Genomic DNA, 57,019 nt, shown 5'->3' with positions numbered 1-57,019 from the left:
CCCCGAAATCATCGATCGCAGTCCTGAACCCGGACTTTCGGTAGACACGCATGATCGACTGAAGATGCTGTGTATCGACAACGTTTTCCGATTCTGTGAATTCGAAGATGATGCGCCGGATATCAAAGCCACATTTATCCGCGGCATTCAGCGTCTGCTTGATGCAGTTTTCAGGATCGTAAACCGCATTCGGCATGAAGTTTATTGAAATTGCACCGTCGATTCCCAGACGCGATGCCGTCCGGATCGCCGTTGTGCGGCACAATTGATCGAACTGATACTGGTTCTCTGGCGTGACGTGCTGAAAGATTTCGCTCGCCGACCGGCCGTCCTTACCGCGAACCAGGGCTTCCTGAGCGAACACCTTGCCACCTGCGATGTCAAAGATCGGCTGGAATGCCATGGTAATGTCCTCGGCGAACTTCGCACCAGCCCGGGATGAACAATGCTCGCAGGGATCGCGATCCGCAGCTTTTTTCATCACATGTCACTCCATGGTTTAAATTTCGCCGCGCCGAACTAGCGAACAACCGATAATCGCGCGTAAACGTCCACGTCGAAGACGATGGCGATTTAATTAAAGACGGTCATTTCAAGTGTCATGCAAGTTGGATTGCGAGTTAAATCATTCCGAACGACGTCCTCAGGCTTTAATGTAAAACAGGTTTGAGTTTGCTTGCGCCACTCTGGGTGTCGTTTCCGGCTGCGGCGACCCGTTGCATCGCTCACCCTTTTAGCAAGCCTCGCAATTCATAGACGAGTGACAAGGCGTCCTTCGGAGTCAGGTCGTCTGGTAGCACGTCGCGCAACCGATCTTCGACGGCCGAGGTTCTGGACGCAGGGGGCGGGGTCGGTGGAATCGCGGCGAACAGCGGAAGGTCGTCGATGACCGCCCGCCGCGCTGCCCCGCCTTCGCGTTCACCCTTCTCCAACGCATCCAAGACAACCTTGGCCCGCGCGACGACAGCAGCGGGCAGCCCGGCAAGCCGCGCCACCTGAACCCCATAGCTGCGGTCTGCGGTGCCCTTCCTCACTTCGTGCAGAAAGATCACGTCACCGTCCCACTCCTTGACGCTGACCGTCGCGTTGTCGACACCTGCCAGTTTGGCAGACAGGCTGCTCATCTCGTGGTAGTGGGTGGCGAACAGCGCGCGACACCGGTTCACATCGTGCAGGTGTTCCAGCGTCGCCCAGGCGATGGACAGGCCGTCGTAGGTCGCCGTGCCGCGCCCGATCTCGTCGAGTATGACAAGCGCGCGATCATCCGCCTGATTGAGGATCGCCGCCGTCTCGACCATCTCCACCATGAAGGTGGACCGCCCCCGGGCAAGGTCGTCACTGGCGCCGACCCGGCTGAAGATCTGGCTGACGATGCCGATCCGCGCAGCGGTCACGGGCACGAAGGCACCCATCTGCGCCAAGACGGCGATCAGTGCGTTCTGTCGTAGATAGGTCGATTTGCCTGCCATGTTCGGCCCGGTCAGCAACCAGATCGGCGTCTCCGTCAGGTCGCAGTCGTTGGCGACGAATGGCGTGCCCGTTCGCCGAAGCGCCTCTTCCACCACCGGATGGCGCCCCCCGGTCACAAGAAAGGCCCGGCTGTCGTCGATCACGGGGCGCACCCACGCTTCTTGCCGCGCGAGATGCGCAAGGGCGGCGGCCAGATCGATCTCCGCCAGCGCACGGGCCAGTTGGCCCAGCGCTGCATGTGATGCAAGAACGGCCTGCGACAGCGAGGCGTATAGACGTTTCTCGATCTCCAGCGCCTCGCCACCCGCATTCAGAATACGGGATTCGATCTCGTTCAACTCGACCGTGGTAAAGCGGACCTGATTGGCCGTCGTCTGCCGGTGAATGAAGGTGTCGGACAGCGGCGGCGCCTGCATCCGTTCCGCATGGGTTGATGTCGTCTCGATAAAGTAGCCCAGCACGTTGTTGTGCTTGATCTTCAGCGCATTGATTCCCGTCTGCGCAATGAAATCCGCCTGCATCTGCGCAATGACGCCGCGGCCTTCGTCGCGCAGCTTGCGGGCGTCATCGAGGGCCTCGTCGTAGCCGATCGCAATGAAGCCACCGTCGCGGGCCAGCAGCGGGGGCTCGGCAACCAATGCCGCTTCGAGCAGCGCCAGCAGCGTATCATGACCGACAAGATCGTTCTGCACCCGCACCAGCGTGTCGGGCAGGTCAACCGCTGTGAGGGTCTGATGCAGGCGCAGGGCCTGTCCAATGGTGTTGCGGATCGCTGCCAGATCGCGCGGGCCGCCACGATCCAGCGCCAGCCGCGACAGAGCACGATCCAGATCATGCACGCCGCGCAGCATGTCCCGCAGGTCGCCGGTCAGCGCCGGGTTATCCACGAGGGCCGCGACCGCCTCCTGCCGGGCCGTAATGACGTCCAGCCGCCGGGATGGCGATGACAGGCGGCGTTCCAGAAGGCGGGCACCTGCCGCCGTCACGGTCCGGTCAATGGCATCGAGAAGCGATCCTGACCGCCCGCCGCCCATGGCATGGGTCAGTTCCAGCGACCGCCGCGTCGCTGCATCGATCTGCATGATCGCGTCGCGGTTTTCCTGCACCGGCGGGCGCAGCAGCGGCAAGTTTCCCTTCTGGGTGATCTCCAGATACTCGACCATTCCCGCCAGCGCCGCCACCTCGGCCCGGCTGAAGGTGCCGAAGGCATCCAGCGATCCGACACCGAACAGGGCGCAAAGCCGCTTCTCGCCTTGCGTGCTGTCGAAGGCGGCCCGACCCAACGACGTCAAACTGGCGCCGTTTTCCGTCACCGCATCGCAAAACTCCGCCTCCGTCCCGTCGGCAACCAAGACCTCGCGCGGTGCCAAACGGGCCAGTTCCGGTCCCAGTCCCACGGCGGAACAGGCCATCACCCGCAGCGCCCCGGTAGAAATGTCGACCCAGGCCAGTGCCGTGGCGTCGCGCACCTGCGCAATGGCGGCAAGGAAGTTGTGCCGGCGCGCGTCCAGCAGCGTATCCTCGGTCAGCGTGCCGGGCGTCACCAGCCGCACCACGTCGCGCTTCACGACCGACTTCGACCCGCGCTTCTTCGCCTCCGCCGGGTCCTCCATCTGCTCGCAGACGGCCACCCGAAATCCCTTGCGAATCAGGGTCAGCAGGTAGCCTTCGGCACTGTGGACCGGCACGCCACACATGGCGATATCCTCGCCCAGATGCTTGCCGCGCTTGGTCAGCGCGATGTCCAGCGCCGCCGCCGCCTGCACCGCGTCGTCGAAGAACATCTCGTAAAAATCGCCCATCCGGTAGAATAGGATCGCGTCCGGATACCCCGCCTTCAGGTCCAGATACTGCGCCATCATCGGCGTTGCGGTGTCGCTCATCGTCATCCCCCGGCGTTCGGGAACTGCTATCATTCGCGGCCCGGCGATGAAAGCCGTTGAGCGCGTCGCACCCCCTCGCTACACCTCTCCCTCAACGCCGAAGAGGGCAGAATGATACGCCGCCAGATCGCCTGCGAGGATGCGCTGACAATCCATATTGCACCCGATCCCGGCAAAGGGGAGGTGCAGGCCCCGTCGGGTATCGACAAGGCGTCCCAGATCTGTTCGACCGTCATTACGGTAATAGATATCCCCGACATGGCCCTGATCGCGGCCCGAGGTATTGGTTTGACTGCCGAAAGGGACTGAAAACATGGCTATCTGGAACCTCGGATCGATCAATGCCGACTTCGTCTATGCCGTGCCGCACATGCCGGGCCCGGGCGAGACGCTCGCCGCCACGGGCCGGGAGATATTTCTCGGTGGCAAGGGCACCAACATGTCCGTCGCCGCAGCCCGTGCCGCGGCGGTCGTGCATCATATCGGTGCGGTGGGGGACGACGGCGAATGGGCTGTCGACCGTCTGATGGAATACGGCGTCGACACCCGCTTCATCGCTCGGGTGGACGAGGATACAGCACAGGCCGTCATCGCCGTCGATGCCAACGGCGAGAATATGATCATCCTCTTTCCCGGCGCAAACGACGCGATCCCTCAGGCGATCCTGCAGGAAGCGATGGCAGAGGCTGAAACCGGCGATTGGCTGCTGATCCAGAACGAGACCAACCTTCAACGCACCGCCGCCACGCTGGGCAAGAAGATGGGGCTGAAAGTCGCCTATGCCGCTGCCCCTTTCGATGCCGACAGGGTGAAAGCGGTGCTGCCGCACCTCGACCTGCTGGTGCTGAACCGGGTGGAAGCTGACCAGCTGGAGTTTGCCACCGGCGAGCGGCCAGAAGCACTCGGTGTGCGCGATGTGATCGTGACGCTCGGGGCCGATGGCGCGGACTGGTTCGGCCCCGAGGGCAAGCGTCACTTCGACGCGATCCCTGTCACGCCGGTAGATACGACCGGCGCAGGCGATACCTTTACCGGTTACGTGCTGGCCGGACTGGACCGGGGGCAGCCGATGGCGCAGGCCATCAATCTCGCCATGCGAGCGGCGGCGCTGATGGTGACGCGCCACGGCACGGCGGACGTCATTCCGGATCTGAAGGATCTGGAGGGTTTCAGACCCTGAACCGCGTGTCAGTGGTGCAGGAATGGCGCTGACGATCCCCAAAGCTGCTCGATCCGGGCATCGCGGCCACAACCCTCGCGGTAGAAGTCGTAGGCGTCGCTCTGGCGCTTCGGTCCACCGCGCGTCAGGATCAGCTTGTCGCCCTTGTAATAATCCTGATGATAGTCCTCGGCACGGTAGAATGCGCCGGCCTGAACGATCGGCGTGACGATCTGTCGGCCCAAAGCCTCCTGTGCACTGGCCTTGGCCGCCGCGGCGGCATCCGCCTGAGCCTGCGTCTGCACGAAGATCGCCGTGCGGTACTGGTCACCCCGGTCGCAGAACTGGCCGCCCGCGTCCGTCGGATCGACGCTGCGAAAGAACAGGTCCATGATTTCGCGGTAGCTGATGACGCTGTTGTCGAAAGGAATCTCGACCGCCTCGTAATGCCCCGTGCCGCCGCGACCGACCTGCTTGTAGGTCGGATTCGCGACTGTTCCACCTGTATAGCCGGAAATCACGTCCCCCACGCCCTTCACGCTTTCGAAGTCAGATTCGACGCACCAGAAGCAGCCACCGGCCACGATGGCGGTCTCCTGCGCGGCCTGAGCGCCCTGCGGGGTCAGGGCGGTGACGGCTCCTGCAGCGATGCAAAGCGCCGCGGCCTTCATGTGACGAAAGAGATATTTCATGTCTATTCCTCCTGTTGTGGCCAACCTGCATCCCCTAGGGTCATCGCACAAGCGACCCGCAGCCATGTCACGCGGGTTTGACCTTCGCGCCCGATCTGTAACAGGACACCCCATGCCCGCCGATGTGACCACCCACCAGTCCGCCGATGATTCCCGCAACGAAGAAATCCTGATCTGGGTCGACGGGCATCTGAAGCCGAAAGCCGAGGCGACGGTCAGCGTCTACGACAGTGGTTTCATGCTCGGTGACGGCGTATGGGAGGGGCTGCGCCTCTACGAAGGTCACTGGGCCTTCCTCGACGACCACATGGACCGCCTGTTCGAGGCGGCGAAGGCCATCGATCTCGACATCGGCCTCGACCGCGCCGGCGTCATCGCCGCCCTGCGCGAGACGCAGGCGGCGAACGACATGAAGACCGATGCCCACGCCCGCCTGATGTTGACGCGGGGGGTCAAGGTCCGCCCGTTCCAGCATCCGTCGCTGTCGCAGTCCGGCCCGACCATGGTCATCATCATGGAACACTCGACCCCGTCGATCCCGCGCCCCATTGCCCTGGCCACCGTACCGCACCTGCGCGGCCTGCCGATGACGCAGGATCCCAAGCTGAACTCCCACTCCAAGCTGAACTGCATCCTCGCCTGCATCGCGGCGCAGAAGGCCGGCGCCGACGAGGCACTGATGCTCGACGTGCATGGTTTCGTGAACACCACCAATGCCTGCAACTTCTTCATCGTGCGCAAGGGCGCTGTCTGGACCAGCACTGGCGACTACTGCATGAACGGGATCACCCGCCAAAAGGTCATCGACCTGTGCCGCGCCAATGATATTCCGATCTTCGAGCGCAACTTCTCCCTTGTCGATACCTATGGCGCGGACGAAGCCTTCCTCACGGGCACCTTCGGCGCACAGACCCCCGTCGGCAGTATCGACGGCCGGCAAATCGGAAGAGGGACAATCGGACCGATGACGACGCGGATCCGCGGTCTGTACAAAGACCTGATCGCGAGGCGCCCATGAAAATCGCCATGTGGTCCGGGCCGCGGAACCTGTCTACCGCGATGATGTACAGCTTTGGCGCGCGTCCCGATTGCACGGTGATGGACGAACCCTTCTACGCCGCCTACCTCGCCGCGACCGGCTTCCACCACCCCATGAGGGATGCGATCATCGCGTCGCAGCCGACCGATCCTGCGCGGGTGGCAGACCTCTGCAGACGCGCGCCCGGTACCCCGCACCTTTATATGAAACACATGGCTCACCACATGCTGGACGGCTTCCCGCTGGACTGGACGCGGGATTGCGTGAATATCCACCTGATCCGGCACCCGGCTCGGGTCGTCGCCAGCTACGGGGCCAAGCGCGACAGCATCACCGACGCCGATATCGGTTTCGCGGCGCAGCGGGCTCTTTTCGACCGGATCGGCGGCATCGTCGTCGACAGCGCAGACATCCGCGCCGATCCGCCGGGAATGCTGCGCACCCTCTGCGCCGCGATCGGCCTTCCGTTCGATCCAGCAATGCTGCACTGGCCCGCGGGCGGTCATCCCGACGATGGCGTCTGGGCCCCGCACTGGTACGGCGCCGTGCACGCCTCCACCGGTTTCGCAGGAGCAGAAGGTCCGCTGCCTACCGTGACGGGCCCCGCCGCCGAACGTGTCAGCTGCGCCATGCCACACTACGCGGCCCTCTCCACCCTTGCGCTGAAAAAAATCGAGGAGGTCTGAAACTCTTTGCAACGGCCCCGCGTGTGTTCACCCGCAAGCAGCTTTTGTAGCTTAAAGGGTTTGTCTTGTGACGAGTGGCCGTGTTTTCTGGCCGACAAGACTTGCAGTTGTTCAAGAGTATCGCGTTAAGCCCCGCCCGCATCGCTGATGCAGGCGGGGTTGTTTTTTATTTCAGACGGCGGGCGCGAGAGGCGAGAAGCTTCAGCCGCAGCGCGTTCAGCTGGATGAAGCCCTGCGCATCGGTCTGGTCGTACGCGCCGGCATCGTCCTCGAAGGTCACATGCGCCTCGGAATACAGGCTCTTGTCAGACCAGCGCGCCACGGTGCGTGCCGACCCTTTGTACAGCTTCACGCGCACGGTGCCGCTGACATGCTCCTGGCTCTTGTCGATCAGCGCCTGCAGCATCTCGCGCTCGGGAGAGAACCAGAAGCCGTTGTAGATCAGCTCTGCATAGCGCGGCATGATGCTGTCCTTCAGGTGGCCCGACCCGCTGTCCAGCGTGATCTGCTCGATCCCCCGGTGCGCCTCCAACAGGACGGTACCGCCCGGCGTCTCGTAGATCCCACGCGACTTCATTCCGACAAAGCGGTTTTCCACCAGGTCAAGCCGTCCGACACCGTGCTTGCCGCCCAGTTCGTTCAGCTTGGTCAGGATCGTCGCAGGCGACATCGCTTCGCCGTTGATCGCCACGGCGTCGCCCCGGTCGAAGGTGATCTCGACCATCTCGGCTGCGTCGGGGGCATCCTCCGGCGCAACCGTGCGCTGATAGACGTAGTCCGGCGCCTCTTCGCGCGGATCCTCCAGCACCTTCCCTTCAGAGGAGGTGTGCAGCAGGTTCGCGTCGACGCTGAACGGCGCCTCGCCCCGTTTGTCCTTGGCGACGGGGATCTGGTTCTTCTCGGCGAACTCCAGCAGCTTCGTTCGGCTGGTCAGGTCCCATTCACGCCAAGGCGCGATCACCTTGATATCGGGGTTCAGCGCATAGGCCGCCAGCTCGAACCGTACCTGGTCGTTGCCCTTGCCGGTGGCGCCGTGGGCCACCGCGTCGGCCCCGACCTCTGCCGCGATCTCGACCAAGCGTTTGGAAATCAGCGGCCGGGCAATCGACGTGCCCAGCAGATAGAGCCCCTCGTAAAGCGCATTGGCGCGGAACATGGGGAATACGAAGTCCCGCACGAATTCCTCGCGCACATCCTCGATGTAGATCTCGGAGGCGCCCATCATCTCGGCCTTCTTGCGGGCGGGCTCCAGCTCCTCGCCCTGGCCCAGATCGGCGGTGAAGGTCACGACCTCGCAACCGTATTCCGTCTGCAGCCATTTCAGGATGATCGAGGTGTCCAGACCGCCCGAGTAGGCGAGGACGACTTTCTTGGGGGCGGTCATGGTCAGAGCCTTTGCATCAATGTTGCCTGACTGTGCGCGATACTTGTTTTCGCCCAAGGGGGCAAGGTTGCGCCTTCCCCGTCGTCAACCCTTAAGTGTGAACATTGCCCGACCCCGGCGACCGCCGCGTTACCCCACCGTCGCGTCAACCTTTGCTTAACCCGGCTGCGTTGTTTTCATTGGCAGAAAGCCATAATGTTTCGCATGCGAAACATTATGATTTTGCAATGTATTTTTTAGAAACGCAGAATCGCCCTCATTCGCCAGCGCCGCCAGCGCGACCTGCGGGGCGACCCACAATGCCTGGTGGTTCTGCTCGGTCGGCGGGCCAAGACGCCGGACCGGATGCGCCAGATAGACATGGCACAGCTTTTCGGCAAACCGCTTGTATTCCGGCATATAGGTGAACCGACGGAAGGCTCCCAACCGGCGGGGCCGCGCGATGGTCCAGCCGGTCTCCTCGAACACCTCGCGGTGCAGCGCCTGCAGCGGGCTCTCGCCCGGATCGACGCCGCCGCCGGGCAGTTGCAGCTCTTCATGCGGGCTGCCCTGCCAGGTCATCAGGAACGCCCCGTCGCGTGGCAGGATGGCATAGACACCGGCCCTGATCCCGTAACGCTGCCCGGTCCTGGGCGTGCTGCCATACCGTCTGATCATGGCTCTCCCCTTGGACCGTCGCTTGCCGTGCCTATATAGCCGCGGTATGCCAAATCCGATCTTGTAAGGAAAGCCCATGACCCTCGGCTCTCGTATCGCCTGGGACGACACCGTCCTGCCGTTCCAGCTCGACGCCTCGGACATCCGGGGTCGCGTCGCCCGCCTCGACGGCGTACTGGAGGAGGTGCTGCGTCAGCATGACTATCCGCCGCTGATCGAAGGGCTGATCGCCGAGATGTGCACCCTGACTGCCCTCATCGGTCAGACAATGAAACTGCGCTGGAAGCTCTCCCTGCAGGTCCGCGGGTCCGGCGGCCCGGTGCGTTTGCTCGCAACGGACTACTATGGGCCGACCGACGACGGCGAACCTGCCCGGATGCGCGCCTATGCGTCCTATGACAAGGACACGCTGGACCCGGAGGGCGATGCCTTCGCACAGATCGGCAAGGGCTATTTCGCGATCCTGATCGACCAGGGTGAGGGTACGCAACCTTACCAGGGTATCACGCCTCTTGCCGGCGGGTCGCTGGCAGCCTGTGCCGAGACCTACTTCGCCCAATCCGAACAGATCCCGACGCGCTTTTCACTTACCCACGGTCGCAGCACGCTGGCCGGCGAGGGAGAGCACTGGCGCGCCGGCGGCGTGATGCTGCAGCACATGCCCAAGGCCTCTCCGCTGATGAAGGACGAGGGCGGCTCTGGCGAAGGCGGCCTGCTCGCGGCGGAAGACATTCTCGACGAGGACGAAGGCGAAAACTGGCGCCGTGCGAACATTCTGCTCGACACCGTCGATGCGCTGGAACTGATCGGCCCGACGGTCCAGCCGACGGACCTGCTCGTGCGCCTGTTTCACGAGGAGGAGCCCCGGGTTTACGATCCGCAGCCCGTCACATTCGGCTGCACCTGTTCCGCCGACCGTGTCCGGCAGAGCCTGTCGATCTACTCCGCCAAGGATATCGGAACGATGACGACGGACGAGGGCATCGTGACCGCCGACTGCCAGTTCTGCGGTGCGCATTACGAATTCCAGCCGGAGACACTGGGGTTCGAGGCCGAAGCCACCCATGGCGACGACTGACCTTGAAGCGCGACTGAAAGAGGCGCTGGCCCGGCCGGGCCGGCCCTCGACCGACTACGATCTGAACCGCGATACGCTGCCGCCCACCGACCGTATCCTGCGACCGGCCGCCGTCCTGATCGCGGTGTCGCCGCAGACCGAAACCGTCTTCCTGACGAAACGCTCTGCAGCGCTGAAGCATCATCCGGGGCAGGTGGCTTTCCCCGGCGGCAAGCAGGACCCCGGTGATCCCACCCTAACCGCCGCCGCCCTGCGCGAAGCAGAAGAGGAGGTTGGCCTGCCCCGATCCCAAGTCCGCGTGCTGGGCGAGATGCCGACCCACGAGACGGTGACGGGCTTTTCCATGACGCCGGTCCTCGGCCTGATCGAAGGGCCCTACGTGCCGCGCGCCGAGGCGGGCGAGGTGTCAGAAGTCTTCGAGGTGCCGCTGGCGCATGTCACCGACCCCGCCAATTTCATCGTCCAGTCCCGCCGCTGGCAGGGGCGGGTCCGGCACTATTATACCGTGCCTTTCGGTCCCTATTATATCTGGGGCGCGACAGGTCGCATCCTGCGTGCCCTTGCAGACCGGATGACGCCATGAAGATCGCGCCTGACTGGCTTGCGAATCCTGCGGTCCAGCAGGTCTGCGCCATGCTGACAAGCGCAGGCTATCAGGCATGGTTCGTGGGCGGCTGTGTGCGCAACGCACTCATCGGTGCTGGTGCAAGCGACATCGACATCACGACCGATGCGCGGCCTGAAACCGTCTCTGCCTTGGGGAAAAGCGCCGGTTTCAAGGTTGTGCCGACGGGTGTGGATCACGGCACGGTCACCGTAGTCGTCGAGGGGACGCCTTTCGAAATCACGACCTTTCGGCGTGACATCGACACGGACGGACGACACGCCACCGTTGCCTTTGCCGACACGCCAGGGGAAGACGCGCAGCGTCGAGATTTCACGATGAACGCGCTGTACGCCGCCCCTGACGGCACGCTACGCGATCCTTTGGGTGGCGTCGCGGACGCTTTGGCGGGCCGCGTTCGGTTCATCGGCGATGCGAACCGACGCATTGCGGAAGACTACCTGCGCATCCTGCGCTTCTTCCGCTTCCACGCCTGGTACGGCGACCCGGCGCTTGGCATCGACGCAGAGGGTCTCGCCGCCTGCGCCGCAAATGTCGAAGGGATCGATGGCCTGTCGGCGGAACGGATCGGTCAGGAGATGCGCAAGCTGTTGTCCGCCCCCGATCCCGCGCCTGCTGTCGCCAGCATGGCTGCCTGCGGCGCCCTTCTGCGGGTGCTTCCCGGTGCCGGGCCAGAGGCCTTGACCGTGCTGATTCATATCGAGGAAGAGGTCGGATTAGAGCCTGATTTCATCCGTAGGCTCGCCGCCCTCGGCGGCGATCCAGAGCGCCTGCGGCTGTCGAAGGCAGAAACCACGCGCCGCGACATCCTGCGTGACATGACACCCGGCACGGGCGAGGTCGCGTGGCGCCACGGTGCGGCTACCGCCATCGACAGGGCGGCGGTGCTGGCGGCGTCTTTGTCGCGACCGCTTGATCCGAAAGAGATAAAGACTGCCCAGCGCGGTGCGGGTCAGATCCTGCCCGTGAAGGCTGCAGATTTCATGCCCGCCCTGCAGGGACCCGCGCTCGGCGCGGCGCTGAAAGCGGCAGAGGCACGCTGGATCGCCTCCGATTTTACGCTGACCCGCGAGGAACTGCTTAGCTAGGGTTTCCCTTTGTCCGACACGGGCCTACATCTGGGGTCCGAGAGACTCAAGGCTCCCCCCGTGTTTGGTTACTTCGAGCGCCTAGTCGATCCCTATACGCCGTATCAGGAGACCGACACACCGCCCACGCGGCTCTGGCCGTTCCTGTGGGACTATACCCGGCCGCTGCACCGCGTCTTTGCGGTCACGGCCGGACTGTCGACTCTTGTCGCCTTCATTGAGGTCGGACTGATCGCCTATCTCGGCCGCCTTGTCGATCTGCTGGACAAGGACCCGAACATCTTCTGGGCCGACCACGGGCTGGAGCTGCTCGCGATGGCTGCCTTTTTCCTGACCCTGCGGCCGCTGATCCAGACGGCACATACGGCACTGTTGAATCAGACGATCAATCCGAACCTGACGGCACTGTCGCGCTGGCGGGCCCACCGGCAGATCATGCGCCAAAGCGTCGGCTGGTTCGAGAACGACTTTGCCGGTCGCATCGCGAACCGCGTGATGCAGACGCCGCAGGCCGTAGCATCGGTGATGAACCAGTTCTTCGAGGCCGTGGCTTTCGCTGCCGCCTATCTGGTCGGAGCCTTCGCCCTGCTGGCGGATGCTGACCTGCGGCTGGTGTTGCCGCTGCTGGCATGGTTCATCCCCTACCTTTTGCTGCTGCGCTGGGTCATCAAGCGGATCAAGCCGGCGTCGCAGGCCTCTTCCGACGCGCGCAGCGTCGTGACCGGACGGATCGTGGACGGTTATACCAACATCCATTCGGTCAAGATGTTCGCTCATGCGGATGCAGAGCTTGGCTATGCAAAGGAGGCGATCGAGGGGTCGCGGACCACCCTGATGCGGGAAATGCGGCTCTATACCATCATGGACCTTGCGCTGGTCTTCCTGAACGGCGTGTTAGTGGTGGGCGTCGTCGGTTGGGCGCTGTCCCTTTGGCTGGGCGGTCTGGCGACGGTCGGCGTGGTGGCGGCGGCTGCGGCACTGGTGCTGCGCCTGAATGGCATGAGTGGCTGGATCATGTGGGCGGTCAGCCAGTTGTTTCAGGAACTCGGCGTCGTGGCCGAGGGGCTGGAGACGATCGGCCAGCCGGTCACCCTGACCGACACACGCGGCGCTGCGCCTTTGGCGGTCACCGCGGGGCGGATCGAGATCGACGGGCTGAGCCATCACTACGGCAAGGCAAAGGGTGGCCTCGACCGCGTCTCGCTGGTCATTCCTGCGGGTCAGAAAGTGGGGCTCGTCGGCGCCTCGGGCGCCGGCAAATCGACCCTGATCAAGCTTCTTCTTCGTTTCTATGATGCGGAGGGCGGTGTGATCCGCATCGACGGGCAGGACATCTCTGGCGTGACGCAGAATTCGCTGCGCCATGCGATCGGTATGGTGCAGCAGGATTCAGCATTGCTGCACCGGTCGGTGCGCGAAAACATCCTCTACGGTGCACCTCAGGCAAGTGACACAGCGATGATCGCCGCGGCCCGTCAGGCAGAGGCGCACGACTTCATCCTGACGCTGGAGGATACCGAAGGCCGTCATGGCTATGACGCACGGGTCGGCGAAAGAGGCGTGAAACTGTCCGGCGGGCAGCGGCAGCGGATCGCGCTGGCACGGGTCATTCTAAAGGACGCGCCGATCCTTTTACTGGACGAAGCGACGTCCGCTCTGGATTCCGAGGTCGAGGCGGCAATTCAGGACACGCTGGTCACGATGATGGATGGCAAGACGGTGATCGCCATCGCGCACCGGCTGTCCACCATTGCGCGGATGGACCGGATCGTCGTGATGGATGACGGGCGGATCGTCGAGGACGGCACGCATGACGAGTTGCTGGCGCTGAACGGCCGCTATGCCCGGTTCTGGGCGCGCCAGTCCTGCGGGTTTCTGGGGGAAGACGCATGACATTCACGAACTGGATCGACCCCAACGCCCGCGCCGACGGCCCGCCGCCGCGCACCCTGCTGGCCTTCATCCGCTGGGCGCTGCGCGGCAGTTTCGGCGCTATGGGGGCGGGGGCGTTGATTAGCACGCTGGCCGGCGTGCTGGAGGTGCTGGCCGCCCTGATCCTCGGTCGGGTCATCGACTCTGCCTTGGCCAGCGAACCCGGTGTCTATTTCGGCGAAAACGCGTGGCTGCTGATCGGGGTGGCCGCGTTCTTCATCCTGTTCCGGCCCCTGGTTCTGGGGCTGTCGGGGATCATGCAGTCCGTCGTGGTCGCGCCGGCGATCTACAACCTTGTCCTGTCGCGGCTGCACCGGCACACGCTGGGGCAAGCGGTGACGTTCTTCGACAACGACTTTGCCGGGCGAATCAGCCAGAAGCAGATGCAGGCCGCGCGGGCGACGACGGATCTGGGCGTCGATACCATCAACACGGTGTTCTATGCGCTGGCCTCGGTCGTGGGATCGATTGTCCTGCTGACGGATATCGACATCTGGGGTGCCGTCGTGCTGGCGCTGTGGATGGGTGCCTATATCGGCCTGATCCGCGCCTTCATGCCCCGCATCCGAGAAACCTCGAAGCAACGGGCCGGGTCACGCGCGATGGTCACTGGTCAGGTCGTGGACACGATCACCAACATCAAGACGGTAAAGCTTTTTGCCCATGCCGACCACGAGGACCGCGCCGCCACCGACGCGATGGAAAAATTCCGGCTGGACTCGCTGGGCTTCGGTTGGGTCAGCGCAGGCTTCCGGTTCTGGCTGATGACGCTTGCGGGCGTGCTGCCCGTCCTGCTGGTCGGCATGACGCTGTTCCTGTGGCAGTCGGGGGCGGCTACGGCGGGCGACATCGCCGTGGCAGGCACCATCGGCCTGCGGCTGGCGCAGATGACCGGTTGGGTCAGTTTCACCCTGATGGGCATGTATTCCAACGTCGGAGAGGTCGAAGACGCGGTTCGCACTCTCGCCAAGTCCCATGCCCTGCCGGATGCAGAGGATGCCGTCGATCTCGACCTCAGCGCCGGGCGGATCACGCTGGACGACGTCACCTTCACCTACGGCGGCGGTGAGGGCGGCCTGCGCCGGGTGACGCTGGATATCGCGAGCGGTGAAAAGCTGGGGATCGTGGGCGGATCCGGTGCCGGGAAATCGACGCTGGTGGCGCTGTTGCTACGGCTTTACGATCCCGAGACAGGAACCGTCAGCATCGATGGTCAGGATCTCCGGCGCGTCCGGCAGGAAAGCCTGCGTCGCAAGATCGGAATGGTCACGCAGGAAACAGCGATGTTCAACCGCTCTGCCCGTGACAACATCCGCTATGGTGCGCCAGAGGCGACGGACGACGAAATCCGCAAAGCTGCGGCGCGGGCGGAGGCCGAGGAGTTCATCGCCAATATCCGCGATCACGCCGGGCGCAAGGGTTACGACGCGCATCTGGGCGAACGCGGTGTCAAGCTGTCGGGCGGCCAGCGCCAGCGGATCGCGATAGCCCGTGCGATCCTGAAGGACGCGCCGATCCTCATCCTTGACGAGGCGACGAGCGCGCTCGATTCCGAGGTCGAGGCCAGCATTCAGGGGGCGCTGGACGCGGTGATGGAGGGCAAGACGGTCATCGCCATCGCGCACCGCCTTTCGACGTTGCGCCAGATGGACCGGATCATAGTTATGCACGGGGGCCGGATCGTCGAGGAAGGGACCCACGACGCGCTGCTGGCGATGGAAGGGCTTTACGCGCGCTACTGGAACAGGCAATCGGGGGGCTTCATCACCGTCGAGGACGCCGCGTGAGCCTGACCATCGAAAGCCTGACCCATTTGGGTGCCGGTCGTGCCAGCGATGGCACACTGGTGCCGCGGACCCTGCCGGGCGAAGAGGTCGTGCTGCGCGCCGACGGGACGGCCCAGATCGTGACGCCGTCCACCTTGCGGGTGTCGCCGCCTTGCCGCCATTTCAAGGCTTGCGGCGGCTGTGCCCTGCAGCATGCGGCCGACGACTTTGTCGCCGGGTGGAAGCAGCAGGTCGTGGCCCGTGCCCTGTCGGCGCACGGTCTGGAACCTGCGTTCAGGCCGATCCATACCTCGCCGCCCCGGTCGCGCAGGCGGGCGAAGTTCGCGGGCCGGCGGACGAAATCGGGTGCGATGGTGGGCTTTCATGCGCGGGCATCAGATGTGCTGGTCGCCGTGCCAGACTGCCAGCTTGTCACCCCCGGCCTGCTTGCGGGTCTGCCGATGCTGGAGGCGCTGACCGTCATGTCCGCGTCCCGGCGTGGCGAGGTCGCGCTGACCGTGACCGAATGTGCCGCCGGCCTTGACGTCCTGGTGCAGACTGACCAACCGCTGACCGATCAGTTGCGCATCGACCTTGCGGTCTTTGCCCAGAACAACCGCCTCGCACGCCTGACATGGGTCGACGAGACCGTGGTGACGATCCGTCCGCCGGCGCAGGTCTTCGGTCCGGCGACGGTGACGCCGCCTCCCGGTGCATTTCTGCAGGCCACGCAGGACGGGGAGGCCGCCCTGCTGGCCGCGGTAAAGGAGATCGTGGGCCCAGCTGCGCGGATCGTGGATCTGTTCGCAGGCAGCGGCACATTTTCCCTCCCGCTCGCGACCAAGGCAGAGGTCTGGGCGGTCGAAGGCGACGCCGCGATGACGCAGGCCCTCGACCGGGGCTGGCGGGGGGCCCGGGGGCTGAAGAAAGTCACGGCGAGCGCACGCGACCTTTTCCGCCGCCCGCTCGAACCCGACGAACTGAAAGGGTTCGATGCTGCTGTCATTGACCCGCCGCGGGCGGGGGCCGCAGCACAGGTTGCGACTTTGGCGGTCAGCGCGATCGACCGCGTGGCCATGGTGTCCTGCAATCCGGTCACATTCGGACAGGACGTGGCAACCTTGGCAAACGCCGGTTTCTCGATCGACTGGGTGCAGGTCGTGGACCAGTTCCGCTGGTCACCGCACGTCGAAATGGTCGCATCGCTCACGCGGGCGTGAATTCGTCACGTGCAACGGGTCTTTGACGCACGCCATCGGTGGTGTATCGGGTTTCACAGGCCGACGTCAGATCGGCGGTGGGACATTCAGGCAGGGCAGACCGATGTTGAACAGACGTTTCGTGATGATGGGCGCGCTTGGCACGCTGATGGCGGCCTGCGCCAAAGCGGTGCCGAACAAGTTCAAGCGCTACGACGGGCCACCGGTCACACGTCTTCAGGTGTTCAAGGGCAAACGCAAGTTGCAGGTCCTCAGCGGCTCTCGTCTGCTGAAGGAATACGACATCGAGATGGGGTTCGCGCCCGAAGGTCACAAGCAGGTCGAACGCGACGGCAAGACCCCGGAAGGCGCCTACCTGATCGACCGGCGCAACGGCAACAGCCGCTATCATCTCTCGCTGGGTATCTCCTACCCGGATTCGCAGGACATCGCCCGGGCTGCCGCCATGGGGATGCGGCCGGGCGGCGACATCTTCATCCATGGCACGCCACGGGAATACATCGGCAAGACCGACTGGACCTGGGGCTGCATCGCGATCGCCAACGACGAGATCGAGGATCTTTACGCGATGGTGAAGGACGGCACGCCGATCTACATCTACCGCTGACCCCTACTGGGTCAGCGACGCGGTACCGAAGGGCGTCATCGCGGTGTCGAAGGATGCCACGGCGGGAGCTTGCGCAACCGGATCCGTACCCATCGTCATCACCCACCAAAGCTTGCCGGCCGGTTCCTGGAACCATGCCAGTCCCATGCGGCGCGCGGCGGGGTCCAGCACGACGCGGCGGGTGTCCGGCTGCTTCATCCAGGCGGCCAGCGTTTCGAGCTCGGTCTCATATGACTCGGAAATGTTTTCGCCGAGGATGCGGCCCTGAAACCCGACGCGGCGGGCCCGGTCCAGCGGCGACGATCCGTCGGACCCGAAAAGCCACGGCCGGTTCTGGACGGACATGTCACGGGCATGGGTCTCGTCCGCGGCGTTCAACTGCGGATCAAGGCTGACAGGCGGCGCGCCGGCGGCGGCGCGCAGCGTATTCACGCTGTCCAACATGCGGAACTGGATCTCGTCAGTGTCGCCGGGTTCGATCCGGTAGACCTGCGGCAGCGGCAGGCCATCGGGTCCGATCCGGCCCCGCGGTGCACGCGCACAGGCGGCGAGCCCGAGGGCACTGATCCCGATCATCACGAAACGTCTTTGCATTGCGGCACCCTTCCTGGCGTTGATGCGTGTCTTAGCGGGAACGGCGGGGCAGTTCAAACGCCACGTCGGACCATGGGCGGCGATCTGGCGGAGGTTTGATGTGCCGCAATCTCGCGCGGGGCCCGTTGCCGATTTGTCGCAGGGTGCGGGCCGATCATCGGGCATAGGCGGAGTGAGTGTCGCATCGTCACGGCCAGGGACCGTATCATCGCCGCATCACGGGACGGTGTGGCGCGACGCATGTTCGTCCGCCGGCTTGTTGAACTGAGGATCGTGGACGATCATCAGGGACGGGGACGCCAATGGCGTCCCCGTTCGCGAATTCAAAGTTCCGGCATCGCCGGTTTTGACCCCAGTGCCCCCGCCAATGCAAAGCTGACGGCGACGAGCGGCAGGCACAGGCCGAAGGTCCAGCGCAGGCCCGCATGTTCCGCGACGAAGCCCAGCAGCGGCGGTCCAAGCAGGAAGATCACGAAAGAGAATTGCGCCAGTGCCGCTACGTTGATCGCTGCGGGGCGGTCGCTGCGCTGGGCCGCGGCGGACATGGCGAGGGGAAAGATCGCCGCCGTGCCAGCGCCGACGAGAGCGAAGCCCAGAAGCGCCACAGGCGCGGCTGGTGCGAAGAAGATCACAAGCACGCCCAGCGCCATGCTGGCCTGCATGAGGCGGGCCACATGGTCCGGCGCGTGGCGATCGACGATGCGGTCGGCAAAATAGCGGGTGATGGCCTGGCTGAGTGCCGCGGTTGCCACCGCCAGACCGCCGAGGAACGGCAGCGCGTCGAAGACGGAGCGCATGTAGATCGCGGACCAGTCGATGCTGGCCCCCTCCAGCAGCATGGCAGACAGCGACACGCCGACGAGCGCCATGATCCCCAGCGTCGGTCTGGCAATGATCGGGCCGTTTTCCCCGCTGTCGGTGCCGCGCCGCGGCGCCGGCTGAAAGTCGCCAAGCAGAAACTGCACTGCAAGAAGGATCAGCGGCAGCACCAGCGCAAGGTGGACGCCCGGCGGAATGCCCAGCTGCGCCATGGCCGCGCCAAAGATCCCGGCGCCGAAAAACCCGAAGCTCCAGAATGCATGGGCGCGGTTCATGATCCGCCGTCCCATCGCAGCCTCGGTCCGATCCGCCTCGACGTTCACGATGACCTCGGTCGCGCCCATGGTCAGTCCGGCTGGGATCAACAGCAGGAAGAGTGCAAGCGGCGAAGGCGCATGGACGGCGATCGCAAAGAAGAGCGCCATGAGCGGCAGCAGCACGAAAAGCGCCCGGCGGTGGCCGAGCCATGCGATGACCGGTGCGGCCAGTGTCAGCGAGATCAACGTGCCGGTGGAAGTGCCGATCAGCGCGAGACCCAGCGCCCCTTCCTCGATTCCCATGGCACGCTTGATGTCTGGCAGGCGTGGGAACAGGTTGCCAAGCGCGAAGGCATAGATCGCGAAGGACGCGAAGACGCGCTGGTGCGGGGCAAGACGGGCGGTGAGTGGCATCGGGATGCTTTCGGAAGAGGTCGCGGGCACATAATCACGCGGACTTCGCGGGGCCAATGGGGCCCATGCCGTCCTTGACGAATTGGTCCCTTTGGCGGGCGTATGCAGCGAAAGTGCGACGCGTCGCCGTGCCGCCTGCCCGGAAGCCTCCGGCGGGAGTTTACCTGGCCAGATAAATGAGGATCGTCACGAGCGGTCAGTCTCGAGCCAGCCCGAGAGGTTCCGGGCAATGATGCCGCAGAGCGCATCGATGTGGGCGGGATCGTCGTTCAAGCAGGGAATGTAGGTGAAATGATCGCCACCTGCGTGTTCGAAGGATTCCTTGATCTCTTCGTTGATCTCTTCCAGCGTTTCGATGCAGTCGGCGCTGAAGGCGGGGGCGCAGACGGCGATGCGTTTGATCCCCTCCTCCTCGGCCAGACGGGCGACTTCCTTGACGGTATAGGGCTTCAGCCATTCTTCCGGCCCGAACCGGGACTGAAAGGTCGTGCGGATCTCGGTCTTGTCCCAGCCGAGCCGTTCGCGCAGCAGGCGCGTCGTCTTCTGGCACTGGCAGTGGTAGGGATCCCCTTCGCGCAGGTAGCGTTCCGGCACCCCGTGATAAGAGCAGACAAGGACCTCGGGCTTTTCCGCGGCGGCGGCGTAGGCGCGTTCGATGGACTGGGCGAGGGCGTCGATGTAGGCCGGATCCTCGAAATAGGGATCGACGATGCGGGCGGTGGGCTGCCATTTCTCCTGCATCAGGGCCTGAAAGAACTTGTCATTTGCCGTGGCAGAGGTGGCGCCGGCGTAATGCGGGTAAAGCGGGAAGAACAGGATCTTGGTGCAGCCGTCCTCGACCATTCCCCGCACCTTGGATTGCGTGGACGGGTTGCCGTAACGCATGCAGAAGTCGACGCGCACGTCGTCACCGTAGCGGGCCTGCATCTGCTTCTTGATGGCCGCGGTCTGGGATTTCGTGATCGTCAAAAGCGGCGATTCGTTCAGGTCCTCGTTCCAGATCGACTTGTAGTTCGCGCCGGACGTGAAAGGCCGTTTTGACAGGATGACGAGTTGTAGCAGCGGCTGCCAGACCCAGGCGGAGTAGTCCACCACACGCTTGTCTGACAGGAATTCCGACAGATAGCGGCGCATCGACCAATAGTCGTAGCCGTCCGGTGTGCCGAGATTCGCCAGCAGGATGCCGACGCGGGCGGGCTTGATCGCGGGGTGATCCGAACCGGCGTGGGCCGGGCAGGCGGCTGGGCGTTCGGTCGGCTTCTGGTCGAACATGTCCATTGTCTTTCCTGTCCCGTGATCACGAGGTCAGATAACGGGAAATGGCGTCAGGTCAATCGTTACGGTTCTTAAGCGGTGTTTCCGCCGTGCCCAATGCGTCAGCCAGTCGCGCCGTTGCAGAGCCGGGCCGCAGCGGCTGCGGCTGACTGTCGGCGGGGGCCCAGCCGGTCAGGGTCACGACCTCGAAGGTCGCAGTGATACGGCCGCCCGGTTCCGCGAAGTGTGCGGCGTAGAGGCGCGCGGCCTCCTGCAGGACGCGGCGACCGGTCGGGCGGCGCAGGCGGTCGTGCAAAGCGTTCGCCTCGCCCATCGCACGTAGGTCGCGCATCAGGGCGAAGGCATCCGCGTAGGTGATGCGGATCGTGTCGCTGTCGGCGACGGGCAGCGCGAAGCCGGCGCGCTGCAGAAGGCCGCCCAGATCGCGGATCTCTGCCATCGGGGCGATGCGAGGGGACAGGCCGCCGGTCAGGCGCGATTCCGCGTCCGCAAGGCAGCTGCGCAACTCCTGCAGGGTCTGGCCGCCAAAGAGGGTGCCGATGAAGAGCCCGTCGGGTGCCAGCGCGCGGCGGGACTGCACCAGTTGTCCAACGAGGTCGTTGGCCCAGTGCAGGGACAGGTCGTGGATCAGCAGGTCGTGGCTGGCCGCGGTAACCGGCAGGACATCGGTATCGGGAGTCGTCGGCGCTTCGGGAAGGATGCCGTGCCAGATCGCGGGGGTCGGCGTCACGATCAGGGGGGCCGTAAACGGCCTGTTAACGTCTTGCAGTCTTTCCTGCACGTCGGCGGCAATCCGGTCCCGCAGGAAGCTGTCGCGCGCGCGGGTGCGGTAGCGGGTGAGGGCGGTGCGGTCGGTCAACTGCTGCATGGGGGTCATCTAGGGGCGAATGATGCGAATGCAAAGCATCGTACGGGCGGTCTATCCACCGCAATGTGTCGCCTGCGAGGCGCAAGTTGCCGACGATCACGGATTGTGCGGTCCCTGCTGGCGCGAAACGCGGTTCATTCAGGGCCTGACCTGCGAGGCCTGCGGCACGCCGTTGATGGGGCAGGGCGCGGGGCCGGTGCACTGCGACGACTGCATGACGATCGCGCGGCCCTGGGCGCAGGGGCGGGCGGCGCTGGTCTACGACGGCATCGGGCGGCGGATGGTGTTGAACCTCAAGCACGGGGATCGGACCGATCTGGCGGTGCCGGCGGCGCGGTGGATGCTGCACGCGGGTCGCGGGATGATCGCGAAGGACATGGTGGTGGTGCCGGTGCCGGTCCATTGGACCCGGCTGATCGCGCGACGCTACAATCAGGCGGCGCTCTTGTCGCGACTTGTGGCACGCGGGCTGGGTGCGTTGCATGTGCCGGACGGCTTGCGTCGCGTGGTGCGCAATCCGAAGATGGAAGCGGTGGGGCGCGATGCCCGCTTTGCCGCGCTGCAGGGCGCCATCGCCCACCATCCGCGCCGGGCGGCGCTGCTGGCCGGGCGTGAGGTGCTGATCGTGGATGACGTCATGACTTCTGGCGCAACGCTGGCCGCGGCGACGGAGGCGGCCCATGCGGCGGGCGCAGGACGGGTGTGCGTGCTGACACTGGCGCGGGTGGTGAAGGACACCTAGATTGGGGGCAACCCTATCAAGGAGCGTTTCGCCATGACATCAGTCGAGATCTACACCACGCCCACCTGTGGTTTTTGCCATGCGGCCAAACGGCTGCTGTCGTCCAAGGGTGTCACCTTCTCCGAAATCTCGCTGGCGCAGCAGCCCGAGCGCAGGGCCGAGATGATGCAGCGGTCCGGCGGCGGCCGTACGGTGCCGCAGATCTTCGTGGGCGAGACTCATGTCGGCGGCTGCGATGATCTTTATGCGCTGGACAAGGCCGGCAAGCTGGACGCCTTGCTCGCTGCATGAGGGCGGCACTGGTCCAGCTGACGTCGAGCGACGATCCCACCGCGAACCTTGTGGTGACGCGGGCGATGGTGGCTGAGGCTACGGCGGGCGGCGCGACACTAATCTGCACGCCAGAGGTCACGAACTGCGTCAGCCAGGATCGCGTGCGGCAACGGACGGTGCTGAGGCATCAGGACGACGATCCGACGCTGGCCGCGTTGCGCGAGGATGCGGTGCGGCTGGGAGTCTGGATCGCGATCGGGTCGCTGGCGATCCGGACCGAGGATTCCGACGGCCGTTTTGCCAACCGAAGTTTCCTGATCGGACCTGATGGCGAAATTGCTGCGCAGTACGACAAGATCCACATGTTCGACGTCACCGTGTCGGAAACGGAGAGCTATCGCGAATCCGCAGGCTATCGCCCAGGCAAGCGGGCCGTTCTGGCGCGGACGCCAGAGGCGGTGCTGGGGTTAACGGTCTGCTATGACATGCGGTTCCCACACCTTTACCGCGCGCTTGCGCAGGCGGGGGCGGACGTGCTGTTGGTGCCTTCGGCGTTTTCACCTGTCACCGGGGCCGCGCACTGGGAAACGCTGTTGCGCGCCCGGGCGATCGAAACCGGCTGCTTCGTGCTGGCCGCGGCGCAGACGGGGACGCATCCGGCGCAGTCCGGCAAACCGCGGCAGACCTGGGGACACAGTCTTGCGGTGGCTCCGTGGGGCGAGGTGTTGGCGGACGCGGGCACGGCGCCCGGCGTCACCATAGTTGATCTGGATCTGGCTTTGGTGGCACAGTCGCGGACGCGTGTGCCGTCCCTGACCCACGACCGACCCTTTGAAAGCCCCTGATGCCCGATCAGACCCAGCACCTGGCCGTCACCCTGTTCAGCGAACTGCTGGCGGTGGACCAGCTGGCGCGGGCCAGCATGGCGCGGGTGCTGCCGAAGGGGATGGAACTGTCGCATTTCTCGGTACTGAACCATCTGGCGCACAGCGGGGCCGAACGCACCCCCGCGCAGCTGGCGCAGACCTTTCACCTGACCCGCGGTGCGATGACCAACACCCTGAGCAAGCTGGAATGGGCGGGCTGGGTCCACGTCAGGCCCGACTGGGACGATGCGCGGCGCAAGCTGGTGTCGATCAGTCCTTCTGGCCTGTCGGCGCGCAACGCGGCAATCGCCGCGATATCGCCGTTGGTCAGCGAAGTCGTGGCGAAGGTGGGCGAAGACAAGGTGCGCGCGACATTGCCGGTCCTGCGGGAGTTGCGGGCGAAGCTGTCGGATCCGGCCTGACGGCCGGAGCGCTCCGCGCGGGGAGTATTTGGAAAAAAGCGAGGGGGCGCAGTTCCTTATCTGTCGCGCCTTGGGGCGGCTTCGATCTGGGATCGATGACGGCGGGTTTGGGTCAGGCGGGTTTCGTGGCGGCGGTGACGTAGTTCACGGACAGGTCGGTCGGGGAGGTGGACCAAGTGAACTGCAGGAAATTAAAGACGTAGCCGGTGCGATCGACGGGCGTCAGGCCGGCCTTTCGCAGCAGGTCGAAAAGTTCGTCCGGAGTGATGAACTTGTTCCAGTCGTGGGTTCCTTTAGGCAGCCAGCGCATCACCCATTCCGCGCCGAAGATCGCCATGGCGAAGGATTTCGGATTGCGGTTGATGGTGGAGCAGAGGTGCAGCCCACCCGGTTTCAAGAGCTGCTGACAGGCGGTGAGGTAGCCTAACGGATCGGCGACGTGCTCCACCACCTCCATGTTCAGGACGACGTCGAACTGTTCGCCGCTTGCCGCCATCGCCTCGGCCGTGCCGTGGCGGTAGTCGATCTGAAGACCGGACTGTTCGGCGTGGATTTGCGCCACCGGGATGTTGCGGGGGGCGGCGTCGACGCCGACCACATCGGCACCAAGCCGCGCCATCGGTTCGCACAGCAGCCCGCCGCCACACCCGATGTCGAGGATCCGCAGCCCGGCGAAGGGGCGGTCGGTCCCGAGATCGCGGTTGAACTCCGCGGCGATCTGCCGCGTGATGTAATCCAGCCGCACCGGGTTCATCATGTGCAGCGGCTTGAACTTGCCGGTTTCGTCCCACCATTCCTCGGCCATCGCCTCGAACTTGGCGACCTCCTGGTCGTCGATCGTGTTGGTGTTCATGGTGGGCCTCGCATTGGTCAGGTGGGCATGGTTTTAGCCGTCTCTGCCCTATATAGGTGTTGCATGGAAAACGTCCCGAGCCAAAAGAGCACAGCCGTCGGCTTGTACCCCCCGAGCGACCCTTTCGACCAGCGCGTGCTGGACGTGGGCGACGGGCATAAGATCTATGTCGAACAGTGCGGTAACCCCGACGGAATCCCCGTCGTCGTGCTTCACGGCGGGCCGGGGGGCGGATGCAGCCCGGCGATGCGGCGATATTTCGATCCCGCACTCTATCGTGTCGTGCTGTTCGACCAGCGCGGCTGCGGCCGGTCGCGGCCGCACGCAAGCGTGGTTGCGAACACGACGTGGCATCTGGTCGGCGACATCGAATTGATACGCCAGACGCTGGGCGTCGATCGCTGGATCGTCTTTGGCGGCAGTTGGGGGGCGACCCTTGCGTTGATCTATGCGCAGGCACATCCGGATCGGGTCGCCGCACTCGCCCTGCGCGGCGTGTTCCTGATGACCCAGCCGGAACTGGACTGGTTCTATGGCGGCGGCGCGGGGCGGTTCTGGCCTGACCTGTGGGACCGCTTCGTAACGTTGATTCCAGAAGCCGAGCGTGACGACCTGATCGCGGCCTACCACCGGCGCCTGTTTTCCGGCGACATGATGACCGAGACGAAATATGCCCGCGCCTGGGCGCAGTGGGAAAACGCGCTGGCGGCAATGGACAGCGACGGCGTGACCGGGGAAAGCCCCGCAGACTACGCCCGCGCCTTTGCGCGGCTGGAGAACCATTATTTTCAGCACAAGGGCTGGCTGGACGCGGCTCACCAGATCCTTGCGCGGACAGACCGGCTGGCCGGGATTCCCGGCGTGATCGTGCAGGGGCGGTATGACATGATCTGTCCGCCGGTATCCGCATGGACCCTGTCCCGCCAGTGGCCGATGGGCAAGCTGACGCTGGTCGGGCGCGCGGGGCACGCCCTGTCAGAGCCCGCGATCAGTGCGGAACTGGTGCGCGCGATGGACCGTTTCGGGGTGGAGCGGGAGCGGCTTGGTCTTTGATGTGACGCTGCCCTTGCGGTGGCGTCACGGTTGCTCTATATGGCTTCTCAACAGCGGCGTGCTGGCCTCCACCCCCAGCGCCCAACCGGAATTCATAACGGGCCGCGCGCCCGTTTTTTTGTGCTTGGAGGAATCCATGAACGACCTGATCGCCAAGGCGGCCATCGACCGCCGGATCGCCGAGATCGTCACCCCCGTCATCGAGGACATGGGGTTCGAGGTCGTGCGCATCCGCCTGATGACCGGCAAGGAATCGACGCTCCAGATCATGGCGCAGAAGCCCGACGGCACGATCGAGGTCGACGACTGCGCCCAGATCAGCACCGCCGTGGGTGCCGTGCTGGACGTCGAAGATCCGATCCTCGACAACTACACGCTGGAGGTCAGCAGCCCCGGCATCGACCGGCCGCTGACCCGCCTGAAGGATTTCGACCAGTGGCAGGGCTTCGAGGCGAAGCTCGAGACCGACCAGCTGATCGACGGCCGCCGCCGGTTCAAGGGCGAGCTGGCCGGCACCGAGGGCGACGAGGTGTTGATCACCATCTCTGCCGGCGACCACGGCAAGGAAGAGGTCACGATCGGCCTGAAGTTCGAGTGGCTGTCCGACGCCAAGCTGGTGCTGACGGACGAGCTGATCCGCGACGTGTTGCGCGGGCGCAAGGACAGCGGGCAGATCGACGAGGCCCAATTCGACGAGATTGAAACCATCATTGATGGGAATGAGGAGAACACCTGATGGCCATTACTTCCGCAAACCAGCTCGAGCTGCTGCAGACCGCCGAGGCGGTCGCCCGCGAAAAGAACATCGACCCCGGCCTCGTGGTCGAGGCGATGGAGGAATCCCTCGCCCGGGCGGCGAAGTCCCGCTACGGCGCGGAAATGGACATTCGTGTCAGCATCGACCGCAAGACAGGTCGCGCGACCTTTACCCGCGTCCGGACGGTCGTCGAGGACGAGGAATTCGAGAACTATCAGGCGCAGTTCACGCTGGAAACGGCGAAGGACTGGATGGAAAACCCCCAGATCGGCGACACGCTGGTCGAGGAAGTGCCGCCCGTCGAGCTCGGGCGCATCGCCGCGCAGTCGGCCAAGCAGGTCATCCTGCAGAAGGTCCGCGAAGCGGAGCGCGACAAGCAGTACGAGGATTTCAAGGACCGCGCCGGTACGATCATCAACGCGCTGGTCAAGCGCGAGGAATACGGCAACGTCATCGTCGACGTGGGCAGCGGCGAGGCGATCCTGCGCCGGAACGAGAAGATTGGCCGCGAAGCCTATCGCCCCAACGACCGCATCCGTTGCTACATCAAGGACGTGCGCCGCGAACAGCGCGGGCCGCAGATATTCCTGTCGCGGACAGCGCCCGAGTTCATGGCCGAGCTGTTCAAGATGGAAGTGCCCGAGATCTACGAGGGCATCATCGAGATCAAGGCCGTCGCCCGCGACCCCGGGTCGCGCGCCAAGATCGCCGTTATTTCGTATGACAGCAGCATCGACCCGGTCGGTGCCTGCGTCGGTATGCGCGGTTCCCGCGTGCAGGCCGTCGTGAACGAGCTTCAGGGCGAGAAGATCGACATCATTCCCTGGAACGAGGATATGCCGACGTTCCTGGTGAACGCGCTGCAGCCCGCCGAAGTGTCGAAGGTCGTGCTGGACGAAGAGGCCGGCAAGATCGAGGTCGTCGTGCCGGAGGAGCAGCTTTCGCTGGCCATCGGACGTCGCGGCCAGAACGTGCGTCTGGCGTCGCAGCTGACCGGTCTGGATATCGACATCCTGACCGAGGAAGAGGAATCCAAGCGTCGTCAGGCCGAGTTTGAACTGCGCACGAAGCTGTTCATGGACACGCTGGATCTGGACGAATTCTTTGCCCAACTGCTTGTTTCGGAGGGGTTCACGAACCTCGAAGAGGTTGCCTATGTCGAGGCCGAGGAATTGCTTGTCATCGAAGGTGTCGACGCTGATACGGCTGGCGAGTTGCAGGCCCGTGCCCGCGACTATCTGGAAGCGCAGAACAAGAAGGCTCTGGATCACGCCCGCGAGCTGGGTGTCGAGGACAGCCTCGTCAGCTTCGAGGGTCTCACCCCGCAGATGGTCGAGGCACTGGCGATGGATGGCGTCAAGACGCTGGAAGATTTCGCGACCTGTGCGGACTGGGAACTTGCCGGCGGCTGGACGGTTGTCGACGGTCAGCGTCACAAGGACGAGGGCGTGCTGGAGAAGTTCGACCTGAGCCTCGAAGAGGCACAAACCCTTGTCATGACAGCGCGTGTGGCGCTGGGCTGGGTCGACCCGGCAGACCTTGTCGCCGACGACGATGATACCGATATGGAAGAGGAGGCGGAGGCCTGAGGGCCTTCGACTGCACATGACCCGTGGCGGATTGAAGAAGACCTACGAGGACGGACCGGAGCGGCGGTGCATCGTCACCGGCGAGACGCAGCCGAAGTCCGGTCTGGTCCGCTTCGTGGTCGGGCCTGACAATCAGGTCGTGCCCGACATCTTGGGCAAGTTGCCCGGACGTGGTATGTATGTCGCATCGACTCGAGACGCGCTGGACAAGGCTCGCAAGGGCCAGTTCAGCCGGTCGGCCAAGGCGCCGGTCAGCGTCCCGGACGGACTGACGGAAGAGGTCGAGCGGCAGCTGGCCCGGCGCACGCTGGACCTGATCGCGATGGCCCGCAAGGCGGGTCTGGCGGTCTGCGGCTTCGAGAAGGTCAAGGGCTGGCTGGCCGGGGGCGCGCGGGTGCGGGTCCTGCTGCAGGCCCACGATGGGTCAGAGCGCGGCAAGGCCAAGCTTTGGACGCCCGAAGGGGCAAGATATTACAGTTGCTTGACTGCAGCTGAATTGGGTTTGGCATTCGGGCGGCAAAGTGTGATACATGGCGCGCTCGCGACTGGCGGACTCAGTGACCGTGTTGTAGAGGAAGCCGCAAGACTGCGCGGCATCCGCGAGATTGACGACGGCAATATGGCTGTCGGGAAGGATACATAGCTAGATGAGCGATACTGACGGCAAGAAACCATTGGGCCTTGGCGGGTCGCGTCCGAGCAACGTGAAGCAGAGCTTCAGCCACGGCCGGACGAAGAACGTCGTTGTGGAAACCAAGCGCAAGCGCGTCGTGGTGCCGAAGCCCGGAACACCTGCGCCCAAGACCGGCGTGGCTGCTGGCTTGCCGGCAGGTGGCGATCCGTCGAAGCGGCCTGCAGGCATCTCGGACGTCGAACTCGCCCGTCGGATGAAGGCACTGGCGCTGGCGAAGTCGCGCGAAGTTGAGGAAGCCGCCAAGCGCGAAGCCGAAGAAAAGGAGCGTGCCGAGGAGCGTGAGCGCCGCCGTGCCGAGATAGAGGCCAAGGAGGCCGAGGATCGCGAGCGCGAGGAGCGGGCCCGCGCGAAGGCAGAGGAAGAGGAAGAGAAGCGTCGCGCGGCGGATGCCGCCCGGAATGCGCCTGCGGTGCAGGTCGACGCACCTCCGGGACAGACCGAGGTGGATCGCCCGACGTCCAGTGCCCCGCGCAAGGCGACGGAGCGCGAGCGCGAGGCACAGACCCGTGACACGACCAAGGCAAAGCCGGCCCGCGAGGGCGACGGCCGCCGCGGCGGCAAGCTGACGCTGAACGATGCCCTGACCGGACGCGAGGGCGGTCGTCAGCGGTCCATGGCGCAGATGAAGCGCAAGCAGGACCGCGCCCGCCAGAAGGCGATGGGCGGTCAGGTCGAGCGCGAAAAGGTCGTGCGCGACGTGCAGCTGCCCGAGGCGATCACCGTCGGGGAACTGGCGAACCGGATGGCCGAACGGACGTCCGACGTCGTCAAGGAACTGATGAAGATGGGCATGATGGTCACGCAGACCGAAACCATCGACGCCGATACGGCCGAACTGCTGATCGAGGAATTCGGCCACAAGGTCGTCCGCGTGTCCGATTCGGACGTGGAACAGGTCATCGACCAGGTCGAGGACAAGGCCAGCGACCTGAAACCGCGTGCGCCGATCATCACGATCATGGGCCACGTCGACCATGGCAAGACTTCGCTGCTGGACGCGATCCGCAAGACCCGCGTCGTCGCCGGCGAAGCCGGTGGCATTACCCAGCATATCGGTGCCTATCAGGTGACGACCGAAGGCGGTCAGGTGCTGTCGTTCCTCGACACCCCGGGCCACGCCGCCTTTACCTCGATGCGGTCGCGCGGTGCGCAGGTTACCGACATCGTCGTGCTGGTGGTTGCTGCGGACGACGCCGTGATGCCGCAGACCATCGAGGCGATCAACCACGCCAAGGCGGCCAAGGTGCCGATGATCGTGGCGATCAACAAGATGGACAAGCCCTCGGCCAATCCCGACAAGGTGCGGACCGACCTGCTGCAGCACGAAGTCATCGTCGAGAAGATGTCCGGCGACGTGCAGGACGTCGAGGTATCGGCCCAGACGGGTGCGGGGCTCGACAATCTGCTGGAAGCGATCGCACTGCAGGCCGAAATCCTCGACCTCAAGGCCAACCCCGACCGCGCCGCCATGGGTGCCGTGATCGAGGCGCAGCTTGACGTGGGCCGCGGTCCGGTGGCCACGGTTCTGGTGCAGCACGGTACACTGAAGCGCGGCGATATCTTCGTCGTCGGCGAACAGTGGGGCAAGGTCCGCGCGCTGATCGACGACAAGGGCGACCGCGTGAACGAGGCCGGTCCGTCCGTCCCCGTCGAGGTGTTGGGTCTGAACGGCACACCCGAGGCCGGCGACGTGCTGAACGTAGTCGAGACCGAGGCGCAGGCGCGCGAGATCGCGGACTACCGGATGAAGGCCGCTAAGGACAAGCGCGCCGCCATCGGGGCCGCGACCACGCTGGAACAGCTGATGGCGAACGCCAAGGCGAACCAGTCGGTCAGCGAACTGCCGATCGTGGTGAAGGCCGACGTTCAGGGCTCCGCCGAGGCGATCGTTCAGGCGATGGAGAAGATCGGCAACGATGAGGTGCGCGTCCGCGTGCTGCACTCGGGTGTCGGTGCCATCACCGAGACGGACATCGGCCTGGCCGAAGCATCGGGTGCGCCGGTCATCGGCTTCAACGTCCGCGCCAATGCGACGGCGCGCAACGTGGCCAACCAGAAGGGCGTGGAGATCCGGTACTACTCGGTGATTTACGCGCTCGTGGACGACATCAAGCAGGCGGCCTCCGGTCTTCTGTCGAACGAGATCCGCGAGAAGTTCATCGGCTATGCAAACATCAAGGAGGTCTTCAAGGTCTCCAACGTGGGCAACGTCGCGGGCTGTCTGGTCACCGAAGGTGTGGCGCGGCGTTCTGCCGGCGTGCGTCTGCTGCGCGACAACGTGGTGATCCACGAAGGCACGCTGAAGACGCTGAAGCGTTTCAAGGACGAGGTGACCGAGGTCCAGTCAGGCCAGGAATGCGGCATGGCCTTCGAGAACTACGAGGATATCCGCCCCGGCGACGTGATCGAGATCTTCGAGCGCGAGTCGGTGGAGCGTAATCTGTAAAGGGTGCTGCCCTTAGAATAGTGAAGGCCCGTCAGCGTTGCTGGCGGGCCTTTTTCTTTGCGTTTATCTGGTCAGATGAATGAGAGGGGAAGGCGCCTGGGGCGGCGCCGGATTTTGAGTATTTTGGAAAAAGCGAGGACAGGCCCGTCAGAGCCAGTCGCGCAGGATCGGGATGAGGGGGATGTCCGCAGGGGGCATGGGGTAGTGGGTCAGATCGTTTGCGCGGACCCATTTGAGCGTCTGCCCCTCGCGCCCCTGTGGTGTGCCCTGCCATTTGCGGCAGGCGTAGAGTGGCATCAGCAGGTGGAAGTCGTCGTAGGTGTGGCTGGCAAAGGTCAGCGGCGCGAGGCAGGAGGCCCAGGTATCGATGCCCAGTTCCTCCTGCAATTCGCGGATCAGGGCCTGTTCCGGCGTTTCGCCTGCATCGACCTTGCCGCCGGGAAATTCCCAGAGGCCGGCGAGGGACTTGCCTTCGGGCCTCTGGGCCAGCAGGACGCGCCCGTCCACGTCGATCAGCGCGACGGCCGAGACGAGCAGGACCTTCACGACCGGTAGTCGGCGTTGATCGTGATGTAGGCGTGGGTCAGGTCGCAGGTCCAGACGGTGCTGGCGCCGTCACCGAGGCCGAGGTCGATGTTGATGTCGATATCCGGGTTCTTCATGTAGGCGGCGCATTTTTCTTCGGAATATTCCGGCGCACGCCAGCCGTCGCGGGCCAGCACCAGATCGCCCAGCCGGATCGTAAGGCGGTCGCGGTCGGCCTGTGCGCCGGACTTGCCGACGGCCATGACGATGCGGCCCCAGTTCGGATCCTCGCCGGCAACCGCGGTCTTGACCAGCGGGCTGTTCGCCGTGGCCATGGCGACGCGGCGCGCGTCGGCGTCGGAGGCGGCGCCCGTGACGTTGATCGTGACGAACTTCGTCGCCCCTTCACCGTCGCGCACGACCTGGTGAGACAGGTCCAGCATGACGGCGTGCAGTGCGTCCTCGAAAGCCTGTTGGCCGGTCACGTCGACACCGGAGGTGCCGGTCGCCGCCAGCATCAGACTGTCGGAGGTGGAGGTGTCGCTGTCCACGGTGATGTTGTTGAAGGTCCGGTCGGTCAGGCGGCCCAGCATGTCCTGCAATGGCCGATAGGCGATCTTCGCATCGGTGAAGATGTAGACCAGCATCGTCGCCATGTCGGGGGCGATCATGCCGGAGCCCTTGGCGATGCCGGCGATCTTCACGGGCTTACCGTCGATCTCGACCGTCTGCGTCGCCCCCTTGGGAAAGGTGTCCGTCGTCATGATGGCGCGGGCGGCGTCGTTCATGGCAGTGGCGGATTGCGCGGCGGTCAGTTCTTCGATCTTCGCGACGATCCGGTCGTGGGGCAGGGGTTCGCCGATCACGCCGGTAGAGGCGGTGAAGACGCGGGCCGCATCGATGCCGGTCGCGACGGCCACGGAATCGCAGATCGCGGCGACGGAGGTGGTGCCGGCCTTGCCGGTGAAGGCGTTGGAATTGCCGGAGTTCACGAGGATCGCGGCAGGACCGTCACCGGCCCCCAGCTTCGACTGGCAGTCGAGCACCGGGGCCGAACGGGTCGCGCTGCGGGTGAAGACGCCGGCGACGGTGCTGCCGGCAGCAAGCACCGCCAGCATCACATCGGTCCGGTTCTTGTATTTGACCCCCGCCTGCGCTGCCGCGAAGGTGACGCCCTCGATGACAGGCAGGTCAGGAAAGGCGGCAGGCGCGAGCGGGGAGATGGCCATTACTTACTTCTCCAGCAGGTCGAGGTTGGTCAGGACGGAGGGGTCGATGCTGCCCTCTTCCGGCAGGGTGATGTCGGCATTGGCCTTCAACTCCTCGATCTTGGCAAGGATGACGGCTTCCTGAAGCTTGCTGACGATCTCGGGCTTGACCTCCTCCAGCGGCGGGACCGGCTTCTCTCGGGTCTCGTTCAGCTTGATGATGTGCCAGCCGAACTGGGTCTGGACCGGACCGGACACGTCGCCGGGCTTCATGCCGTCCAGCGCCGTCTCGAATTCGGCGACCATCTGGCCCGGTCCGAACCAGCCCAGCTCTCCGCCCGTGGGGCCGGACGGGCCGGTGGAGACCTCTGTCGCGACAGCCGCGAAGTCCTCTCCTTTATTGATCCGTTCCTGCGCGGCCTCGGCGGCCTCTTTCGTGTCGACCAACAGGTGGCTGGCATTCCATTCCGTGACGGGGTTTGCCGTCGCGGCGGCGGTCATCTCGTCATAGGCAGCTTGGACCGCCTCGTCGGTGACGGCGGTGGCGCTCAGGTCGGTGATGACCTCGCCCGCCCGCAGGGACCGTTCCTCGTTCGCCATGGCCCAGACCACGCGGGCCGGCACGTCGGTCAGACTGTTGGACAGCAGCTGCTGCTGCACGACCTGATCAAGGATGCCCTGATAGATCACATCGGGGGGGAACTGGTTATACTGTTGCGGGAGCTGGCTGCGCGCGATGATCATCTGACCAAGGGTAATCTCGGTGCCGTCGACGGTAGCGACGACGGTTGCGGGATCGGCGGTGGCCGGTGCGGTGGTGTCTGCATCCGCGGCGGTGGCGTCCGTTGCTGAAGCCTCCGATGACGGCGCGTCGGTCGAAGGTGCATCGGTCGCGGGGGCTTCCGTCGCAGGTGCCGCGGTGGCGGGGGCCTCTGTCGTGGTGGTATCCTGCGCCTGAACGGCATTCGCGAGGGTCAGCGCCATGGCGGCAGAGCCCAGCAGATAGGTCAGTTTCGACATCGTTTACGTCCTTACTCTCATGCACCCCGGGGGGCGCAACGTTGACAGTTTTCAGCCCGCCCCTTACATCGCTGTCAAGCCTTGAGGGGGCTGGTCTTGCTGCCTTGTCTAAGGGCCTTGGCATACGCCTACAAGCAACCTCCTCTCACATCGGTATCACAGGGGCGGCACAGGTCCGCTTGGAGAGCACATGCTGGGTCTTGGAACGATTGCAAAAAAGGTCTTCGGGACCGCGAACGACCGCAAGGTGAAGGCCGTGCGCCCACTGATCGACCGGATCAACGCACTGGAGCCAGAGTTCGCGGCCCTGTCCGACATGCAGATCAAGGAACGCACCCGCGCATTTCAGGAACGGGCGCGTAGGGGCGAAAGCCTTGATGACATGCTGCCCGAAGCCTTCGCCAATTGCCGCGAAGCGGCGCGGCGTGCGCTGGGGCTGCGCGCTTTCGACACGCAGTTGATGGGCGGGATTTTTCTGCATCAGGGTAACATTGCCGAGATGAAGACGGGCGAGGGCAAGACCCTCGTCGCCACCTTCCCAGCCTACCTGAACGCGCTGTCCGGCAAGGGTGTCCACATCGTCACGGTGAACGACTACCTTGCCCGCCGCGACGCCGACTGGATGTCCAAGGTCTATGGCGCGCTTGGCCTGACCACCGGCGTTGTGGTGCCGCAGCAGCCCGAAGAGGAAAAGCGGGTCGCCTATCAGTGCGACGTGACCTATGCCACCAACAACGAGCTTGGCTTTGATTACCTGCGTGACAACATGCGGTCCGAGCTCAGCCAAATGTATCAGCGCCCCCACAACTACGCCATCGTGGACGAGGTCGACTCGATCCTTATCGACGAGGCGCGGACGCCGCTGATCATCTCGGGCCCGGCGCAGGACCGCAGCCAGATGTATCGCGATATCGATACCATCGTGCCGGGGATCATTGACGATCATTTCACGCTGGACGAAAAGCAGAGGTCGGTGGCCTTTACCGACGAAGGCAACGACTATCTCGAAGAGGCCCTGTCGCGGATCGGCCTGCTGCCGGAAGGTCAGACCCTCTATGACCCGGAAAGCGCCTCTCTGGTTCACCACACCAGCCAGGCCTTGAAGGCGCACAAGCTGTTCGCCAAGGACAAGGACTACATCGTCCGCAACGACGAGGTCGTGCTGATCGACGAGTTCACCGGCCGCATGATGACCGGCCGCCGTCTGTCCGATGGTCTGCATCAGGCGATCGAGGCCAAGGAGGGCGTCAGCATCCGGCCCGAGAACGTGACGCTCGCGTCTGTCACCTTCCAGAACTACTTCCGCCTTTATGACAAGCTGGGTGGCATGACCGGCACGGCGTTGACCGAGGCCGACGAATTCATGGAGATCTACGGCCTCGGCGTGGTCGAGGTGCCGACGAACCGTCCCATTGCGCGTCAGGACGAACACGATCAGGTTTATCGAACCGCGCGCGAGAAGTTCGAGGGCGTGATCAAGGAAATTCGCGAGGCGAATGCCAAGCAGCAGCCGATCCTCGTCGGCACGACCAGCATCGAGAAGTCGGAATTCCTGTCCAACCTGCTGAAGGGCGAGGGCATCCCGCATAACGTTCTGAACGCCCGTCAGCACGAACAGGAAGCGCAGATCATCGCCGACGCAGGCAAACTGGGCGCCGTCACCATCGCGACGAACATGGCCGGTCGCGGCACCGACATCCAGCTGGGCGGCAACGTGGAGCTGAAGGTGATCGAGGCGTTGGACGCAGACCCCGAGGCCAATCCCGACGAGATCCGCCAGCGGATCGAGTCGGAGCATGCAGATGAAAAGAAGAAGGTGCTGGAGACCGGCGGCCTGTTCGTGCTGGCGACCGAGCGTCACGAATCCCGCCGCATCGACAACCAGCTGCGTGGTCGCTCCGGCCGGCAGGGCGACCCGGGGCGTTCGTCGTTCTTCCTGTCGCTTGACGATGACCTGATGCGGATCTTCGGGTCCGAGCGTCTGGACAAGGTGCTGTCGACGCTGGGCATGAAGGAAGGCGAGGCGATCGTGCATCCTTGGGTGAACAAGTCGCTGGAACGCGCGCAGGCCAAGGTCGAGGGGCGCAACTTCGATATCCGCAAGCAGCTGCTGAAGTTCGACGACGTGATGAACGAACAGCGCAAGGTGATCTTCGGCCAGCGGCGCGAGATCATGGAGGCGACTGACCTGTCGGAGATCGCACGCGACATGCGTCATCAGGTCATCGAGGACATGGTCGACGAGCACATGCCGCCGCGCAGCTACGCCGACCAGTGGACGACAGAGGCGCTTTATGCCGACGTGATCCAGAACCTCGGGATGGACGTGCCGGTCATGGCCTGGGCGCAGGAAGAAGGCGTCGATGCCGAAGTCATGCGCGAGCGGCTGGAGCAGGCCTCCGACGAGCACATGGCGAAGAAGGAAGAGGCCTTTGGCGCCGACACCATCCGCAACATCGAAAAGCAGGTATTGCTGCAGACCATCGACGCCAAGTGGCGCGAGCATCTGGTGACGTTGGAACACCTGCGGTCGGTCGTGGGCTTCCGCGGCTACGCGCAGCGCGATCCGCTGAACGAATACAAGACCGAAGGCTTCCAGTTGTTCGAGCGCCTGCTGGATGGCCTGCGCCTCGATGTGACGCAAAAACTGGGTCAAATCCAGCCGATGACCGCCGAACAACAGGCGCAGATGGTGGCGCAACTGCGCCAGCAGCAGGCCGCCTCCGCACCCGCGCCGACGGACACCGTGGAACGCGCGACCTCTGCCGCGACGCCCGGCGACGCCTCGGCCCGCGAAGGGTTCGTCGAGGACGATCCCCGCACCTGGGGCAATCCGGCGCGCAACGATGCCTGTCCCTGCGGATCGGGCAAGAAGTTCAAGCACTGCCACGGCGCACTCTGACCGGTCGTCCTGCCACATTCATGTCACGTTAATACCTTGCCGCGGTCCCCGTCAGGACACCGCGGCAAGTCAGATTGTTTCCGTATCCCACCCGGGTCAGGAGACAGCAGATGAATCAGGTCATGCGCAAGGCACTCACGGCGGGCACGACGTTCGCGATCGCGCTTGGCATCGGATTCGTCATGCAGTACGGCGATGCGCTGGCGTCGCGACTGGGTGTGGATGAACCGATCGGCGGCCCTGAAGCGCGCAGTGCGCGCGACGCGCAAGCAGAGATCCCGGAGGAAACCGTCGCCGTGCTGGCGCCCGCCCGTCCACCGGTCGACCGGGGCGCGTCGTTGCCCGTACCGCAGGAAGCCGCCGTCCCGCAGATGGAAGCCATCCCGCGCCTTGATCAGCCGCAGGACGCTTTGGATGCCGAAGCGGTCGACGGATCGGCCCCCGTGCTTGCGAGGGCCGATGCCCTGCCGGCGGTGGAACCTGACGCTGCGGTGCTGGCGGACGTTGCCGCCTGCTCTCCCGAGATGACGGCAGAAACGCTGCCGCTGGCCATGGTGCGCCTGTCGTTGACAGATGCTTGCCATCCGCAGGCTGCGGTCAAAATCCATCATCGCGGCATGATGTTCAGCGCCCTGACCGACGCAAAGGGTCAGCTGCAGATCGACGTGCCGGCCCTGACGGCACAGGCCCTTTTCATCGCCGACTTCGCCGATGGTCCGGGGGCCGCGGCCGCGATCGTCGTGCCCGACATCGACGACATCGACAGAGCCGTTTTGCAATGGCAGGGTGACGAGGGTGTGCAGGTTCACGCGCTGGAATTCGGCGCCGGCTATGACGATGCCGGCCACGTCTGGTCCGCCAGCACGGGAACGCCAGAGGCTGCAGCCGGAGGAACCGGTGGTTTCATGACCGCACTGGGCGATCCGGCAATCAGCGACGCTTACCACGCCGAGGTCTATACCTTTCCAAGCGGCCATTCAGCGCGCAATGGTCAGGTCATTCTGAACGTGGAAGCCGAGGTGACCAGTGGCAACTGCGGCCGCGACGTGTCCGCTCAAAGCATCCAGATCGCACCCCAACAGGACCCTCATGCCGTCGACCTGACGATGACCATGCCGGACTGCGACGCGATCGGCGAATTTCTTGTGTTGAAAAATATGTTTGCGGACCTGACACTCGCGGCGAAATGACGCCGCAGCGAAGATCGGGACAGAACGTGATGGGCGCTGCGGCAAGGGGACTTGCCGCAGCGTTGCTCTTGTCCGGTCCGTTATGGGCGGGAGAGGTCACAATCACCTCTGCCCATGGCGATCTGACGCTGACGGGACGCATTGCCGGTTACGACGGCACCTACCTTGAAATCGAATCGCCCCATGGCCCGGTGACGCTGGCCTATGCCGGGGTCACCTGTGCCGGGGACGACTGTCCGCCACGCGACGGCTATGTTCCGACCCTGCGCCTGTCGGGAGAGCCGGTGCTGAGCACCCTGCTTTTGCCGGCTCTGCTGACCGGCTATGCCCGCGATACCGGACTGACGCTGAAGACCGGACCGGAGGTAGACGCGGCCACGCCCTATATCCTGCAGGACAAGGGGGGTAAGACGCTGCTGACGGTGCGTCTGCGCGCCGGATCCAGCGCAGAAGCCTTCGCCGATCTGATGACCTTCGAAACCGATATCGCGCTGACCTACCGGGCCGCCAATGCCGGCGAGATCGCCCGCGCGGCCGAGGTAGGTCTTGATATCGGGCCGTCGTCCGATCGCAGCCTGATCCTGGGTGGCGAGGCGCTGGTGGCCATCACCTCGCCGCGCAATCCGCAACGTACGATCGATCCGGCGGCACTCATCGCCGCCTTTGCGGGGCGCATCACCGATTGGCAGTCACTCGGGCAGGAACCGCAACCGCTGACCTTGCACCTTGGCCCAGCCGAGGATGGTCAGGTCGAGGCGTTTCTGGCCCTGCTGCCGCGGCCGCCCGGCGCCGAGATCACCCATCATGCAACCGCCGGCGATCTGGCGGCTGCCGTGGCCGCCGACCCCGGGGCGCTGGGCATCACGCCGCTGCGTGCGACCGGCGTGGCGCAGCCTCTGGGCCTGCGCGACAGCTGCGGGCTGACAATGGTACCGCGTCTTGCCGGCCTCAAGACGCAGGATTATCCACTGACGACGCTGGCTTTCGCCATCGTCCGGTCGCACCGCCAGCCAGACGTCGTGCGCGACCTGCTGCGGTGGCTGCGCAGCCCTGCAGCGCAACTGATCGTGCGCCGGGCCGGACTGTCGGATCAGGGCATCGCGCCGATCCCGCTGGACGATCAGGGCGAACGCATCGCCCACGCCGTCGCCATCGCCGGCCCCGACACATCGCTGCGCGACCTGCAGGCCATGGTGTCACTCATGCTTGACCACGTGCGGATCTCTCTCACCTTCCGGTTCGCCAACGGGACAACGGACCTCGACGTCGCCTCTGCCGCCAATCTGCGCACCTTCGCGCTGGCAATCCGCAACGGTGCCTACGCCGGACGCGATATCCTGCTGATCGGTTTCAGCGACGCGGAAGGAGAGGCGGACGCGAACCGCGACCTGTCGGCCGCGCGTGCCCTTTCGGTCGAGTCGGCACTTCTGACGCTGCTGGGCACGCTCCCCTCCGATGTGCGGATCGGCACCCGCGGGTTCGGAGAGGCCCTGCCGATGGGCTGCGACGACACGAGCTGGGGGCGTCGGATGAACCGCCGGGTGGAGGTCTGGGTGGGGGACTAAAGCAGTCCCTCTGCCCGGAACGACAGCTCTCGGGACTTTCCGATGATCAGATGATCGTGGACCGTCAGCCCCAGCGCCCTTGCCGCCGCCGCGATCTGGGCGGTCATGGCAATGTCGGCCTGTGACGGCGTCGGATCGCCCGACGGGTGATTGTGGACGAGGATCAGCGAGGCGGCATTCAACTCCAAGGCCCGCTTCACGACTTCTCTCGGATAAACGGGAACGTGGTCGATGGTGCCACGGGCCTGTTCTTCGTCCGCGATCAGCGTGTTCTTCGTATCGAGGTAAAGGATGCGAAACTGTTCCGTGTCCCGATGCGCCATCACCGTATGGCAATAGTCCAGCAGCGCGTCCCAACTGCTGACGACATGGCGCGCCATGACCCGGCTGCGCGCCATGCGATGTGCCGCCGCCTCCACCACCTTCAGTTCCACGATCACCGCATCGCCAACGCCCTTGACCTTGCCCAAGGCTGCGGGCGGTGCCGACAGGACCCGGTTGAAATCGCCGAAATGGTCGATCAGAGCCCGCGCGAGAGGCTTGACGTCCTGCCGTGGAATGGCGCGGAACAGGACCAGTTCCAGAAGCTCGTAATCCGGTAAGGCCGAGGCCCCGCCTGCCATGAAGCGATCGCGTAACCGTTGCCGGTGATCGCGGATGTAGGACGGCTGCCGACCGCCGACGGGCGCCGCGGCCTCCGCCTCATCCGAAGCAGCGAAAGTGAAAATCGGCAGGGAATCCTGAAACGCATGTGGCATGGGCGCGATGATGCCGCAGCCTTGATGAACAAAAGATTAAGCTCGCTGCCCCGCTTGCGATGCGCCGCGGAACCTTTAGGTGAGTGGGGATAGAACAAAGGACACCCCGGTTTTGAAAGACGCGCTGATCTACTTCCGCTGGTCCTTGGTCGTGACATTTCTGGGCCTGATACTGGCGGGGGTGCTGGGTTTTGTCCTGCAGGGGGGCACGTCCGGTGCCGTTGCATTCCTGCTGATCGGCACCGTGTTAGCCGTGCTGGAAATCAGCCTGTCCTTCGACAATGCCATCGTGAATGCCAACACGCTGAAACGCATGTCAGAAGTCTGGCAAAAGCGCTTTCTGACCTGGGGGATCCTGATTGCGGTCTTCGGCATGCGGTTGGTATTCCCGCTGCTGATCGTCGTGGTCGCCGCCGGTGTCGGCCCGTGGGAGGCGCTGCACCTGTCGATCGCCGAGCCTGAGCAGTATGCCCATATCATCGAGGAGGCGCACGTTTCCATCGTAGGCTTCGGCGGGGCCTTCCTCATGATGGTCGCCTTGCGGTTCTTTTTCGATGCCGACAAGACCGTCCATTGGATCGCACCGATTGAGCGGGCAGTTGCGCATTTTTCCAACATCCGCGGGATCGAGATGGCCGTCGTGCTGGGCGCGATGATGCTTGTTGCGTGGCTGCTGCCGGAGGCGGACGCCGCGACCTTCCTTTTCGCCGCCGTGGCGGGACTGGTCGTCTTTTTGGCGCTGGACGTGATCGGCTACCTGCTCGATTCCCCTGACGAGATGCTGGAAGGCACTGCCAAGGCCGGCTTCGGTGCATTTCTTTACCTCGAGGTGCTGGACGCCTCCTTCAGCTTCGACGGCGTGATCGGGGCCTTTGCGCTGACGCAGGATCTGCTGCTGATCGCGATCGGCCTTGGGATCGGTGCGATGTATGTCCGGTCGATGACGATCATGCTGGTGGAAAAGGGTACGCTGGCGGAATTCGAATACCTCGAGAACGGGGCGTTCTGGTCGATCCTGACCCTGTCCTTCATCATGTTTGCGCAGACCATGATCGAGGTACCGGAATACGTTACCGGCCTGCTTGGCGCAGGCTTCATCGCCGCGGCCTTCTGGTCGTCGCTTCGGGTCCGCAAACGCGAAAGGTCCCCGGCCTGAACCGGGGACCCTGCATCGGTCAAGAGGCGCTGACTCTCCGATTTTTCTAGAAAAATCGGCGCCAGGGGGCATCGTCAGCCCTTCATCGAATCCCAGAAGCCCTTCACCGACTTGAAGAAGCTCGACCCCTGCGGGTTGTTGTCCTTCGACAGCGTGTCGAACTCCTTCAGTATCTCGCGCTGGCGCACGGTCAGGTTCACCGGCGTCTCGACGTTCAGTTCGATGAACATGTCGCCCGCCGCACCGCCACGCAAGGCCGGCATACCCTTACCACGCAGGCGCATCTGGCGACCGGACTGGCTACCCTCGGGGATCTTCACGCGACTGCGGCCACCGTCGATGGTCGGGACCTCGATCTCTCCACCCAGGGCGGCAGAGGCGATACTGACGGGCACACGGCAGAACAGGTTGCTGGCCTCACGCTCGAACAGCGGATGATCCGCCACTTCGATAAAGATGTAGAGGTCGCCCGCAGGTCCGCCGCGCATCCCCGCCTCGCCTTCGCCGGCCAGGCGGATCCGCGTGCCTGTCTCGACCCCCGCGGGGATATTGACCGACAGCGACTTCTCCTTTTCGACCCGGCCGGCGCCGTGGCAGACATGGCAAGGGTTCTTGATCGTCTGGCCCATGCCGTTGCAGGTCGGGCAGGTGCGTTCGACGGTAAAGAATCCCTGCTGCGCACGGACTTTGCCCATACCCGAACAGGTGGGGCAGGTGACGGGTTCGGACCCGTCGTCGGCACCGGTCCCGTTGCAGTTGCCGCATTGCACGGCGGTCGGCACGGTGATCGTCTTGGCCAGACCCGCGTAGGCATCCTCCAGCTTGACCCGCAGGTTGTAGCGCAGGTCGTTGCCGCGCGTCGCCCGCGCCCGTCCGCCGCCGCCACCGCGCTGGCCGCCCATGAAGTCGCCGAACAGGTCGTCGAACACGTCAGAGAAGGCCGAAGCGAAGTCACCGTTGCCCTGCGCTCCGCCGGGACGCCGTCCGCCACCGCCGCCGCCCATGCCGCCTTCGAACGCAGCGTGACCGTAGCGGTCGTAGGCTGCCTTCTTGTCCGCGTCTTTCAGCACCTCATAGGCCTCGTTGGCCTCCTTGAACTGCTCTTCGGCCTTGGGATTGTCGGTATTGCGGTCCGGGTGCAATTCCTTCGCCTTCTGGCGATAGGCCTTCTTGATCTCGTCGGCGCCGGCGCCTTTGCGCAGTCCCAGCGTCTCGTAGTAATCTCGTTTTGCCATCGTCACATTTCCCCCTTGGGAATGAGAAAAGACCGGCCCGGTTGAAGGGGCCGGTCTATCCCGTCAGGCGAATGCCTTACTTGTTGCGCTTGTCGTCGTCCAGATCCTCGAAGTCGGCGTCGAGGATATCATCCTCGTCAGCAGCCTTGGGTGCGTCGGCATTGTCGCCTTCTTCCGCATCCTGGCTGGCCTTGTAGATCGCCTCACCCAGCTTCATGGCGGATTCGGTGACGTTCTGGATGCCGGACTTGATCTTGTCGACGTTGTCGTTCTCCAGCTCGTCCTTCAGCGCCGCGATCGCCAGCTCGATCGCCTCGATGGTGGTCGGATCGACCTTGGAGCTGTGCTCCTCCATCGACTTCTCGGTCGAGTGGATCAGGCTTTCCGCCTGGTTCTTGGCTTCGACCAGCGCACGACGCTGCTTGTCCGCGTCGGCATTGGCCTCGGCGTCCTTGACCATCGCCTCGATATCCTCGTCCGACAGACCACCCGACGCTTGAATCGTGATGTTCTGCTCCTTGCCGGTGCCCTTGTCCTTGGCGCCGACGGACACGATGCCGTTGGCGTCGATGTCGAAGGTCACCTCGATCTGCGGCATGCCGCGCGGTGCCGGCGGAATGCCTTCGAGGTTGAACTGGCCAAGCATCTTGTTGTCGGCCGCCATCTCGCGCTCGCCCTGGAAGACGCGCAGGGTCACGGCGTTCTGGTTGTCTTCGGCGGTTGAGAAGGTCTGCGACTTCTTCGTCGGGATCGTCGTGTTGCGATCGATCAGGCGGGTGAAAACACCGCCGAGGGTTTCGATACCCAGCGACAGCGGCGTCACGTCCAGCAGCACCACGTCCTTGACATCACCCTGCAGCACGCCGGCCTGGATCGCAGCGCCCAACGCCACGACCTCGTCCGGGTTCACTCCCTGATGCGGTTCCTTGCCGAAAAACTTCGCTACCTCTTCCTTGACCTTGGGCATGCGGGTCATGCCGCCGACAAGGACGACCTCGTCGATATCACCGACCGACAGGCCGGCATCCTTCAGCGCGGCTTGGCACGGCTTGATCGAGTTCTTGATCAGGTCGCCGACGAGGCTTTCCAGCTTGGCGCGGGTCAGCTTCATCACCATGTGCAGCGGCTGGCCGTTGGACCCCATCGAGATGAACGGCTGGTTGATCTCGGTCGAGGAGGACGACGAAAGCTCGATCTTGGCCTTCTCGGCGGCTTCCTTCAGACGCTGCAGCGCCATCTTGTCCTTGGTCAGGTCGACCTGGTTTTCCTTTTTGAATTCGTCAGCCAGATAGTTGACGATGCGCATGTCGAAGTCTTCGCCACCCAGAAAGGTGTCGCCGTTGGTCGACTTCACCTCGAACAGACCGTCGTCGATTTCCAGGATCGTGACGTCGAAGGTACCGCCGCCGAGGTCATAGACCGCGATCGTCTTGGTATCCTTCTTGTCGAGGCCATAGGCCAAGGCGGCCGCCGTCGGCTCGTTGATGATGCGCAGCACTTCGAGACCGGCGATCTTGCCGGCGTCCTTGGTGGCCTGACGCTGGGCGTCGTTGAAGTAGGCGGGCACGGTGATGACGGCCTGCGTCACTTCCTCGCCCAGATAGGATTCAGCGGTTTCCTTCATCTTGCCGAGGATGAAGGCGGAAATCTGGCTGGGAGAATACTTGTCGCCCTTGGCTTCGACCCAGGCGTCGCCGTTGCCGCCGTTCACGACGGAGAAGGGCATGTTCTTCTTGTCCTTCGCCAGTTGCGGATCGTCGAAGCGACGGCCGATCAGACGCTTGACGGCGAAGATGGTGTTTTCGGGGTTGGTGACGGCCTGGCGTTTCGCCGGCTGGCCCACAAGGCGCTCGTCATCCGTGAAGGCGACGATCGACGGCGTGGTGCGGGCACCTTCGCTGTTTTCGATCACGCGCGGTTTGCTGCCATCCATGATGGCAACGCAGGAGTTGGTCGTTCCGAGGTCGATACCGATAATCTTGGCCATATTCAGATCCCTTGTACGTCAGGCGATGTGAGAGGCGCAGACCCGTTGCGGCACCTGCGCCCGTTTGAATGAAAGCGGACAGACCTGCGCCTGTCCGGCTGTCTGGCGTATATAGGGAGGGGGTCTGAAGCCTGCAACAGCCCACGCCGGCCAGATTGCGTAAATTCCGGGCAGCGACCGGCGCAGGCGCAGGCGTGCCTGTATATCAGTTGGCTGCGCCCCAGCTTACCGATGCGCGACGGCGGGTATAGAACTCGCCCAGCAGACCCAGCATCAAAATCACGATTGCAACATAAAGCGGGTAGGTCGGAGAGCTGAAATGCGGATTGTAGTTCAGGAACACGTCGCCGCGCAGCTGGTCGATGCAGTGAAACAGCGGATTCCAGTCGAAGATCGCCAGCATCGACGCAGACAGCGTGTTGGCAAGGAACATCTTGCCCGATGCGATCATATTGACCCGGCCATAGATCGAACTGCCCATGCGCGCGACCTCTGGCGCCCAGGGCTTGATCGCAAGGAATACCGTGCCGATCGCAACCCCTGAAAACCACGCGATCATCAGCATCTCCATGGCGCCGATGGGATTTTCGATCACCACGGGCTTGTAGGTGACATGGTAAATGAACAGCACGACGGTGATCGACAGGAACTGCAGGTAAAGCGAGGACAGCGCCGAGGCGCAGATCGAGATTGCTGTGCTCATCGGGGCGTGCTGCATCATGGCAGAGGCGGGCCCCTCGGACCCGACGACGGCGCTCATCGCCTTTGTATGCGCCATGTAGAGGAAGATACCCGACATGATGTACAGAAGGTAATCGCCCCGCACCGCGGCACCGCGCATGCCCAGCAGCGCGAACATGGCATAGAACGAAGCGATCATCAGCACGGACTGGAAGACGTTCAGCACAAGACCCATCAGCGGATTGCGGTGCGACTTGCGGATGTCGCGGACAGCGCTGTGGTAGATCAATTCCAGCATTCCCAGCGCGGTGCGGGAGTGCGACTTGCGGGTCTGAACCTGAAACATCTGTCGTCGTCCTGTCGTCTGACCCGAAAACCGCAAACCTGTCGCGACCCTGAAACGAAAATCTTGCCGTTCGCCTGACACGGCACCATAACGGCGGAAAGGGCTGATTTTCAATCAATTCAGTGTGTACCCCGCAATTACGGAGAAAGTGAGACCATGGATTTCGAAAAGCTGACGCAGGTCATGCGCCGACTGTCGCTGGAAGCCGGCGACCGGATCATGGAGATCTACGATTCCCCCGACTTCGACGTGCGGTCGAAAAGCGACGACAGCCCGGTCACTGCCGCCGACGAAGCCGCCGATGCCATCATCAGCGCGGGTCTGCGCGAAGCGTTTCCCGACGTGGCGCTGGTGACGGAAGAACAGGCGTCGTCCCATAGCGTGCAGGCCAGCACCTTCCTGATCGTGGACCCGCTGGACGGGACCAAGGAATTCATCAAGCGGCGCGGCGATTTCACGGTCAATATCGCCTATGTCGTCGACGGCGAACCGGTGCGCGGCATTGTCTATGCCCCAGCCAAGGGACGTCTGTTCTATACCACCGCCGACGGCCAGTCGGTCGAGGAGACCGGTCCCTTTGCCAAGGACACCGTGGGCGAGGTGGAACCGTTGGCGGTTACGACCAATCCCGACAACAACGCGCTGATGGTCGTCGCCTCGAAATCCCACCGCGATCAGGCTACGGATGACTATATCGACCTCTACCTCGTCAAGGACATGAAGAGCGCCGGATCCTCGCTGAAATTCTGCCTGATCGCGACGGGAGAGGCCGACCTCTATCCCCGCCTCGGGCGCACGATGGAATGGGACACCGCCGCCGGCCATGCGGTGCTGACCGGCGCCGGTGGCCATGTCGTGCGCTTCGACACGCATGAACCGCTCGTCTACGGCAAGGCCGGCTATGCCAACCCGTTCTTCATTGCCTACGCCCCCGGCGTCGAATTGCAGCGCGCCTGATGTCCGTCCTGATCGTCATACCCGCCCGCTATGCCTCGACCCGGTATCCCGGCAAGCCGCTCGTCGCCCTCCGGGGCGCAAGCGGCGAGGCCAAGACCCTGATTCGCCGCAGCTGGGATGCGGCGATGCAGGTGACGGGTGTCGACCGCGTCGTCGTGGCCACCGACGACGACCGCATCCGGGACGCGGCGCAAGGGTTCGGGGCAGAGGTCGTGATGACCCCCGAATCCTGCCGCAACGGCACCGAACGCTGCGCCGCCGCCATCGACGCCATGGGCGCGAAGTTCGAGATCGTGGTGAACCTGCAGGGCGATGCGCCGCTGACACCGGCCTGGTTCATCTCCGACCTCGTCGCCGGGCTGCGTGCACGGCGCGACGTCGATGTTGCGACACCGGTCCTGCGGACCGAGGGCCGCGCGCTGCGCGGATTTCTGGAAGATCGCCGCGCGGGTCGTGTCGGCGGCACCACGGCGGTCTTCGGGGAACGGCGCAATGCCCTTTACTTCTCGAAAGAGGTCATCCCCTACACCGGCAAGACCTATCCCGACGATGCCGACACGCCCGTATTTCACCACGTCGGCGTCTATGCCTACCGCCCCGATGCCCTGCGCGCATACGGCACATGGCCCATCGGTCCTCTGGAAACGCTGGAGGGGCTGGAGCAGCTGCGGTTCCTTGAACAGGCGCGACCGGTCCTGTGTGTCGAGGTTGACGCGAAGGGCCGGCAATTCTGGGAACTAAACAACCCGGAGGACGTGCCCCGGATCGAGGCGATGCTGGCAGAGATGGGGGCTGACTGACGTGGCGCGCGTCAGTGTGATCGTTGTCAGCAACGGCCGCCCTGACGCCCTACAACGCTGTCTCCTCGGCCTCAGCCAGATCGACCACCCGGACTGTGAGGTGATCGTTGTGGCCGATGCCGTGTCCTTTCCTGCCATCGCGGCCAGCGGTCTGACAGAGGCAATCAAGGCGGTCGCCTTCGAGATACCGAACATCAGCGCCGCGCGGAACGCAGGCCTGTCGCTGGCGGCAGGCGATGTCGTGGCCTTCATCGACGACGATGCGGTCCCGGAACCGCGCTGGTTGTCACACTTGACCGCACCCTTCGACGATCCGGCGGTCGCGGCGGCAGGCGGTTTCGTGCGCGGACGCAACGGGATCGACTTCCAGTGGCGCGCGCGGCTGGTCTTCGCCGACGCACAGACGACGCCGGTCGAGGTCGATCGCGTCAGGCCGACCCTGCTGGCGGGTGGGCCGGGGCGCGCGGTCAAGACCGAGGGTACAAACATGGCGGTGCGGCGCAGCGTGCTGCTGGATCAGGGCGGCTTCGACGAAGCCTTAGCCTTCTACCTCGACGAGACCGACCTGAACATGCGGTTGGCGCAGATCGGTGCAGCCACGGCGATCGTGCCGCTGGCGCAGGTCCACCACGGCTTTGCCGCCAGTCCGCGCCGGCGGGCGGACCGCGTGCCGCGCACGCTGTTCCAGGTCGGCGCCAGCCTTGCTGTCTTTCTGCGCAAGCATGGCCCCTCGGGCCGCGTGACGCCCTGGGCAGGGCGGGCAGAGCAGCGCGGTCGGCTGCTGCGAATGATGGTGGCGGGACAAGTGATGCCGGGCGACGTTCACCGGCTGCTGGCCACCTTCGATGCCGGTTGGGAGGATGGCATGGCGCGCCCGGTGGCGCAGCACCCTGTCTTGCCTGCGCCGCCGCCATTCCTGCGATTTCCGACGGGTCCGCGGCCCCATCGCGTCATTCTGGCCCGTTCATGGCGGGCCGGTGCGGGCCGTGCGGCGGCGGCGCAAGCGGTCCGCGACGGCGCCATCGCCTCGCTCTACATCCTGTCCCCCACGGCCCTGTTCCACCGTGTCCGGTTCACTGCCGACGGGGTCTGGGAACAGACCGGCGGACAGTTCGGCAAGTCGGACCGGTCAGGGCGCCTGTTCCAGCCATGGCGCGCGAACGCTCGGGTCAGCCATGAAGTGGCGCGTCAACAGGCGCAGCGTCTGCCGGCTTAGCAAGAGTTTTCCATGCAGGATGGATCCAAACCGGTTCCGCCTTGGTTAATTCACAATGGTCGCGTAAACCGCGCGCAGTGCAATTCGTATTATTTGAAACGGACGAGGCTCATTATGCGCAGTAAAGTCACCAAGGCGGTTTTTCCGGTGGCCGGGATGGGAACGCGATTCCTGCCGGCAACCAAGTCGGTTCCGAAAGAAATCATGACCCTCGTCGACCGTCCCCTCGTTCAATACGCTATCGACGAGGCACGCGAAGCCGGGATCAAGGAATTCATCTTCGTCACCGCTCGCGGTAAATCCGCGTTGGAAGACTATTTCGACCACTCGCCGGAGATGGAGCGTACGCTGCGCGAATCGGGCAAGGACAGCCTGCTCGAAGTGCTGCAAAGCACATACATGGACAGTGGTGCCGTGGCCTACATCCGTCAACACAAGGCAATGGGTCTGGGCCACGCCGTCTGGTGCGCCCGCCGGCTGATCGGCGACGAACCCTTTGCCGTCATGCTGCCCGACGACGTCATCGCAGCCGACCGCCCCTGCCTTGCGCAGATGGTCGAAGCCTATGCCGAAACCGGGGGCGCCATGGTCGCCGCGATGGAGGTCGAGGCCGACCGCACCTCTGCCTATGGCATCCTCGACGTCGAGAGCGAGAATGGTCCGATCGCCAAGGTCCGGGGGATGGTAGAGAAACCCGCCGCCGGCACGGCACCGTCCAACCTCGCGGTCATCGGACGTTACATCCTGACCCCGGACGTGCTTCAGAACCTCAACAACGTCGAACGCGGCGCGGGGGGCGAGGTGCAGTTGACCGACGCCATCGCGATGGAGATTGCGCAGGGCCGCAATGTCTTCGGCTACAAGTTCGACGGGCAGCGTTACGATTGCGGGTCCAAGGCCGGTTATCTGCAGGCCACCGTCGCCTTTGCGCTTCAACGGCCGGAGTTGCAGGGCGAGTTCCGGCAATACCTTCAGGATGTGATGGGTCAGCGCCTCGCGGCGCAATAGCGCCCGGTGGGGTCTGCGCGCCTCATCGACGTCAGCCGGCTGGCGTCGCGGGCGGGTCAGGTCGCCACGGGCGTAGACCGTGTCGAACTGGCCTACCTTCAGGCGTTGACGGCTGACGGCGCTACACCCGTCTATGGGCTGTGCCGGACCGCGCTTGGGTTCGTCATCCTGGACCGTCTGGGCCTTCTGGCACTGGGCCAGTGCTTCGCGACCCGCGAATTTCCCAGGCCAGACCTGCTGTCGCGTCTCAACCGACGCCTGACCCCCGCGGCGCGACTGGGACAAAGCCTCGTGCGGCGGCACGCGATCGGCCGCGGGGGGCGGCGCGGTCTGCGGCGACTGCTGCGGCGACGGGTGCCAGCGGGTTTCACCTATATCAACGTGGGCCACAGCAACCTGACCGCCCGCGTCTGCCGGGCGGTGAGGGCGCAAAAAGACGCGCGGATCGCCGTGATGATCCACGACACGATTCCCCTCGACTGGCCGGACCTGCAGCGCGAAGGCACTGCCGGGCGCTTCGCTGCGAAGCTTCGGGTCGCGCAAAGCTTTGCGGACCTGCTGATCTGCACCTCCGACGCCTGCGCCGCAGACGTCACGCGCCACCTCGGGCGCGTCGGGCGCTTGCCCCCTATCATCACCGCGCATCTGGGAATCGATAAGCCGCGGCCCGTGCCAGAGGACATTCCGCCCGGATTGATGCCGCTGCGCCCCTATTTCGTGATCCTCGGCACCATCGAGCCACGCAAGAATCATGCGCTTTTGCTGGATATCTGGGACGACTGGGGCCCGGGCGCACCCGACCTTCTGATCTGCGGCCGCCGCGGCTGGAACAACGCGGCGGTCTTCGACAGGCTCGATGCCGGCGTGCCCCATGTGAGGGAGGTCGCCGGCCTGAACGACGGCGCCGTCGCTGCCCTGCTGCGCAGCGCCACGGCGCTGTTGTTTCCGTCGCTGGCCGAAGGATTCGGTTTGCCACCGCTGGAGGCCGCAGCGCTGGGCACGCCGGTCGTCTGCGCCGATCTGCCGGCCAGCCGAGAATTGCTGGGCAACTGGCCCGTTTACGCCGACACCCAAGATCGCTATCTTTGGGAAAAGGAAATCAAGAGGTTGCTGCAGTCATCACAGGCAGATCCCCGGCCCGCGTTTTCGCCGCCGGTCTGGTCGGCGCATTTCAGGACCGTCTTAGCGAATCTTTGACAGGAACCGGCCGATGATGAGTGGCAGTCGTAGGGGTAGTGGTGCGGATCTGGCGGTCCTATAGGCTTAGGTTGCAGCGACGCCGCTGGCTGGTCCGCGCGTTCCGCAAACGACGGGAGCTTTCGGTCATCGCCGACCGGACGGGCGCGATCAGACCCGACGACATCCTCGTTTTTTCCACTTTCCGCAACGAAGACGTGCGGCTGCCGTATTTTCTGGAATATTACCGCAAGCTTGGCGTGAACCATTTCATCATGGTGGATAATGCGAGCACCGACGGCGCGGCCGCCTACCTGAAGGATCAGCCCGACGTCAGCCTGTTTCACGCCGAAGCGAGCTACAAACGGGCGCGTTTCGGCGTCGATTGGCTGAACTGGCTGCAGCGCAAGTATGCCCACGGTCACTGGACGCTGGTCGTCGACCCGGACGAGTTGCTGGTCTATCCGTTCTGCGACACGCGGCCCCTGCGCGCCCTGACCGACTGGCTGGACGCGTCCTCGATCAAGTCCTTCGGCGCCATGCTGCTGGATATGTATCCCAAGGGCAGGCTCGACGATACGCCCTACCGGCGGGGCAGCGACCCGCTGCGGATCGCGGAATGGTTCGACAGCGGCAACTACGTGATCCACCGCAATCCTCAGTTCGGCAACCTGTGGATCCGGGGTGGCCCCCGCATGCGGGCCTTCTTTGCCGCTGCACCCGACCGGGCCCCTGCCCTGAACAAGGTGCCGTTGGTCAAGTGGGACCGCAAGTATGCCTACGTCAGCAGCACTCACATGCTGCTGCCGCGCGGCCTGAACCTTGTCTACGACGAATGGGGTGGAGAGAAGGCCAGCGGCGTGCTGCTGCATACCAAGTTCCTGTCGACCTTCACCGACAAGGCAAAGGAGGAGCTTTCCCGCGGCCAGCATTACGCGAACAGCGTCGAGTACCGCGCCTATGCCGCCGGCGACGAGGCCAATCCGGACCTGTGGTGCAAGTGGTCCGAACGCTACATCAACTGGCGCCAGCTGGAAATTCTGGGGATCATGTCCAAGGGCAACTGGGCGTGACCTTCGGTGTCGTCATGCTGGTCCACACGGACTTCGACCGGGCAGAGCAGCTGGCGCGCCACTGGGTCGACGGGGGCTGCCCGGTCGTGATCCACGTCGACAAGAATGTCCGGACCCAAACGTTCGATCGCTTTCGCGAGGCGTTGGGTGATCTGTCAGAGGTAAAGTTCAGCCACCGTCACCGGTGCGAATGGGGGACATGGGGCATCGTCGCCGGCACGCAGTCCGCCTGCGAGCTGATGCTGGCATCGTTCCCGCAGGTGCGCCATGTCTTCCTTGCCTCGGGGTCCTGCATGCCGCTGCGCCCGGTGCGCGAGCTGCGCCGCTACCTCGACAGCCGGCCACGCACGGATTTCATCGAAAGCGCCACGACGGCGGATGTGCCGTGGACGGTCGGCGGCCTCGATCACGAACGATTCACCCTCCGGTTCCCCTTTTCTTGGCGAAAGAACCGCTTTCTCTTCGACCGCTACGTATCCTTGCAGCGCCGCCTGCGGTTCCGGCGCCGGATTCCGGACGGCATCCTGCCGCACATGGGGTCGCAGTGGTGGTGCCTGACGCGGCAGACGCTGTCGGCGATCCTGCAGGATCCGGACCGGCCGCTTTACGATCGTTACTTCTCCAGGGTCTGGATCCCGGATGAAAGCTACTTTCAGACCCTCGCCCGCAGCTATTCCTTCAACATCGAAAGCAGGTCGCTAACGCTGTCGAAGTTCGATTTCCAAGGCAAGCCGCATATCTTCTACGACGATCACCTGCAATTGCTGCGGCGGTCGGACTGCTTTGTCGCGCGAAAGATCTGGCCGCGCGCCGATCGCCTGTATCAGGCCTTCCTGGTCGAGGATGCGGCGATGATGAAGGGGGCAGAGCCCAATCCCGGCAAGATCGACCGCATCTTCTCCAAGGCCGTCGATCGCCGGACCAAGGGGCGGCCCGGCCTTTACATGCAAAGCCGCTGGCCCAACGCCGACTGGGGCAACGGAATCACGGCAGAGCCCTATTCCGTCTTCGAAGGCTTTACCGAGCTGTTCGAGAATTTCGAGCCTTGGCTTGCCAAGATGACCGGCGCACGGGTCCACGGGCACCTTTACGCACCCGATCGGGTAGAGTTCGACGGCCGCCAGACCATCGTGAACGGAGCCCTGTCCGACAATGCCGCTCAACGCGAATTGAACGCGCAGATGTTCCTGACGAACCTGATCTGGAACACGCGCGGCAAGCGGCAGGCATTTCAATTCGGGCCGCGCGATACCCAGGGTATCAACTGGATGATTGCCAAGGATCCCAATGCGCAGATCTTCGTCATCTCGGGGTGCTGGGCGGTGCCGCTTTATCGGTCGAACAGCAACTTTGCCGACCTGCGCAACGCGGCGGCCCACCTTCAGCGGGTCGAGAACGAGCATCTGTCGGCCCTGCGGTCGCCTTGGGCCAAGGCGCGCGTCCGCATCTGGACGATGGCCGATTTCGTCGAATCACCGATGGAGGTCTTGCAGACCATCGTCGATGACATGACTGGCAAGACCGGTCGCGGCCTGACCGAAGTGCCGCGCATGCACGACCTCGGCGGCTTCGGACAGTTTCTGCAGAACCTCAAGAATCAGGGGATGCACCCCTACCTCATGGGCGATTTCCCTGTTGCGGCGCCGCCGCTGAACCAGGCGCCCAAGCCACGCAAACCCTATCTGGTCAAATAAATTGTCAAAATTCGACTACTTCATTGTCTTCGCCGAAATGCGGACAGGATCCAATTTCCTCGAAGCGAACCTGAACATGTTCGACGGCGTCACCTGTCTGGGCGAGGCGTTCAACCCGCATTTCATCGGTTATCCCAACAGCAGCGACGTGCTGGGCCTGACCCAGCCGCAGCGAGAGGCCGATCCGCAGGCACTGATCGACCGGGTCAAGGCGGCGCCGGGACTGAACGGCTTCCGCTTCTTCAACGACCATGACAGCCGCGTGTTGGACATCGCCCTGACGGATCCGCGCTGTGCCAAGATCGTGCTGACCCGCAACCCCGTCGACAGTTTCGTCAGCTGGAAGATTGCGCAGTCCACCGGCCAGTGGAAGCTGACCAATGTCACCCACGCCAAGAGCCAGCAGGTTCCTTTCGATGCCGCCGAGTTCGAGGCCCACATGGCTGCCCTTCAGGCCTTTCAGACACTGATCCTGAACACCCTGCAGCGCAGCGGCCAGACAGCGTTCTACGTCGCCTACGAGGATCTGCAGGATGTGGCGGTGATGAATGGCCTCGTGCGATGGCTGGGCGTCGACAGCCAGATTACCGGCCTGAACAAGAAGCTGAAGAAGCAGAATCCGGATCCGATGGCCGACAAGGTCGCCAACTTCGCGCAAATGGAACAGGCGCTGGCCCGGATGGACAGATTCAACCTGTCGCGCACGCCGAATTTCGAACCCCGCCGGGGACCGCTGATTCCGACCTACGTCGCCGCTGCGCGGAGCCCGCTGCTATATATGCCGCTGAAATCCGGCCCGAACGCTGCGGTGCAGGATTGGCTGGCGGCCCTCGATCAGGTGACGGCGGCCGACTTGCAAACCGGGTTCAGCCAGAAGACGCTGCGCGACTGGCTGCGCCAGCATCCCGGCCATCGCAAGTTCACCGTGGTCCGGCACCCGGTCGTCTGGGCGCATACGGCCTTTTGCGAACGTATCGTCGCCGGCGGCAAGGGCAGCTTTGCAGAGATCAGGGCGACACTGCGCAAGGTCCATGGGGTCGATGTGCCCGACGGCGGCGCAGTGCCCGAGACTGACGTCGTCTATGACATGACGGCGCATCGCACCGCCTTCCTCGCCTTCCTCAAGTTCCTGCGGAACAACCTCTCTGCGCAGACGTCGGTGCGCACGGATGCCGCCTGGGCCACGCAATTGTCACTGCTGCAGGGCATGGCCGATTTCGGTGTGGCGGATGTCATTGCGCGGGAAAGCAGCCTGCGCGGCGATCTGGCGCGGCTGGCCGGCCAGATCGGGCGCACGACCATGCCGCCGCTGGCAGATCAGACGGACCCCTGGGCTGCGCGTCTGGAGTCGATCTATGACGATCAGGTGGAACAGGCAGCGCAGGACGCCTACGGTCGCGACTACGAAGCCTTCGGCTTCGGTCCCCTGCGGACCTGACGTCTGGCCGGCAAGGGGCCGGGCCTTGTCAGGCTGCCTGAGACGACTGGTTTTCCGTCAGGATCGCGTAAAGGGTCGAAGGGTCGCTGTTGGCCCGCAACTTGGCGCAGATATCAGGGTTGCGCATCGTTCGCGACACCAGTGCCAGCGCACGCAGATGTTCTACCCCCGCTTCTTCCGGGGCGAGCAGGGCAAAGATCAGGTCCACCGGTTGGCGGTCGACGGAGTCGAAGTTCAGCGGCTTCTCCAGCCGCAGAAAGATGCCGTGCACCTTGTCGACCTCTGACAGGCGGGCGTGGGGCAGGGCGATGCCATGCCCCACGCCGGTCGGACCCAGACCCTCACGCTCGATCAGCGCATCGATCACGTCGCCGGCGGGCGTGTGGTAGGATTGTTCGGCCAGTGCACCCAGATCGTGGAAAAGACGCTTCTTGCTCGTGCAGCCGCCAAGGATCTTGACGGCGCCTTGCTTGAGGATGTCGGCCAGTTGCATCAATCCGTCCCTGTGTCACGTCTTCGGTGGTCAGGCCGCGTCGTGCGGGTCGATCCAGCCGATATTCCCATCGTCGCGCTTGTAGACCACGTTGATGCGGCCCTGTTTCTCGTTCCGGAAGACCATGACGTGACTGTTGGCCAGCTCCATCTGCATCACGGCTTCGCTGACCGAGATCGAGGGGATCTTTGCCTCCGTCTCTGCCACGATCACCGGTGCGTCGCTGACCTGCTCGTCCTCGTCGCTGTCATCCTTTGTTGCTGCAAGGATATACGACCCACCGCCCGAAACTTCAACCGGGTCGGGGCGATCACGCTGGTGATCCTTCAGCCGGCGCTTGTATCTGCGCAACTGTTTGTCCATTTTCTCGCAGCAAGCATCGAAGGCGGCATAGATCTCGGGGTCTTTGCCCGTGGCCTGCACAGTCAGTCCGGTGGAAAGGTGCACCACGGATTCCGCCACATGCTCGTGCCCGGATTTGGAGAAGACGATATAGGCCTCGGTCGGGCGCCCGGCGTATTTCGCCAGCGTTTCGCCCATCTCGGTTTCAACGTGGGTCTGAAGCGCCGCGCCGATGTCGATCTGTTTTCCGCTGATCTGATACCGCATGATCTCTCCTGTTCTGCTGGTATTCACGCACACCGGATCAAGGCAGCGATCTGGCTGCCGGTTCCACGGTGATGCGTCTGGAATGATGAAGCCGCGCTCTTTACCAAAAGCTTAACATTTCCGCCGGGCGCAGGCGCCCCGTCAGCAATGCGATGGAATTGCGCTGGTTTCATCTATCATATTCAGCGCCACAACCGTGCGTCTGTCAATGCCGGGTCAGATGACGCGGAAGCCCTTGCCCAGATAGACACGCTGCACGTTCTCGTCGCGGATGACCTCTTCAGTCGTCCCGCTCATCAGGACCTTGCCGTCGTTCAGGATGTAGGCGCGGTCGACGATCTGCAGTGTCTCCTGCACGTTGTGGTCGGTGATCAGCACGCCGATGCCACGGGTCTTCAGATCGGCGACGAGGTGCCTGATTTCGGCCACGGCGATCGGATCTACACCGGCGAAGGGTTCGTCCAGCAGCACATACTTCGGCCCTGCCGCAAGGCAGCGCGCGATCTCGGCCCGCCGCCGCTCACCCCCTGAAAGCGCCACGGCAGGGGCGCGGCGCAGGTGTTCGATCGAAAACTCGGACAAAAGCTGTTCCAGCCGATCCCGCCGGCGCTTCTTGCTGGGTTCAGCGATTTCCAGTACCGCCTTGATGTTGTCCTCGACCGTCAGTCCGCGAAAGATCGACATTTCCTGCGGCAGATAGCCGATCCCGCGGGTGGCACGGCGATACATCGGCAGGGTCGTCACGTCCTCGCCATCCACCGTCACCTGGCCGCC

Annotated in this window: 52 protein-coding genes (2 of these 52 running past the window's edge); 32 read left to right on the top strand and 20 right to left on the bottom strand. The window is 64.2% G+C overall.

Annotated elements, in window-relative coordinates; all coding sequences use genetic code 11:
- Window positions 1–481: the 5' portion of an EAL domain-containing protein gene (locus tag BUA54_RS08610; RefSeq protein ID WP_084114251.1), read on the bottom strand. It extends 308 nt beyond the left edge of the window; 481 of the gene's 789 nt are visible here — the first part of the coding sequence; it begins with the start codon at window positions 479–481; its stop codon lies off the left edge, out of view.
- Between the two features lie 244 nt (window positions 482–725).
- Window positions 726–3,353, bottom strand: coding sequence for a DNA mismatch repair protein MutS (gene mutS, locus BUA54_RS08605; protein ID WP_245810599.1), 2,628 nt, complete (start codon window positions 3,351–3,353; stop codon window positions 726–728).
- Between the two features lie 111 nt (window positions 3,354–3,464).
- Between mutS and BUA54_RS08600 the strand changes: the two genes are divergently transcribed.
- The gene (locus BUA54_RS08600) at window positions 3,465–3,662 is read left to right on the top strand and encodes a hypothetical protein (protein WP_072856836.1); all 198 of its coding nucleotides are present in this window, start codon (window positions 3,465–3,467) and stop codon (window positions 3,660–3,662) included.
- Window positions 3,663–3,666: 4 nt separating this feature from the next.
- Window positions 3,667–4,533, top strand: coding sequence for a ribokinase (locus tag BUA54_RS08595; protein WP_072856835.1), 867 nt, complete (start codon window positions 3,667–3,669; stop codon window positions 4,531–4,533).
- A gap of 8 nt (window positions 4,534–4,541) precedes the next feature.
- Here the strand turns inward: BUA54_RS08595 and msrA are convergent, their stop codons facing one another.
- Complete coding sequence (gene msrA / locus BUA54_RS08590; RefSeq protein ID WP_072856834.1) at window positions 4,542–5,204, bottom strand: peptide-methionine (S)-S-oxide reductase MsrA; 663 nt, start codon at window positions 5,202–5,204, stop codon at window positions 4,542–4,544.
- A 112-nt stretch (window positions 5,205–5,316) separates the two neighbouring features.
- On the opposite strand from msrA, the gene BUA54_RS08585 reads away from it, so the two are divergent.
- Entirely contained in the window at window positions 5,317–6,222 is a 906-nt protein-coding gene (locus BUA54_RS08585) for an aminotransferase class IV (RefSeq protein ID WP_072856833.1), read from the top strand.
- Window positions 6,219–6,929, top strand: a complete 711-nt coding sequence (locus BUA54_RS08580) for a sulfotransferase-like domain-containing protein (protein WP_072856832.1) — start codon at window positions 6,219–6,221, stop codon at window positions 6,927–6,929. The genes BUA54_RS08585 and BUA54_RS08580 overlap by 4 nt, the downstream gene beginning before the upstream one ends.
- Window positions 6,930–7,095: 166 nt before the next feature.
- On the opposite strand, the gene BUA54_RS08575 is transcribed toward BUA54_RS08580, so the two are convergent.
- On the bottom strand, window positions 7,096–8,313 hold the full coding sequence (locus BUA54_RS08575) for an argininosuccinate synthase (protein WP_072857040.1): 1,218 nt from the start codon (window positions 8,311–8,313) through the stop codon (window positions 7,096–7,098).
- Window positions 8,314–8,469: 156 nt separating this feature from the next.
- Complete coding sequence (locus BUA54_RS08570; RefSeq protein ID WP_072856831.1) at window positions 8,470–8,970, bottom strand: NUDIX domain-containing protein; 501 nt, start codon at window positions 8,968–8,970, stop codon at window positions 8,470–8,472.
- 76 nt (window positions 8,971–9,046) lie between these two features.
- On the opposite strand from BUA54_RS08570, the gene hslO reads away from it, so the two are divergent.
- From hslO to BUA54_RS08535, 7 genes are all read left to right on the top strand, one after another.
- Window positions 9,047–10,048 (top strand): Hsp33 family molecular chaperone HslO, encoded by a 1,002-nt coding sequence (gene hslO / locus BUA54_RS08565; protein ID WP_072856830.1) that lies wholly within the window; start codon window positions 9,047–9,049, stop codon window positions 10,046–10,048.
- Window positions 10,035–10,631, top strand: a complete 597-nt coding sequence (locus tag BUA54_RS08560) for a CoA pyrophosphatase (protein WP_072856829.1) — start codon at window positions 10,035–10,037, stop codon at window positions 10,629–10,631. The genes hslO and BUA54_RS08560 overlap by 14 nt, the downstream gene beginning before the upstream one ends.
- Window positions 10,628–11,761, top strand: a complete 1,134-nt coding sequence (locus BUA54_RS08555) for a CCA tRNA nucleotidyltransferase (protein ID WP_072856828.1) — start codon at window positions 10,628–10,630, stop codon at window positions 11,759–11,761. The genes BUA54_RS08560 and BUA54_RS08555 overlap by 4 nt, the downstream gene beginning before the upstream one ends.
- Window positions 11,762–11,821: 60 nt before the next feature.
- On the top strand, window positions 11,822–13,654 hold the full coding sequence (locus tag BUA54_RS08550) for an ABC transporter ATP-binding protein (RefSeq protein WP_072856827.1): 1,833 nt from the start codon (window positions 11,822–11,824) through the stop codon (window positions 13,652–13,654).
- On the top strand, window positions 13,651–15,480 hold the full coding sequence (locus BUA54_RS08545) for an ABC transporter ATP-binding protein (RefSeq protein ID WP_072856826.1): 1,830 nt from the start codon (window positions 13,651–13,653) through the stop codon (window positions 15,478–15,480). The genes BUA54_RS08550 and BUA54_RS08545 overlap by 4 nt, the downstream gene beginning before the upstream one ends.
- On the top strand, window positions 15,477–16,679 hold the full coding sequence (locus BUA54_RS08540) for a class I SAM-dependent RNA methyltransferase (RefSeq protein WP_072856825.1): 1,203 nt from the start codon (window positions 15,477–15,479) through the stop codon (window positions 16,677–16,679). The genes BUA54_RS08545 and BUA54_RS08540 overlap by 4 nt, the downstream gene beginning before the upstream one ends.
- A gap of 103 nt (window positions 16,680–16,782) precedes the next feature.
- Window positions 16,783–17,286: a L,D-transpeptidase family protein gene (locus tag BUA54_RS08535; RefSeq protein WP_072856824.1), complete on the top strand. Its 504-nt coding sequence runs from the start codon at window positions 16,783–16,785 to the stop codon at window positions 17,284–17,286.
- Between the two features lie 3 nt (window positions 17,287–17,289).
- On the opposite strand, the gene dalA is transcribed toward BUA54_RS08535, so the two are convergent.
- The 4 genes from dalA to BUA54_RS08515 all read right to left on the bottom strand — a co-directional run bounded on the left by dalA (window position 17,290) and on the right by BUA54_RS08515 (window position 21,522).
- Window positions 17,290–17,880 carry a divisome-associated lipoprotein DalA gene (gene dalA, locus BUA54_RS08530; RefSeq protein ID WP_072856823.1) on the bottom strand — a complete coding sequence of 197 codons (591 nt, stop codon included), beginning with the start codon at window positions 17,878–17,880 and terminating at the stop codon, window positions 17,290–17,292.
- A gap of 323 nt (window positions 17,881–18,203) precedes the next feature.
- Window positions 18,204–19,370: an MFS transporter gene (locus BUA54_RS08525; RefSeq protein ID WP_072856822.1), complete on the bottom strand. Its 1,167-nt coding sequence runs from the start codon at window positions 19,368–19,370 to the stop codon at window positions 18,204–18,206.
- Between the two features lie 186 nt (window positions 19,371–19,556).
- On the bottom strand, window positions 19,557–20,648 hold the full coding sequence (hemH, locus tag BUA54_RS08520; RefSeq protein ID WP_072856821.1) for a ferrochelatase: 1,092 nt from the start codon (window positions 20,646–20,648) through the stop codon (window positions 19,557–19,559).
- A 52-nt stretch (window positions 20,649–20,700) separates the two neighbouring features.
- Entirely contained in the window at window positions 20,701–21,522 is an 822-nt protein-coding gene (locus tag BUA54_RS08515; protein ID WP_072856820.1) for a methyltransferase domain-containing protein, read from the bottom strand.
- A gap of 13 nt (window positions 21,523–21,535) precedes the next feature.
- Here BUA54_RS08515 and BUA54_RS08510 point away from each other — a divergent pair, with 13 nt between their 5' ends.
- From BUA54_RS08510 to BUA54_RS08495, 4 genes are read left to right on the top strand one after another with little or no spacing between them, the layout of a single operon-like run.
- On the top strand, window positions 21,536–22,255 hold the full coding sequence (locus tag BUA54_RS08510) for a ComF family protein (RefSeq protein WP_143155390.1): 720 nt from the start codon (window positions 21,536–21,538) through the stop codon (window positions 22,253–22,255).
- Window positions 22,256–22,288: 33 nt separating this feature from the next.
- Window positions 22,289–22,546 carry a glutaredoxin 3 gene (grxC, locus tag BUA54_RS08505; protein ID WP_072856818.1) on the top strand — a complete coding sequence of 86 codons (258 nt, stop codon included), beginning with the start codon at window positions 22,289–22,291 and terminating at the stop codon, window positions 22,544–22,546.
- Window positions 22,543–23,373 carry a carbon-nitrogen hydrolase family protein gene (locus tag BUA54_RS08500; RefSeq protein WP_072856817.1) on the top strand — a complete coding sequence of 277 codons (831 nt, stop codon included), beginning with the start codon at window positions 22,543–22,545 and terminating at the stop codon, window positions 23,371–23,373. The genes grxC and BUA54_RS08500 overlap by 4 nt, the downstream gene beginning before the upstream one ends.
- Window positions 23,373–23,816, top strand: a complete 444-nt coding sequence (locus BUA54_RS08495; protein ID WP_072856816.1) for a MarR family winged helix-turn-helix transcriptional regulator — start codon at window positions 23,373–23,375, stop codon at window positions 23,814–23,816. Before BUA54_RS08500 ends, BUA54_RS08495 begins: the two co-directional genes overlap by 1 nt.
- Window positions 23,817–23,928: 112 nt before the next feature.
- On the opposite strand, the gene ubiG is transcribed toward BUA54_RS08495, so the two are convergent.
- Window positions 23,929–24,669 (bottom strand): bifunctional 2-polyprenyl-6-hydroxyphenol methylase/3-demethylubiquinol 3-O-methyltransferase UbiG, encoded by a 741-nt coding sequence (ubiG, locus tag BUA54_RS08490; protein WP_072856815.1) that lies wholly within the window; start codon window positions 24,667–24,669, stop codon window positions 23,929–23,931.
- Between the two features lie 63 nt (window positions 24,670–24,732).
- Here ubiG and pip point away from each other — a divergent pair, with 63 nt between their 5' ends.
- From pip to infB, 5 genes are all read left to right on the top strand, one after another.
- Window positions 24,733–25,722 carry a prolyl aminopeptidase gene (gene pip / locus BUA54_RS08485; RefSeq protein ID WP_072856814.1) on the top strand — a complete coding sequence of 330 codons (990 nt, stop codon included), beginning with the start codon at window positions 24,733–24,735 and terminating at the stop codon, window positions 25,720–25,722.
- 136 nt (window positions 25,723–25,858) lie between these two features.
- Window positions 25,859–26,458, top strand: coding sequence for a ribosome maturation factor RimP (gene rimP / locus BUA54_RS08480; protein ID WP_072856813.1), 600 nt, complete (start codon window positions 25,859–25,861; stop codon window positions 26,456–26,458).
- Complete coding sequence (nusA, locus tag BUA54_RS08475) at window positions 26,458–28,068, top strand: transcription termination factor NusA (protein WP_072856812.1); 1,611 nt, start codon at window positions 26,458–26,460, stop codon at window positions 28,066–28,068. Before rimP ends, nusA begins: the two co-directional genes overlap by 1 nt.
- A gap of 16 nt (window positions 28,069–28,084) precedes the next feature.
- Window positions 28,085–28,711: an RNA-binding protein gene (locus BUA54_RS08470; protein WP_072856811.1), complete on the top strand. Its 627-nt coding sequence runs from the start codon at window positions 28,085–28,087 to the stop codon at window positions 28,709–28,711.
- 4 nt (window positions 28,712–28,715) lie between these two features.
- Window positions 28,716–31,208, top strand: a complete 2,493-nt coding sequence (infB, locus tag BUA54_RS08465; RefSeq protein ID WP_072856810.1) for a translation initiation factor IF-2 — start codon at window positions 28,716–28,718, stop codon at window positions 31,206–31,208.
- A gap of 147 nt (window positions 31,209–31,355) precedes the next feature.
- On the opposite strand, the gene mutT is transcribed toward infB, so the two are convergent.
- Genes mutT through BUA54_RS08450 form a run of 3 tightly spaced genes read right to left on the bottom strand, consistent with a single transcriptional unit; the run spans window position 31,356 to window position 33,961 of the window.
- A complete protein-coding gene (mutT, locus tag BUA54_RS08460; RefSeq protein ID WP_072856809.1) occupies window positions 31,356–31,754 on the bottom strand; it encodes an 8-oxo-dGTP diphosphatase MutT in 399 nt (132 codons plus the stop codon).
- Window positions 31,751–32,962, bottom strand: coding sequence for a bifunctional glutamate N-acetyltransferase/amino-acid acetyltransferase ArgJ (argJ, locus tag BUA54_RS08455; RefSeq protein ID WP_072856808.1), 1,212 nt, complete (start codon window positions 32,960–32,962; stop codon window positions 31,751–31,753). The genes mutT and argJ overlap by 4 nt, the downstream gene beginning before the upstream one ends.
- Window positions 32,963–32,965: 3 nt before the next feature.
- Complete coding sequence (locus BUA54_RS08450; RefSeq protein ID WP_072856807.1) at window positions 32,966–33,961, bottom strand: peptidylprolyl isomerase; 996 nt, start codon at window positions 33,959–33,961, stop codon at window positions 32,966–32,968.
- A gap of 190 nt (window positions 33,962–34,151) precedes the next feature.
- Between BUA54_RS08450 and secA the strand changes: the two genes are divergently transcribed.
- The 3 genes from secA (at window position 34,152) to BUA54_RS08435 (ending at window position 39,618) form a co-directional block, all read left to right on the top strand.
- Window positions 34,152–36,863, top strand: a complete 2,712-nt coding sequence (secA, locus tag BUA54_RS08445) for a preprotein translocase subunit SecA (RefSeq protein ID WP_072856806.1) — start codon at window positions 34,152–34,154, stop codon at window positions 36,861–36,863.
- 122 nt (window positions 36,864–36,985) lie between these two features.
- Complete coding sequence (locus BUA54_RS08440) at window positions 36,986–38,053, top strand: hypothetical protein (RefSeq protein ID WP_143155379.1); 1,068 nt, start codon at window positions 36,986–36,988, stop codon at window positions 38,051–38,053.
- 29 nt (window positions 38,054–38,082) lie between these two features.
- A complete protein-coding gene (locus BUA54_RS08435) occupies window positions 38,083–39,618 on the top strand; it encodes a phosphate ABC transporter substrate-binding/OmpA family protein (protein ID WP_178352729.1) in 1,536 nt (511 codons plus the stop codon).
- Here BUA54_RS08435 and radC read toward each other — a convergent pair.
- A complete protein-coding gene (gene radC, locus BUA54_RS08430; RefSeq protein ID WP_072856804.1) occupies window positions 39,615–40,376 on the bottom strand; it encodes a RadC family protein in 762 nt (253 codons plus the stop codon). The two genes, BUA54_RS08435 and radC, sit on opposite strands and share 4 nt — an antisense overlap.
- 112 nt (window positions 40,377–40,488) lie before the next feature.
- Here radC and BUA54_RS08425 point away from each other — a divergent pair, with 112 nt between their 5' ends.
- On the top strand, window positions 40,489–41,532 hold the full coding sequence (locus tag BUA54_RS08425) for a DUF475 domain-containing protein (protein ID WP_072856803.1): 1,044 nt from the start codon (window positions 40,489–40,491) through the stop codon (window positions 41,530–41,532).
- 74 nt (window positions 41,533–41,606) lie between these two features.
- Here BUA54_RS08425 and dnaJ read toward each other — a convergent pair whose 3' ends face one another.
- The 3 genes from dnaJ to BUA54_RS08410 all read right to left on the bottom strand — a co-directional run bounded on the left by dnaJ (window position 41,607) and on the right by BUA54_RS08410 (window position 45,781).
- The gene (dnaJ, locus tag BUA54_RS08420) at window positions 41,607–42,767 is read right to left on the bottom strand and encodes a molecular chaperone DnaJ (RefSeq protein WP_072856802.1); all 1,161 of its coding nucleotides are present in this window, start codon (window positions 42,765–42,767) and stop codon (window positions 41,607–41,609) included.
- Window positions 42,768–42,843: 76 nt separating this feature from the next.
- The gene (gene dnaK / locus BUA54_RS08415; RefSeq protein WP_072856801.1) at window positions 42,844–44,754 is read right to left on the bottom strand and encodes a molecular chaperone DnaK; all 1,911 of its coding nucleotides are present in this window, start codon (window positions 44,752–44,754) and stop codon (window positions 42,844–42,846) included.
- A gap of 205 nt (window positions 44,755–44,959) precedes the next feature.
- Window positions 44,960–45,781, bottom strand: coding sequence for an ABC transporter permease (locus BUA54_RS08410; RefSeq protein ID WP_072856800.1), 822 nt, complete (start codon window positions 45,779–45,781; stop codon window positions 44,960–44,962).
- 156 nt (window positions 45,782–45,937) lie between these two features.
- Here BUA54_RS08410 and cysQ point away from each other — a divergent pair, with 156 nt between their 5' ends.
- From cysQ to BUA54_RS08370, 8 genes are all read left to right on the top strand, one after another.
- A complete protein-coding gene (gene cysQ / locus BUA54_RS08405) occupies window positions 45,938–46,738 on the top strand; it encodes a 3'(2'),5'-bisphosphate nucleotidase CysQ (protein WP_072856799.1) in 801 nt (266 codons plus the stop codon).
- Complete coding sequence (locus BUA54_RS08400; protein ID WP_072856798.1) at window positions 46,738–47,538, top strand: 3-deoxy-manno-octulosonate cytidylyltransferase family protein; 801 nt, start codon at window positions 46,738–46,740, stop codon at window positions 47,536–47,538. Before cysQ ends, BUA54_RS08400 begins: the two co-directional genes overlap by 1 nt.
- 1 nt (window position 47,539) lies before the next feature.
- On the top strand, window positions 47,540–48,754 hold the full coding sequence (locus tag BUA54_RS08395) for a glycosyltransferase family 2 protein (protein WP_072856797.1): 1,215 nt from the start codon (window positions 47,540–47,542) through the stop codon (window positions 48,752–48,754).
- Window positions 48,755–48,868: 114 nt separating this feature from the next.
- Window positions 48,869–49,762, top strand: coding sequence for a UTP--glucose-1-phosphate uridylyltransferase GalU (gene galU / locus BUA54_RS08390; protein ID WP_072856796.1), 894 nt, complete (start codon window positions 48,869–48,871; stop codon window positions 49,760–49,762).
- A gap of 6 nt (window positions 49,763–49,768) precedes the next feature.
- Complete coding sequence (locus BUA54_RS08385) at window positions 49,769–50,959, top strand: glycosyltransferase family 4 protein (protein ID WP_072856795.1); 1,191 nt, start codon at window positions 49,769–49,771, stop codon at window positions 50,957–50,959.
- A gap of 41 nt (window positions 50,960–51,000) precedes the next feature.
- Complete coding sequence (locus tag BUA54_RS08380; protein ID WP_072857038.1) at window positions 51,001–52,011, top strand: glycosyltransferase family 2 protein; 1,011 nt, start codon at window positions 51,001–51,003, stop codon at window positions 52,009–52,011.
- A 14-nt stretch (window positions 52,012–52,025) separates the two neighbouring features.
- Window positions 52,026–53,705 carry a DUF5927 domain-containing protein gene (locus BUA54_RS08375; protein ID WP_178352736.1) on the top strand — a complete coding sequence of 560 codons (1,680 nt, stop codon included), beginning with the start codon at window positions 52,026–52,028 and terminating at the stop codon, window positions 53,703–53,705.
- A gap of 1 nt (window position 53,706) precedes the next feature.
- A complete protein-coding gene (locus tag BUA54_RS08370) occupies window positions 53,707–55,143 on the top strand; it encodes a sulfotransferase domain-containing protein (RefSeq protein WP_143155378.1) in 1,437 nt (478 codons plus the stop codon).
- 28 nt (window positions 55,144–55,171) lie between these two features.
- On the opposite strand, the gene BUA54_RS08365 is transcribed toward BUA54_RS08370, so the two are convergent.
- From BUA54_RS08365 to lptB, 3 genes are all read right to left on the bottom strand, one after another.
- Window positions 55,172–55,636 carry a PTS sugar transporter subunit IIA gene (locus BUA54_RS08365; protein ID WP_072856793.1) on the bottom strand — a complete coding sequence of 155 codons (465 nt, stop codon included), beginning with the start codon at window positions 55,634–55,636 and terminating at the stop codon, window positions 55,172–55,174.
- A gap of 30 nt (window positions 55,637–55,666) precedes the next feature.
- Complete coding sequence (gene hpf, locus BUA54_RS08360) at window positions 55,667–56,245, bottom strand: ribosome hibernation-promoting factor, HPF/YfiA family (protein WP_072856792.1); 579 nt, start codon at window positions 56,243–56,245, stop codon at window positions 55,667–55,669.
- A gap of 216 nt (window positions 56,246–56,461) precedes the next feature.
- Window positions 56,462–57,019: the 3' portion of an LPS export ABC transporter ATP-binding protein gene (gene lptB, locus BUA54_RS08355; protein ID WP_072856791.1), read on the bottom strand. 204 nt of this gene lie beyond the right edge of the window; the window shows 558 of its 762 coding nt (coding positions 205–762); the start codon falls outside the window, past its right edge; it ends in the stop codon at window positions 56,462–56,464.

Source organism: Loktanella atrilutea (assembly GCF_900128995.1).
In the GTDB taxonomy this organism is placed as follows: domain Bacteria; phylum Pseudomonadota; class Alphaproteobacteria; order Rhodobacterales; family Rhodobacteraceae; genus Loktanella; species Loktanella atrilutea.
This window is presented reverse-complemented; position numbering and strand designations above follow the sequence as displayed.

Excerpts from the sequence above, each read along its gene's own strand:
- BUA54_RS08435 (WP_178352729.1), top strand. The coding sequence starts at position 38,083 with ATGGGCGCTGCGGCAAGGGGACTTGCCGCAGCGTTGCTCTTGTCCGGT.
- BUA54_RS08470 (WP_072856811.1), top strand. The coding sequence starts at position 28,085 with ATGACCCGTGGCGGATTGAAGAAGACCTACGAGGACGGACCGGAGCGG.
- dalA (WP_072856823.1), bottom strand. The coding sequence starts at position 17,880 with ATGCAAAGACGTTTCGTGATGATCGGGATCAGTGCCCTCGGGCTCGCC.
- nusA (WP_072856812.1), top strand. The coding sequence starts at position 26,458 with ATGGCCATTACTTCCGCAAACCAGCTCGAGCTGCTGCAGACCGCCGAG.
- secA (WP_072856806.1), top strand. The coding sequence starts at position 34,152 with ATGCTGGGTCTTGGAACGATTGCAAAAAAGGTCTTCGGGACCGCGAAC.
- BUA54_RS08570 (WP_072856831.1), bottom strand. The coding sequence starts at position 8,970 with ATGATCAGACGGTATGGCAGCACGCCCAGGACCGGGCAGCGTTACGGG.
- rimP (WP_072856813.1), top strand. The coding sequence starts at position 25,859 with ATGAACGACCTGATCGCCAAGGCGGCCATCGACCGCCGGATCGCCGAG.
- BUA54_RS08525 (WP_072856822.1), bottom strand. The coding sequence starts at position 19,370 with ATGCCACTCACCGCCCGTCTTGCCCCGCACCAGCGCGTCTTCGCGTCC.
- BUA54_RS08580 (WP_072856832.1), top strand. The coding sequence starts at position 6,219 with ATGAAAATCGCCATGTGGTCCGGGCCGCGGAACCTGTCTACCGCGATG.
- BUA54_RS08575 (WP_072857040.1), bottom strand. The coding sequence starts at position 8,313 with ATGACCGCCCCCAAGAAAGTCGTCCTCGCCTACTCGGGCGGTCTGGAC.
- ubiG (WP_072856815.1), bottom strand. The coding sequence starts at position 24,669 with ATGAACACCAACACGATCGACGACCAGGAGGTCGCCAAGTTCGAGGCG.
- dnaJ (WP_072856802.1), bottom strand. The coding sequence starts at position 42,767 with ATGGCAAAACGAGATTACTACGAGACGCTGGGACTGCGCAAAGGCGCC.
- mutS (WP_245810599.1), bottom strand. The coding sequence starts at position 3,353 with ATGAGCGACACCGCAACGCCGATGATGGCGCAGTATCTGGACCTGAAG.
- msrA (WP_072856834.1), bottom strand. The coding sequence starts at position 5,204 with ATGAAATATCTCTTTCGTCACATGAAGGCCGCGGCGCTTTGCATCGCT.
- BUA54_RS08450 (WP_072856807.1), bottom strand. The coding sequence starts at position 33,961 with ATGTCGAAACTGACCTATCTGCTGGGCTCTGCCGCCATGGCGCTGACC.
- BUA54_RS08600 (WP_072856836.1), top strand. The coding sequence starts at position 3,465 with ATGATACGCCGCCAGATCGCCTGCGAGGATGCGCTGACAATCCATATT.
- galU (WP_072856796.1), top strand. The coding sequence starts at position 48,869 with ATGCGCAGTAAAGTCACCAAGGCGGTTTTTCCGGTGGCCGGGATGGGA.
- cysQ (WP_072856799.1), top strand. The coding sequence starts at position 45,938 with ATGGATTTCGAAAAGCTGACGCAGGTCATGCGCCGACTGTCGCTGGAA.
- BUA54_RS08365 (WP_072856793.1), bottom strand. The coding sequence starts at position 55,636 with ATGCAACTGGCCGACATCCTCAAGCAAGGCGCCGTCAAGATCCTTGGC.
- BUA54_RS08560 (WP_072856829.1), top strand. The coding sequence starts at position 10,035 with ATGGCGACGACTGACCTTGAAGCGCGACTGAAAGAGGCGCTGGCCCGG.
- BUA54_RS08500 (WP_072856817.1), top strand. The coding sequence starts at position 22,543 with ATGAGGGCGGCACTGGTCCAGCTGACGTCGAGCGACGATCCCACCGCG.
- hemH (WP_072856821.1), bottom strand. The coding sequence starts at position 20,648 with ATGGACATGTTCGACCAGAAGCCGACCGAACGCCCAGCCGCCTGCCCG.
- BUA54_RS08595 (WP_072856835.1), top strand. The coding sequence starts at position 3,667 with ATGGCTATCTGGAACCTCGGATCGATCAATGCCGACTTCGTCTATGCC.
- infB (WP_072856810.1), top strand. The coding sequence starts at position 28,716 with ATGAGCGATACTGACGGCAAGAAACCATTGGGCCTTGGCGGGTCGCGT.
- BUA54_RS08555 (WP_072856828.1), top strand. The coding sequence starts at position 10,628 with ATGAAGATCGCGCCTGACTGGCTTGCGAATCCTGCGGTCCAGCAGGTC.
- BUA54_RS08375 (WP_178352736.1), top strand. The coding sequence starts at position 52,026 with ATGCTGGTCCACACGGACTTCGACCGGGCAGAGCAGCTGGCGCGCCAC.
- pip (WP_072856814.1), top strand. The coding sequence starts at position 24,733 with ATGGAAAACGTCCCGAGCCAAAAGAGCACAGCCGTCGGCTTGTACCCC.
- BUA54_RS08440 (WP_143155379.1), top strand. The coding sequence starts at position 36,986 with ATGCGCAAGGCACTCACGGCGGGCACGACGTTCGCGATCGCGCTTGGC.
- BUA54_RS08545 (WP_072856826.1), top strand. The coding sequence starts at position 13,651 with ATGACATTCACGAACTGGATCGACCCCAACGCCCGCGCCGACGGCCCG.
- BUA54_RS08515 (WP_072856820.1), bottom strand. The coding sequence starts at position 21,522 with ATGACCCCCATGCAGCAGTTGACCGACCGCACCGCCCTCACCCGCTAC.
- BUA54_RS08585 (WP_072856833.1), top strand. The coding sequence starts at position 5,317 with ATGCCCGCCGATGTGACCACCCACCAGTCCGCCGATGATTCCCGCAAC.
- BUA54_RS08495 (WP_072856816.1), top strand. The coding sequence starts at position 23,373 with ATGCCCGATCAGACCCAGCACCTGGCCGTCACCCTGTTCAGCGAACTG.
- argJ (WP_072856808.1), bottom strand. The coding sequence starts at position 32,962 with ATGGCCATCTCCCCGCTCGCGCCTGCCGCCTTTCCTGACCTGCCTGTC.
- BUA54_RS08535 (WP_072856824.1), top strand. The coding sequence starts at position 16,783 with ATGTTGAACAGACGTTTCGTGATGATGGGCGCGCTTGGCACGCTGATG.
- BUA54_RS08410 (WP_072856800.1), bottom strand. The coding sequence starts at position 45,781 with ATGTTTCAGGTTCAGACCCGCAAGTCGCACTCCCGCACCGCGCTGGGA.
- dnaK (WP_072856801.1), bottom strand. The coding sequence starts at position 44,754 with ATGGCCAAGATTATCGGTATCGACCTCGGAACGACCAACTCCTGCGTT.
- grxC (WP_072856818.1), top strand. The coding sequence starts at position 22,289 with ATGACATCAGTCGAGATCTACACCACGCCCACCTGTGGTTTTTGCCAT.
- hslO (WP_072856830.1), top strand. The coding sequence starts at position 9,047 with ATGACCCTCGGCTCTCGTATCGCCTGGGACGACACCGTCCTGCCGTTC.
- radC (WP_072856804.1), bottom strand. The coding sequence starts at position 40,376 with ATGCCACATGCGTTTCAGGATTCCCTGCCGATTTTCACTTTCGCTGCT.
- BUA54_RS08400 (WP_072856798.1), top strand. The coding sequence starts at position 46,738 with ATGTCCGTCCTGATCGTCATACCCGCCCGCTATGCCTCGACCCGGTAT.
- BUA54_RS08510 (WP_143155390.1), top strand. The coding sequence starts at position 21,536 with ATGCGAATGCAAAGCATCGTACGGGCGGTCTATCCACCGCAATGTGTC.
- hpf (WP_072856792.1), bottom strand. The coding sequence starts at position 56,245 with ATGCGGTATCAGATCAGCGGAAAACAGATCGACATCGGCGCGGCGCTT.